Genomic DNA, 40,973 nt, shown 5'->3' with positions numbered 1-40,973 from the left:
CTCCCCTTCCCCCCTGGCCGCCGGAGGCTACATCAAACTTTCGATGTACAGCGCGGCGGCGAAGAGGTCGTCGCAGACGTGGTCGGCGCGTTGGCCGCATTTGGCTTCCTGTTTCGCGCCCTTGCCGGTGCGCACGAGGATGGAGGTCGCGCCGGTGTTGTTGCCCAGCCCGATGTCGGCGGACTTGTCGCCGATCATGAAGGCCTGGGCCGGGTCGAAATCAAGCTGCGCGGCGGCCTGTTCCATGAGTCCGGGCTTGGGCTTGCGGCAGCGGCACTTGTCCTTGGGCTCGTGCGGACAGTAGAAGACGCCGTCGACGGCCACGCCTTCGGCCGCCAGGAGTTCGATCATGCGCTCGTTGCAGGCATGGACCGCGTCCACACCGTAGTAGCCGCGCGCCACGCCGCTCTGGTTGGTCAGCACGGCCAGGCCGAAGCCCATGCCCTGCATGCGCTTGAGACCCTCGGCGGCCTGGGGCAGGAGCTCCACCCCGTCCGGGTCGTGCAGGTAGTGCCTGTCATGGATGATGGTCCCGTCCCGGTCGAGGAGCACATAGCGCTTGAACATGGTCACTCCGCCTCGCCGACCAGTTTCCGGAGCATGTCCAGGGCGGCCCGGAAGCTGTCGATGGACGCCTCGCCCGTGCCCACCAGGTCGTAGCCGGTGCCGTGATCGGGCGAGGTGCGCGGATACGGCAACCCCAGGGTGACGTTCACGGCGCGGCTGAAATGGAGCAGCTTGAGCGGGGCCAGCCCCTGGTCGTGGTACATGGCCAGCACGGCCGGGTACTGCCCCTTGGCCGCGAAGTGAAAGATGGTGTCGCCCGGTATGGGACCGGCCACGTCGATGCCCTCCGCCCTGGCCTGTTCCAGGGCCGGGACGACGGTGGTGATCTCCTCGTCCCCGATGCGCCCGGACTCCCCGGCATGGGGGTTGAGGCCGCAGACGCCGATGGGGCCGTCCAGGCCGAGGCGCTCGAGGAAGTCGGCGGTCAACCGCAGGCAGTGCAGGATTCGCTCCCCGGTGACCAGGGCGGGCACGTCCCGCAGGCGCGGGTGGGTGGTCACCAGACTGACGCGCAGCTTGGGCGAGGGGTCGTCCGGGTCGTGGCCGCACAGGTGCATGCACACGTTGTCGCGGCCCACGCCGAGCTTTTCGGCGAGAAATTCCGTATGGCCGGGGAAGTCGAACCCGGCGGCGTTGAGCATGGCCTTGTTCAGGGGGCAGGTCAGCAGCCCCTGGGCCAGGCCGGACTGGAGGACATCAATGGCGGCGTCCATACTGACGCCCGCCGACAGGCCGCCTTCGCGGCACGGCGCGCCCGGGGGAAAGCGAACGCCGTCCAATTCGGACGGCTGGTGGATGTAGACGCCGGGCCCCTTGTCGCTGATTTGGTCCGGGGAATCGATGGGGGTGAAGAAACGGGCCGCGCCCAGCCGGGCCAGCTCGCGGTCCAGGGCCGGGACCGGGCCGATGAGCAGGAACCGGTCCGTGGACTCGCCGGAGTCCAGGAAATGCCTGGTGACCAGCTCGGGGCCGAGGCCGCAGGGATCTCCGAGGGTTATGCACAGGGTTCGCATGATCGTTTTACCTTGAAAGCGGTAGGTTCGGGAAAGGCCGGTTTCGGGAGGCTACGCCCGGGTCCGGGCCAAGTCAATCCGCGTCCGGACAGGAGGTTTCGCGGGCCTTGAGCGAGGCCAGATAGTCCGCCAAAATCCGGGCGTGGTCAAAGGCCAGCTCGGGCCACTCACCCAGGGGATAGACCCTGGCCTCGGCCGCGTCGTCGCCCGCCGCGAGCCGCGACGGGTCCTCGGGCACGCCGGTGTAGACCACGCTCATGGTGTGGCCGCGCGGATCGCGGGCCGGGTCCGAATAGACCCCGAGCAGGCCGGTCAACCGCACGGCCAGACCGGTCTCCTCCAGCATCTCGCGCTCGGCCGCGTGCTCGCAGGTCTCGCCGTAGTCCACGAATCCGCCGGGCAGGGCCCAGCCCAGAGGCGGATTGCTTCTCTTCACCAGGACCACGCCCTGGCCGCCGCCTTCCAGCGGCATGGCGATGACCACGTCCACCGTGGGGGTGGGATTCCGATACACATGAATTTCGCCCCCGCAATGGGGACAGGTTTGCACTTTGCCCATGGCACGCTCCGTTGGCTTATGGATACGGCAGGACTGTCCCCAAACACGGCCGCGAAGTCAAACCCCGGGAAAGGGATTCCACTTTTTTAACCCTGCCGCACGCCTCTTCCGGCCCACGGATACCCGCCGTCCCCGGCGCGGCATCAGAGGAAAAGATTGACTACGATTTCATCAACATACTGTTTTTAAAGACAATATATATTCATGCGAAACCATACGAGAAAGGCTTCATCGGACCATCCGGTGAAGCCTTGGCTTTCTCGTGTGCAAATAAAAGGAAGAACTTGTTTAGGATACAGCAATGGCCGTGCCAACGTCGTTTAAATTGGATATATTTCATATATATCATATAAAATCAGTAAATTACAGTAAAGAGAAAAGAAAAATAAAAAATCCTGCGCCCGGAAAAGGGTACAAGATTTTTTACCTCGGACCGGCAACGGTCCATTTCCCGTGAAGGCGGGTTCAAGTTTTTTGACCCGCCCGAACGGATCAGGCGTTGCGCACGGCCACGGAAAACCCCTTGTCGCAGAGTTTCTTGATGGATATCTCGCCCTCGCGGATGATCTCCAGCTGGCTGGAGCCGAGCATGCGGACCACGGTGGACGGTTTGTGGCCGCGCGGCCACGGCGGGTCGAAGTAGGCGCCGTCGACCATTTCCAGGAGCGCGGGATCGATGTCCTCGGGCATGGCCGCCGGAGGCTTGCCCGACAGATTGGCGCTGGTGGCCACGATGGGCTTGCGGAACCGGCGCGACAGCTCCGAGGCAAAGGGATGGCCGGACCAGCGCACCGAGGTGTAGCCCTCCTCGTCGGACAGCCAGGCGGGCAGTCCGGGCAGAGCCTTGACCAGGATGGACAGCGGGCCGGGCCAGAACGCACCGGCCAGGTCCAGCAGGGAGCGGGACTTTTCGGCGGTGACCAGGTCGAGCATGTCCAGCCCGCCGATGATCAGCGGCAGGGGCCGTTCCTCGGAGCGTCCCTTGACGTGGGCCACGCGGTCGCAGGCCTTCTCGCTGGTGGCGTCGCAGCCCAGCGCGTAGAGGGTTTCGGTGGGGTATATGACGATGCCGTTGGAACGCAGGGCCTTGAGCAACTCTTGCATGACTCTCTCCTTACCTCGAATACCATTGGGTTTTGAGCGATTCCAGTTCCTCCCGGGAGAAGGAGGGTTGGTCGTACATGCCGGCGGCGTTCCGCTGGGTGAACGCCTGATACAATATGATGGCCGCGGCCACCGAGACGTTGAAGCTCTGGACCATGCCCTGCATGGGGATGTAGACCTCGTCCGGGACCAGCCTGGCCAGATCCGGCGAAGTGCCCCGGTGCTCGTTGCTCAGGATGACCGCCGTGGGCCGGGTGAAGTCGATGTCCATGACCGGCCGGGCCGTGTCCGAAAACCCGGTGCGCAGGATGCGCATGCCCTGCCCCTTCAGTTCGGCGACCATCTCGGCCGCGTCCACGTGCTCGGTGCGCTCGATCCATTTCTTGGCCGAGGCCGAACTCTTCTGGGCCAGGTCGGGCCACTGCGAGTCAGTGTAGTACAAGTGCACCCCGGCCACGCCGAAGGCGTCGCAACTCCTGAGGACCGCCGAAACATTGTGGGGGTCCCAGATGTTGTCCATGATCAGGGTCAGGTCCCGCTGCCGCCTGGACAGCACCGCGTCGATGCGTTTTTTCCTTTCTTCCGTTATCTGTCTGGGCATGCGGCGTTGGTATCCATTCTGCAATGGTTTGGCAACCCCGGACCCCCTCCCTGGGTGTCGCAACCGGCCAGATTATAATGTGATGCGAGTTATAAATTCCTATCATCATATTGACATTTTTTCATTTTACGTAGGAAAAGAAGATGTGAATTCTCTTTCCAAGACAAGAAAGCGGAGAACGAAATGCGTGCACTTATTGTCGAAGACGAATTCCTAAGCCGCAAGGTCCTGCGGTCGTTCCTGATGACCCTCTTCGAGGTGGACATCGTGGTCAACGGCCGGGAGGCGGTCGAGGCGTTCAAGCTGGGCCATGACGAAAACAGGCCGTACGACCTGATCCTCATGGACATCATGATGCCCGAGGTGGACGGGATAGAGGCGTTGCAGAAGATTCGGGCCCTCGAGACAAAGCACAACTACCGGCCGAGGGTCAAGGTGATCATGACCACGGCCCTGGACGACCCCCGGACGGTCATCCGAACCTTCCACGACGGCGAGGCTTCGGCCTACATCGTCAAGCCGGTCGCCAAAGACAAGTTGTACGCCGAGCTGGAAAAGCTCGGGCTCCTGCACAAGTAAAGCCGAGGACCCGTCATGAGCGAAGACCCGATGGTCGAGGAGTTCTTCTCCGAAGTCAACGACAAGTATTACCCCCAGGTAATGGAGGGACTCGAACTGCTCGAGGGCGACGATCTGAGCCAGGGCATCGAGATCCTGGCCCGCCCCCTGCACACCATCAAGGGCGTAACCGGGTTCATGGCGGGCTTTGAAGAGGCTTCCCACTTCACTCACAAGATAGAGGATTTCCTGAAGAAGGTGCAGTCCGGCGAGGTCGAGTCGACGCCGGGCAACGTGACCCTGCTCTCGCGCGGGGTGAACATGATCTTCCAGGTTCTGGAACAACTCAGGGAGGGCGACACGGACACCGGTGAGCGCGAGGAGGTCCTGTCCCTGATCAAGGAGGCGTCCTCCAGCGAACAGGCCGAGGGCGAGTCGCTCGGCGCGGGTGTGGACGTGGAGACCCGGGACGGGGTGACCGTGATCACGGTCAAGGACCCGCGCGTCCACCTGGAGGGCCACTTCAAACCGATCATCTCCGCCATCCTGTCCATCGAGCCCGGCGACCCGGTGCTCCTGGACCTCGGCGGGGTGCTGACCTTCGGCTCCGGGGCTTGGGCCGCCGTGGCCAGCATGGGCACGACCTTCAAGATCGCGGCCTGCAACCTCTCCCCGGACGCCAAGCAGACGCTTATCGGGTGGGGCCTCGACAAAACCATTTCCATATATCCCGACAGGGAAACCTACTTCACCGCGCAATAAGGGGAAGCCATGCAGGACAGCATCATCCAGTGCATCGAGGACATCGAACAGCAGATCCTCGAAGTTGACGCCACCGGCCAGGGGGTCGAGGCGGTGGTGGACGCACTCGGCCTGTCTTGCATGCAGCTCTCCTCCGCCGGGGTCATCGCCCTGCTGGACATGCTCAAGGACGGCATCACGCCGGTCAACAGCGAGATCATCACCTCCCTGCTCGGCATCTGCGAGGCCCAGAAGAAGTTCTTTTTCGCCCTGGGCGGCCTGCTCGAGGGCAGCGCCGACGCCCTGGCCAAGATCAAGACCTCGCCGTCCGCCCCGGTGATCGAGGAGTCCGAGGAGGACGCGGCCAAGGCCTTCGAGGAACCGCCCACGGCCGAGGCCGACGTGCCCGAGGAAGAGGAAGCGGGCACCGAATCCAAACCCGACTCCAAGGCGGACGCCAAGGCCGAGTCCAAGTCCGACTCCAAGGCGGACGCCAAGTCCGCAACCTCGGCCATCTCCTCCATCCGCGTGGCCACCGACCGGCTCGACCGGGTCATCGAACTGGTCGGCAAGCTCATGGTCACCTACGCGGTCATCGCCCAGGGCGGGGCCACCAGCATGACCCAGATGGCCTCCAGCCTGCGCGAGCTGGACAACGTCATCACCCGGCTCCAGCAGGAGGTCAACGCCATCCGCCTGGTGCCGCTCAAGCAGATTTTCATGCCCATGCACCGGCTGGTCAAGAGCCTGTCCCAGAAGATCGGCAAGAAGCTCGACTTCGAGGTCAAGGGCGACGACCTGGCCCTGGACAAGACCATCGTGGAATCCCTGAACGAACCCCTGGTCCACCTGCTCCGCAACGCCGTGGACCACGGCCTGGAAGACCCCGAGGGACGCAAGGCCGCGGGCAAGCCGGAAAGCGGCACCGTGACCCTGTCCGCCTGGCGCAAGGGCGACAGCGCCTTCATCCAGGTCAGCGACGACGGGCGCGGCCTGGACCCGGACCGCATCCTGGCCAAGGCGCTGGAAAAGGGGCTGGCCGACCCGGACAAGGAGTACGAGACCGAGGAGATTCTCCAGTTCGTGCTCCAGAGCGGCTTCTCCACGGCCGAAAAGATCACCGACGTGTCCGGGCGCGGCGTGGGCATGGACGCCGTGGTCAACGCCATCAAGGTCGCCCTGGACGGCGAGGTGTCCATCAAGAGCACGCTCGGCAAGGGCGCGTCCTTCACCATCGTCATCCCCCTGGACCGCTCGGCCAACGAGGGCATCGTGGACGCCCTGGTCTGCAAGGTGGGCGGCGACACCTTCATCATGCCCAGCCGCGACGTGGTCGAGATATACATGCCCCGGCACAACGACGTGGTCGAACTGCCCGACGGCCGCGAGACCGTGGACGTGCGCGGCGAGATCCACTCCCTGCTCCGGCTGGCCGACCTCCTGGAACTGACCCCGGAGATCGACAACATCGAGATGGCCCAGGCCATCGTGGTCCGGGTGGGCGACTACAAGGGGGCCATCCTGGTGGACGAAGTGCTCCGCCAGCAGCAGGTGGTCATCACCGGCTTCACCGTGCCGGTGCAGGAAATCTTCGACATCCCCATCCTGGGCTACGGCATGATGGGCGAATCCGACGCCCTGGTCATCAACGCCGAGGAAATGATCCAGCAATTCCAGGAACGCATCGCCAAGGCCGCCGACTCCTCCTTGACATAACCGCCGCCCGGAGCATAATCCTCAATCTTCAGGTGTCCTCGGACTCAATAGGGAATCCCGTGCGAATCGGGAGCGGACCCGCCGCCGTGACGTCCTGCCGAACCGCTGCCATTCATGCCACTGGGGTTTCCCCTGGGAAGGCGGCAGCGGGAGGGACCAGCCGGAAGACCTGCCTGAAGCGCGCAAAGGACTTGCCACGGTGGTACGTGGGCTTGCCGCCGAGGTATCGAAGGGAATAATACGGACCCCTTCCTCTGAATTCGATGAGGAAGGGGTTTTTCATTTCCCTCACCCGCCCCTTTTGGAGAACATTGATGACCTTGTTCAGAAACTCCATCTTCCTCCTGCTCGCCCTGCTGCTGGCCGTCCCGGCGCAGGCCGGGCACCACGACGAGGGCCCGGCCAAACCGGCCATCGTCCTGGCCGCCTTCGGCACCTCCTATCCCGAAGCGGTCAAATCCATCCTGAACATCAAGACCAAGGTGGAAGCGGCCAACCCCGGCGTGCCCGTGCGCCTGGCCTTCACCTCCAACATCATCCGCCACATCTGGCAGAAGCGTCAGGACGACGCGGCCTGGAAAACGGCGCACGCCGACATCCCCGAGGAAGTCCTGTACGTCAAGCACCCGCTGGCCACCATCGCGGACCTCCAGAACGACGGCTACCGCGACGTCACCGTGCAGTCCCTGCACGTTTTCGCGGGCGAGGAGTTCAACGACCTGCTCGCCCTGATCGGCGGGCTCAAGGCCATCCGCACCCTCAAGGCCAAGAACATGCCCTTCGCCCGGCTCGCCGTCGGCCGCCCGGCCCTGGGCATGCCCGGCACGGAATATCCGTACACCGAGGACATGGCCCGGGCCGCCAAGATCCTCAAGGACGACGTGGACCAGGCCAAAAAGCTTGGCGCTGCCCTGGTCTACATGGGCCACGGCAACGACTTCTTCTCCACGGGCATCTATGCGGAATTCCAGAAGGTGCTCCAGGCTGAATACGGCTACCCCATCTTCATCGGCTGCGTGGAGGGCTATCCGGCCTTCGACGACATGGAGGCGCAGCTCAAGGGCGCGGGCAAGAAAAAGGTCCTGCTCAAGCCGTTCATGATCGTGGCCGGGGACCACGCCTCCAACGACATGGCCGGCAACGAGGACGACTCCTGGAAGACCATGCTGACCAAGCGGGGCTACACGGTGACCACCGACCTGCGCGGCCTGGGCATGCTCGACGGCTGGGCCGACATCTACGTGGACCATCTCAAGGACGCCATGGCCGCAACGCCGGGCGCGCAATAGGATCATGACGACCGCCGCCTCCCGTACCCCCCTGCGCAACGGCCTGACCGTGGCCCTGCTCGCCGCCGTGCTTGCCGGGCTGGGCCTGGCCGCCTGCGGCCTGGGAGTCATCCCCATCCCGCCGGACGAGATCCTGCGCGGGCTGCTGGACGGGCTGAGGGGGGCGGCGGATTCCCTGAGCGCCACCACGGCGGGCATCCTTTTCGACGTCCGCCTGCCGCGCATCCTGACCTGTACGGCCGTGGGCTTCGGCCTGGCCGTGGCGGGCGCTGTCTTCCAGGGGCTGCTGCTCAACCCCCTGGCCGACCCGTTCACCCTGGGCGTGTCCTCGGGCGCGGCCTTCGGCGCGGCCCTGGCCCTGCTCCTGGGGCTCTCCTTTTTCGGACCGGCCACCCTCCTGGTCCTGGCCTTTGCGGGCGCGGCCCTGACCTTAGCCGCCGTCATCTCGCTGGCCGGGCGGGACGGCGAGCTGTCCCCGGCCTCGCTCATCCTGGCCGGGGTCATCGTCTCGGCCATCCTCTCGGCGGGCATCAGCTTCATCAAGTACCTGGCCGATGAGCGGGTTTCGGTCATCGTCTTCTGGCTCATGGGCAGCTTCGTGGGCCGGACCCTGGGCGACGCCGCCCTGGCCGGCTTCGCCGCGCTGACGGCCTTCGCGGTCTGCCTCTACTACGGCCGCGACCTGAACATCATGAGCCTGGGAACCCGCTCGGCCCGCAGCCTGGGCGTGGACACCGGCCGGGTGCGCCTGATCCTGCTGGTGACCGCCTCCCTGGTCAGCGCGGTCTGCGTGTCCGTGAGCGGGATCATCGGCTTCGTCGGGCTGATTGTTCCGCACCTGATGCGCATGGTCGTGGGCCCGGACAACCGCTGGCTGCTGCCCGCCTCGGGCCTGGGCGGGGCCATCCTGCTCCTGCTGGCCGACACCGTGACCCGCGCGCTGCTGCCCCACGAGGTGCCCATCGGCGTGCTCACCGCGCTCATCGGCGGCCCGGTCTTCTGCTGGATATTCAGCCGCTCCCGGAGGCTGGCCCGTGGATAGCGCCACCTTCACCCTGCAGGACCTCGGCTTCTCCTACGGCGACACGCCGGTCCTGCACGGCCTGGACCTGGGCTTTGCCCCGGGCATGGTCCACGGGGTCGTCGGGCCCAACGGCAGCGGCAAGTCCACCCTGCTCGGCCTGCTGGCCGGGCTGATCGCGCCCACCTCGGGCGCGGTGCGCCTCAACGGCGAGGACGTGTCCGGCTGTCCTCCGGCCCGGCTGGCCGCACGCTGCGCCCTGGTCTCCCAGGACCAGCCCCTGCGCTTCCCGTTCACCGTGGCCGAGACCGTGCTCATGGGGCGGCACCCGCACATTCCCCGGTTCAGCCGCCCTTCGCTGCGCGACATGGAACGCGTGGAACAGGCCCTGGCCGGCATGGACCTCTCAAGCCTGCGCCACCGTCCCGTGGCCGACCTGTCCGGGGGCGAGCGCCAGCGCACCGCCGTGGCGCGCGGTCTGGCCCAGGACACCCCGGCCCTGCTCCTGGACGAACCCACCTCGGCCATGGACATCCGCCACGCCATGGCGACCATGGAGGAGCTCGCCCGGCTGGCCGGAACGGGCCGCACCGTGGTGGCCGTGCTCCACGACCTGAACCTGGCCGCGCGGTACTGCGACAACCTGGTCATGCTGGACAAAGGGGCCGTTCACGCCTATGGCAACGTGTCCCGCACGCTCACTCCCGAAAACATCCACGCGGTCTTCGGCGTGCGCGCAGCCGTTCTGGAAACCGAATACGGACCGCACATCGCCTATATCCAAGGAAACCGATCTTGAAACGCCTCTTCTTCACCTTCGCCTTCATCCTGCTCCTCTGTTCCACCGCCCAGGCCCGGACCATCACCGACGATTCGGGACGGACCGTCGCCTTCGAAAAGCCGTTCACCCGGATCATCTCCCTGTACGGGGCGCACACCGAAAACCTCTTCGCCCTCGGACTGGACGAGCAGATCATCGGCGTGTCCACAGGCGAGGACTATCCGGCCGCGGCCCTGGCCAAGCCCGCCTTCAACGCCCGGGACGGGGTGGAGAAGTTCCTGGCCGCCAAGCCCGACCTCATCCTGGTCCGGCCCATGCACATGCGCACCTACGCCGGGCTGTGGAACGCGCTCGCCCGCCACGGCGTCACCGTGGTCTCGCTCCAGCCCGACTCCGTCGAGGCCATGTTCGACTACTGGCGCGCCCTGGGCGCCCTGACCGGCCGCCAGACCAAGGCCGAATACATGATCGAGGACTTTCGCGACGGCGTGCGCCGCGCCGAGGACCGGCTGTCCACCATCCCCGTGGAAGAGCGGCCCGGCGTGTTCTTCGAATCCATCCACCGCAAGTCCGCCACCTTCTCGCCCGGCTCCATGCCCTTGTTCGTCCTGGAAAAGGCGGGCGGCATCAACGTGGCCGCCGACGCCCGCCCCCGCCACGGAACCAACATCGCGGACTACGGCCTGGAACGGCTGCTGGACAAAGGGAATAAAATCGACGTCTACCTGGCCCAGCACGGGACCATGAACGACGTCTCGGTCGGCGACATCGTGAACAGCCCGGCCGCCTCGCGTATCAGGGCCGTCCTGACCCGCAACGTCTTCCTGGTGGACGAGCACCTGGTCTCGCGCCCCACCCTGCGCCTGCTCGAAGGCATCGATACCGTGTACCAGCTCCTGCATCCCTAGCCCCAAGTTGACGGGCCAACGCAAAACAGACACAGTCGGCTACCGACAAAAACAGAACGGATAGACAACGTGACCAAGAAAGGCACCCTCTACGGCATCGGGGTCGGCCCCGGCGACCCGGAATTGCTCACCCTCAAGGCCGTGCGCGTCCTCGGACAGGTGGACGTGATCTTTGCCGCCGCCTCCACCAAAAACGACTATTCCACGGCCTACTCAATCGCCAAACCGCATCTCAAGGACGACGTGCGCATCGTCCGCCTGGGCTTCCCCATGACCAAGGACCAGGACGCCCTGGACGAGGCCTGGGCCGAGAACGCCCGGCTCGTGGCCGAGGTCCTGGACAACGGCCAGGACGCCGCCTTCCTGACCCTGGGCGATCCCCTGACCTACTCCACCTACGGCTACCTGCAGCGCACCCTGCTGGCCATGAACCCGGACCTGCGCCTGCGCGCCGTGCCGGGCATCACCTCCTTTCACGCCGCGGCCGCGCGCATCGGCCTGGTCCTGTGCGAGTCCAAGGAGTCCCTGCTGATCACCTCGGGCGTGGCCGATCCGGCCCGCCTGGAGGAGCAGCTGAACACCGCCGACAACGCGGTCATCCTCAAGGCGTACAAGAACTTCGACGACATCCGCGCCCTGCTGACCAAGCTCCGCCTGGCCGACACCACGGTGCTCGTCTCCCGCCTGGGCATGGACGAGGAGTCCATCCTCATGGACATCAAGGACGCGCCCAAGCAGCCGCACTACTTCTCCCTGGCCCTGGTCAAGAGGAACAAGGCGTGAGCACCGCCATCGTCCTGGCCGCCTTCGGCTCCCGGCACAAGAACGCCATGGCCTCGCTCAGCCACATCACCGAGCGGGTCAGGGCGGCCTACCCGGACATCCCGGTGCGCGTGGCCTATACCTCCAAGACCATCCGGGGCCACATGAAGAAGGCGGGCGAAGAGGCCGACTCCGTGCCCGCCGCCCTGGACAAGCTCCTGAGCGAAGGCGTCACCCACGTGGCCGTCCAGTCCCTGCACCTCATCCCGGGCACCGAGTTCCACGAACTCCTCGGCCTGGCCAACGAGCTCATGCTCCGCGAGCACGGCTTCACCCGTGTGGAAGTCGGCTTCCCCCTGGTGGCCGGCGAGGCGGGCGTGGAAGCGGTGGCCGACGCGGTCCTGGCCATCGCCGAACAGGGCAAGGGCGAGAACGACGCCGTGCTCTTCATGGGCCACGGCACCAAGCACGACGGCAACGTTTACTACGAGGCCCTGCACCGCGCCTTCCAACAGCGCGACCCGTCCGTTCACATGGGGGCCATGGAGGCCGAACCCGGCATCGACGCGATCATCGAACGGTTCACCCGCGACGGCGTCAGAAAAGCCCATCTCCTGCCCTTCCTCTTCGGCGCGGGCTGGCACGCCGCCCGCGACATGGTCGGCGACTCCGAGACCAGCTGGAAGACCCGCCTGGAAAAGGCGGGCATCGAGTGCGAGGCCGAACTCAAGGGCGCGGGCGAATACGACCGCCTGGTGGACATCTGGCTCAGCCACCTCCACGACGCGCTCAAGCGCATGAACCGCTGCTAGCGGCCGGGGGAAGGGGAAAGGTCCGGGAACCCCTTTGGATCAGGAGAACCGCATGAGGCGCTCCGGAAGAGACGGGATCGAGGTCAGGAGAGGGCTAGCCGAGTTTCAACCAGTCGGTCCGGAGCGCATGGAGCGCTGCCAGGGGCGCCTCCGCCTCCATCTCCCTTAGTCTTGAACGAGCCACTATTGCCGGGCCGCCCGCCGCATGTGTTCGGCCATCGCGTCCACGATGCGCGGCCAGACCGGTGTGGGCAGGTCGTGGCCCATGCCTTCGATTACCAGCAGTTCCGCGTCCGGTATGAGCCGGGCCGTCTCCCTGCCGCCCTCCAGGGACATGAAGGGGTCCCTGTCGCCGTGGATCACGAGCGCGGGGGCCTTGATCGAAGCGATGGAGGATTTCCGATAGCCGTGGGCCCCGACGGCCAGTCCCTGTCGGGCCATGCCCTGCGGATGATAGGACCGGTCGAAACTCGCGCCCAGAAGATTCCGCAACCGTTCCTCCTCAAAGGGAAAACCGGGGCTCCACAGCTTCCGCCACATGTCCGTCTGGTGCGCGACGAACGCCTCGCGCTCGGCCGGAATGGGCTTGTACACCTCTGCCAGGACGTCGTCCGCAATCTTGGGCAGTTCGGGGTTCCCCGTGCTCGACATGATGGACGTCAGGCTCAGGACGCGCGCCGGGTGCCGGTACGCCACGACCTGGGCGATCATGCCCCCGACCGAGGCGCCGCAGACGTGCGCCTTGTCGATACGAAGGGCGTCGAGCAGGCCCACGGCGTCATCCGCCATGTCCTCGAGGGTATAGGCGGGCGCCACCGACCGACCGGCCATGGCCGCCGCGATGTCGGGTACGCCAGCCTCGTCGAACTTGGTGGACAGGCCTACGTCCCGGTTGTCGAAACGGATCACGTAACACCCACGCTCCGCCAGCATCTCGCAGAATCCGGACTCCCAATAGATCATCTGGCTTCCGCCGCCCATGATCAGCAACAACGCCGGCCCCTTGTCATCGCCGAACGTATCGTACTCAATGTCAATGCCATTGGCCTTTATCCGAGACATGATGCCTTCCTTTCGTTTGATTCCTCGCTGACCAAAATCATTACCAATTCCCGCCCCCGCTGCCAATCCCGATGCCCGCCGTTTACAGCGCACGCGCCTTGGGCTAGTCTGCGCCCCACGGAGATCACGTGAGCATACTTATACACACCCATGACGGCGGACGCTTCGCCCTGGAACCCAGGCCGGGCGACACCCTGGCCCGGACCATATTTCTCTCCCGGCTATGGCACGGCGTGCCGTTGTGCTCCGGACTGGGCAAGTGCGGCCTGTGCCGCGTGCGCTATCTCAAGGATGCGCCCGAGGCGAATCGCGACGAGTTGAAGAAGCTCGGCCAGGACCGGCTCGACCAAGGCTGGCGGCTTGCCTGCCTGCACCCGTCCGAGCCGTGCGAGATCGAGCTGCCCGAACCGGTACGCAGCCAGCGTGCCGTACGCGCCCTGAAACAGGCCTGCGGCGACTTCGCCCTGGCCGTGGACCTGGGCACCACGTCGGTTCACTGGACCGCTTTGGTTGACGGAGAACCCGTGGCCACGGGCCGCGAACTCAACCCGCAGATGGGCATGGGGTCCGAAGTCATGTCCCGGCTGGCCGCCGCGTCCACGGCGGAGGGACGGTTCGTGCTCCGCGCCCTGATCACCGACCGCATCACCGAGCTGGCCCAGCTGGCCGCCCGCAACCTGGGCGGGAACTGCGTGGCGCTGGCCGTTTCCGGCAACCCGGCCATGACCTACATCCTGCTCGGCAAGAAGCCGGACGACCTGGCCGCCGCGCCCTACGAACTGACCTATTTCGGCGGCGACGAGAAACGCTTGGGCGCGGGGTTGCCCCCCGCGTACATCCCGCCCCTGCTCGCGCCCTTCGTGGGCGCGGACCTGTCCGCCGGGCTGACCGCCGTGGAGTATGGCGGCGAGCCGCAGTATCCGTTCCTCCTGGCCGACCTCGGGACCAACGGCGAGTTCATCCTGGCCTTGTCGCCCACTGAGCGGCTGTGCGCCAGCGTGCCCATGGGCCCCGCCCTGGAAGGCGTGGGGTTGTCCTTCGGCCGCACCGCCGGGCCCGGGGCGATCACCGGCTTCCAGCTGACGCCCAAGGGGCTGGAAACCCGCTATTTCGATGACTCGGACGCCGCCCAGGCGACGAGAACGGGCATGACCGGCACGGGCTATCTGTCCCTGGCCGCCGTGCTGCGCGTCCACGGCGTGCTGGACGAGACCGGGCGCTTTGCCCAGGGGACCACTCCCCTGGCCGCGCGGCTGGCGGAACGGGTGACGGCCCTGGACGGCGAGCCCGCCTTTGCGGTCAACGGCGAGGTCAGGCTCCCGGCCTCGGACGTGGAGGAGATCCTCAAGGTCAAGGCGGCCTTCAACCTGGCCGTGTCCACCCTGCTGGGGGCCGCCGGAATCGGTCCGGGCGGGCTGAAGCGAATTTATCTGGCCGGTGCCTTGGGCGAACACGTCTCGCCCGCCGACCTGGAGACCCTGGGCTTTCTGCCGCCCGGCTGCGCGGCCCGGACGGTCAAGGAGGGCAACACGTCGCTCAAGGGCACGGAGCTGCTCCTGGCCGACCCGGCGGCGCGGACCTTCGCCGAATCCCTGCCCGAGGGGCTGACCCGCGTGGACCTGACCGGCGACGCCGATTTTGGCGACCAATTCATCCAAAGGATGCGTTTTTCCTATGTCGATTGACGGCCTGTTTCCCAACCTGACCGAGGACAACGTCGAACAGCTCGTACGCTTCGAGGGGTTGCTCAAGCGCGCCTGGCCGCTCAGGGGCAAGCACCGCGACCAGCTGAAGTACGACATCCGGGACATGTCGCGCAGCCTGACCAACGAACGGTCCACCCGACGCAAGGAGTACATGACCGACGACAAGTTCCTGTCGCCGTATCTCTACTATTTCCTGCCCTGGAACCTGTTCCGCCTGTCCCGGCTGTTCACCGGCCTGGAACTGGACATCCCCGAGGACGGCAACGTGGCCGATCTCGGCACCGGCCCGCTGACCACGGTCCTGGCCCTGTGGATGTCCCGGCCGCATCTGCGCGAACGGCGTCTGAACTTCACCTGCCTGGACATCGCGCCCAAGACCATGGCCACCGGGCTCAAGCTCTTCCAGGCCCTGGCGGGCGAAGGCTCGCCCTGGCGGATCAAGACGGTCAAGGCCGGGTTCACGGACCACATCCGCGACAAGGCGGACCTGCTCATGGCCGCCAACGCCTTCAACGAGCTGGACTGGTCCGGCCGGTCCACCCGGCCCCAGGCCGAAAAGCTGGCCGCGCACATGATCGGCTCCGCCAAGGAGACCGGACGCATCCTGCTCGTGGAGACCGGCGTGCGCCTGGCCGGGCGGATCATAGCCGAGATGCGCGCCCAGTTTCTGGAAAAGAGCTACAAGCCCATAGCGCCGTGCCCGCACACGGGCGAATGCCCCATGCCCGCCATGGGCCAGGGGCCGTGGTGCCACTTCAACTTCTCTACCAAGGGCGCGCCCGAGTGGCTGGAGCGGATTTCCGGGGAGGCGTCCCTGGCAAAGGACAACGTCAGCCTCAACTTCCTCTATCTTTCGCCCGGCGGCGCTTCCGAGTGGGGCGCGGTGCGGGCCGTTTCCGAGCCCTTCAAGCTGCACGGCGGCAGGGGTCAGTACGCCTGCTCGGACAAGGGGCTGACCCTGATCGAGTACGCGCCCGGCGCGCACCCCCTGTTCCCGGGCCAACTGATCGCGCCCGCCTGGCCGCAAAACCCCAAGACGGACCTCAAGTCCAAGGCGCTCATCCTCCCCTACAAACCATAAGAGCGAGCAATGAAGATCATCGATCTCGGGCTGATCGGCTACAAGGACGCCGAAGCCCTGCAACTGAAAGCCCTGGACGCCGTGTCCGGCGGCGAACAGGAAAACACCGTGTTCCTGCTGGAGCACCCCAACGTCATCACCCTGGGCCGCCTGGGCGGTTCCGAGAACCTGCACCTGGACCCCGAGGAGCTGCAGATCCGGGGCATCGACATGGTCCAGACCACGCGCGGCGGGAACATCACCTGCCACTTCCCCGGCCAGCTGGTGGCCTACCCCATCTGGCGGGTGGAGAAGCGGCCAGGCGGCATGCGCCAGTTCTTCCACGACATGGAGCAGGCGGTCATCGACACCTGCGCGCACTTCGGGGTCGAGACCATCCGGCGTCCCAAGCATCCGGGCGTCTGGGTGAACGAGACCCGCAAAATATGTTCCATGGGCATCGGCGTGCGCCGCTGGGTCACCTACCACGGCCTGGCTTTGAACGTGGCCCGTGACACGAGCCTTTTCGACGCCATCACCCTGTGCGGCATCCAGGGCGCGGTACCCACTTCCATCTCCGCCGAAGCCGGGCGGGACATCGACATGGAGGACGTTAAGCATGTCTTCAAGCGAGCCTTTGCAAAAGCCTTTGCGAATTCCGCCGTGGCTGCGGATCAAGCTGCCGAGTAACGAGAACTTCTCCAACACCTCGGAGCTCATCGGCGACCTGCACCTGAACACGGTCTGCCAAAGCGCCAAGTGCCCCAACAAATGGGAGTGCTTTTCCAAGAACGTGGCCACCTTCCTGATCATGGGGGCGATCTGCACGCGCAACTGCGCGTTCTGCAACATCACCTCCGGCGACCTGGAACCGCTGGACCCGAGCGAGCCCGGCCGCGTGGCCGAGGCCGCGCGCCGACTCAAACTCAAGCACGTGGTCATCACCTCGGTCACCCGCGACGACCTCGCGGACGGCGGGTCCGGCCACTTCGCGGCCTGCATCCGGGCCGTGCGCGAGGCCATGCCCGAGTGCACGGTGGAGGTCCTCATCCCGGACTTTCAGGGTGACGAATCAGCACTCAAGGCAGTACTCGACGCGCGCCCAAGCGTGCTCAACCACAACCTGGAAACCGTGCCGGTCCTGTACGATGCCATCCGGCCCCAGGCGGACTACCGCCAGTCCCTGGCCGTGCTGGAGAACGCCAAGCGCATGTGTCCGGACATCCCGACCAAGTCCGGGATCATGGTCGGCCTGGGCGAGACCGACGACCAGATCATGACCGTATTGGACGACCTAGCGGCCATAGCCTGCGACATCGTGACCATCGGCCAGTACATGCAGCCCAGCCGTCAGCACCCCATGGTCAAACGGTATGTGGAGCCCGAGGTCTTCGAGATGTACGCCGAAGAAGGCAAAAAGCGCGGTATCCGCCACATGTTCAGCGCCCCGCTGGTGCGGTCCAGCTACAACGCCGCCGACTTCGTTTAACCAGACTGACAAACACTACAAAAGAAGGCCGACAGGTAATATCACCGTGTCGGCCTTCTTTTTTCCTATAGAAACACCGCGCGCCGAAGGCGCATATATGGGGTGCAGGGGTGCGAGCCCCTGCCCGCCGGAGGCGAAATCATCTAATTATCGCCGCGCAGCGGCCATCCAGCCCTGATTTTAAAACCTAAAAGATCCAATCCCGAATACGCAGGTCAATACTCGGAATCCCCCGGAACCGGTCGATCTTGGGCGTGAAGGCGAAGCGCATGACCCGGTTGTGCACGGCGCGGGTCAGGGAGTCGGCCATGCGCCAGGCCTTGCCGGGCAGCTTCGCGCCGGACTCCTGGTCCTCGAGGACGAGCTTGACGTGTTCGCCCTCGCGGCCGAACAGGGCGTGCTCGGCCACGCGCACGGGCCTGGTGGCAAAGACCGGCTCGGGGTTGCCCATGCCGAAGGGCTGGAGCAGTTCCAGTTCCTTGAGCAGGGTGTTGTTGATGTTTGAGAAGGCCAGCTCGTGGTCGAGCTTGAGGGTGGGCGTGAGCGGCTTGGCCCCAAGAGTGGCCACCACGTGGTCGTTGAATCGTTCGCGCAGGGCTTCGAGGTTCTCGGGCTTGAGCGAGACCCCGGCGGCCTGGGCGTGGCCGCCGAACCCTTCGAGCACGTCGGCCACCTCGGCCAACCCGTCGTGCAGGTTGAACTCCGGGATGCTCCGGCCCGATCCCTTGATCAGGCCGCCCGCGGCCTCGGGCGCGCAGAGCAGCAGGGTCGGCCGGTAGTACTTCTCGACCACCCGCGAGGCCACGATGCCGATGATGCCCGGATGCCAGTGTTCGGCGTACAGGACCAGCCCGGCCATGTGGCGCATGGTCTCGGCCTGGGCCATGGCCTGGTCCGCGATCTCCTGCTCCTGGCGGCGGCGCTCCATGTTGATGGCGTTGAGCTCCTCGGCGATGGGCATGGCCGAGTCGAAATCCTTGGCCAGCAGCAGATTCAGTGCCTTTTCCGGATCGCCCATGCGCCCGGCGGCGTTGATCCGGGGGGCCAGGTGAAAGCCGATCTGCCCGGCCCCGAGCTCGGCCTGGCGGTCGTAATCGCTGACGACCTTCAGCGCCGCCATGCCGGGCCGTTTGGCGTCCTTGATGACCAGCAGACCGTTCTTGACCAGGATGCGGTTCTGGCCGGTCAGCCGGACGATGTCCGCGATGGTCCCGAGCGCCACCAGATCGAGCAGCGGGCGCACGTCCACCTTGTCGCCGGGCAAAAGGCTGTTCAGGGCCACCACGAGCATGAAGGCCACGCCCACCCCGGCTAGGTCGTCGCACGGGCCGCCGTCGGACAGGCGCGGGTCGCACACCGCGTGGGCCTCGGGCAGGGTCTCGCCGGGCAGGTGATGGTCCGTGACCACCACGGTCATGCCCAGCTCCCGGGCGCGGGCCACCGGCGCGATGTCGGAAATGCCGCAGTCCACGGTCAGGAGCATGGTCGCGCCCTGCTCGTGGAGCCGCTCCACGCCCTCGACGTTCATGCCGTAGCCCTCCTCCATGCGGTTGGGCAGGTGGTGCATGACGTCTTGGCCGCGCAGGGCGAAGAATTCCTTGATGACCGCCGTGGCCGTGATGCCGTCCACGTCGTAGTCGCCCCAGACGGCCAGGGCGCGGCCCTCGGCCAGCCCTTGGGCGATGGTCTCGGCGGCCTCGGTCAGGCCGGGGACCTCGGCCGGATTGGCCATGTGCCGCAGCAGCGGGCTGAGAAAGCGGTCCATCTCGGTCACGTCGGTCAGCCCCCGGTTCCAGAGGATTTCGACGATGAGCGGCGATACGTTCAGTTCTTCGGCCATGGCGGCGGCCGACGGCGGCGCGTCCCCCTCGTTGCGGGGTTTCCAGATGCAAGGCAAGGCGATTTTCCCGTGTGGTCAGGAGAGTATGTTCACGAATTGTTCGATGTCGTCCGAGTCGACCAGCTCCTCGGCGACTTCCAGAAGATCGTCCACGTCCACGTCCACGGCCCGGCAGAGTTCCTCCACCCGCTCGCCGTAGCGTCCGTCCGGGTCGTCCACGGCGTGGACCACGCTGTCGGCCAGGCTGATGACGTTGGACTCGTTCGAAAAATCAGGCGACAGGTCCGGCGAATGGTGCCAGTTGACCGGCTCCACCAGGGCTGCGGGCAAGTCCCAGGAGCGCAGCACCAGCGCGCCGATGACCGCGTGGTCCAGCCCCCAGTATTCCTCCTCGGCCTCGCTGTCGAGCATCTCGTCGCTCTCGGCCATCTCGCGGATGGCCGCCCAGTCGTCCGGGCGCTTCAGGGCGGTGACCAGTTTGCCGAAATCGTGGAGCAGCCCGGAGGTGAACAGGTTCTCCGGCTTGCCCACATCGATCATGTGGGACAGTTCCCTGGCCACCATGGCGACCATGAACTGGTGCGCCCAGTAGCGCCCCAGGTCGAAATCCTCGGGCATGGAATAGCGCCGGGTCAGCCCGGTCACGCCCAGCGCCAGGACGATGTTGCGGATTTCGGCCATGCCGAGCACGGCGGCGGCGCGGGCCACGCTCTGGACCTCGGCCTGCAGGCCGTAGTAGGCGGAATTGGCCAGCTTCAGAATGCGGGCGGTCAGCCCCTGGTCCCTGCCCAGGGTTTCGCCCACGTCCTCCATGGAGGCCAGCGACCCGTTGCCGGTCTGGACAAACAGCTGCTTCAGGACCTCGGGCGAAAAAGGCAGGTCCTCGCGCATGAGCGGCAGTTCCTGAAGAAAGCCCTGGATCTTATCCTGATTCATGAACACTCCTGCCCCAAGCCGCCGGGCGGCCCACCGGACCCTTAATCCAGCTTGATGGGCGCCGCCGGAGCCGGTTTTTCCCCGTCGGCCGCATCCGCATCATCCTTGGGCCGCCGGTCGGGCTTGACCGCCGACACGTCAGGTCCCTCGTCCTTGCCCACATATCCCTTGTCCTTGAGGAAAGCCCAGAACTTCAGGCTCGCCTCGAGGTTCGGGTTCACTTCCAGACTCTTGAGCAGATATTTCCGACACCCCTCCACGTTGCCCTTCTCGAAGTAGCAGCGGGCGATGTTGTGGTAGAGGTGCTCGTCGTTCTGGACCAGCTGCTCGGCACGAAGATAATACTGCAGGGCCTGGTCGTACATCCTGTTCTTGCGCATGTTGATGCCGAAGTCGTTGAACAGGTGCTTGTGTTCGGCGTCGAAGGCGGCCTCGAGCCCGACCAGCCGTTCGAAGATGTCGTTGGCCTTGGCCTGGTCGCCCCGGTCGAGGTAAGTCAGTCCCAGGCCGAAGTTGGCCCGGACGTTCTCCTCGTCGATGGCCATGGCCTGTTTGTACTCGAACTCGGCGGAATAGGCCGCGCCCCGCTCGCGGTGCTGCTCGCCGCGCACGATGGCGCTGTCCATCTCCTTGATGGCCGGATAGACAGTGGACACGTAGAATTCGGGTTCGGGGTTGAACTTGGTCAGGAAATCGTCGCGCGGGATGCTGCGCTTGGGGCCGGAGGGCACGTAGTTGCGGTTCAGGGGCTGGACGGAAATTTCGCCGGTGTCGAGCTCCTCGGCGTCCCAGTACGTCTTCTGGATCGTCTTGCGCTGCGTGGTCCCTGTCCCGACCTTGGCGACGGTCTGCGTGGAGAAGACGCCCTTGATCTTCTCGGCCCCGTCCCGCACTATTTCGTGCCGGTTATCGGCACCCTGCCCCTGCTCGGCCATCCAACACTCCTATAGGGCCCGGCTCATCTCCTCGATGATCGCCCGGGCCGCTTCATCCGGCCGTTTCGCCCTGGTCACGGGCCTGCCCACCACCAGGAAATCCGATCCGCCGCGTACCGCCTCCGCAGGAGTGACGACCCGCCGCTGGTCCCCGGTCTCGGCAAAGGCCGGACGGATGCCGGGGGTGAGACAGACGAACCCGCTCCCGCAGGCCCCTTTTATCCGCTCCACTTCCAGGCCCGAGCAGACCACTCCATTTAAGCCATATTGCTTGGCTTTCACCGCCAGGTCAAGGGCCATCTCCGAGGGGCCCGGCGCGTTCTTCACGGGCAAGTCGCCCTCGGCCATGCTGGTCAGCATGGTTATTGCCAGAACCAGGGGAGGAGTCTGGCCGGGAGCCGTGCCCTCGGCGCATCCCTCCATGGCCGCCCGGGCCATGCGTTCCCCGCCCAGGGCGTGGATGTCGACGATGTCCGCACCCAGCCGAGCGGCCGAGCGCACCGCGCCCTGCACGGTATTCGGGATGTCGAAGAATTTCAGGTCCAGAAAGACCCTGAAGCCCATCTCCTTGAGTCCAGTGACCACCTTGGGTCCCTCGGCCGTGAACAGCTCCAGGCCGACCTTCATCCACGGGGCCGCGCCCCGCAGGGTCCGGGCCATGGCCAGGGCCGGGTCCGCCTCCTTGAAATCCAACGCGACGACGAGCTCAGCCATTGTTTTCCCAGGTCCTCATGATGTTGTCGAGAATGCCGGGCCGCAGCGACGGCTTGCACTTTCCGGCCAGGTACACGGCCTCGAGTTCCTTGTACGCCGCGTCCAGGTCGTCGTTGACCACCCAGTAGTCGAACCATTCGGCCTGGGCCAGTTCGCCCGAGGCGTTGGTCAGCCGCTTGGCGATGGACTCCTCCGAGTCGGTGCCGCGCCCCTTGAGACGGCGCACCAGCTCCTCGCGGGACGGGGGCAGCAGAAAGACGAAGGTGCCCTTGTAGAAGGTCTTTTTCAGCTGCTTGGCACCCTGCACGTCAATGTCGAAGAGCACGTCCTGACCCTGATGGAGCATCGCCTCCACCGGCTTGGTGGCCGTGCCGTAGAAGTTGCCGTGGACCTCGGCCCACTCGCAGAACGCGCCCTTGCTGCGCATGGCGACAAAGGTCTCGCGGGACACGAAGTGGTATTCCCGTCCGTCCTGCTCGGCCCCGCGCGGGGCGCGGGTGGTGTAGGAGACCGAAAAACCGAAGTCCGGGTAGCGCTCGCGCAGCATGGCGATGAGCGTGCTCTTGCCCGTGCCGCTGGGCGCGCAGACGACCAGGACCTCGCCCAGCCTGAATTTGTGATCGTCCTGACCCACCTACTCCCCCTCGTCCGCGCTGAAGCGCTGCCCGATGGTCTCGGCCTGGATGGCGGAAAGGACAACATGGTTGGAGTCGGTGACGATGATCGCCCGGGTCTTGCGGCCCTGGGTGGCGTCGATGAGCCGGCCCTCGGCGCGGGCGTCCTCGCGCAGCCGCCGCATGGGCGCGCTGGACGGGTTGACGATGGAGATGACCCGGTCAAGCACCACGAAATTGCCGAAACCGACGTTGAGTAATCCCTGTTTCTGCATGCCTACCTACTCGATGTTTTGCACCTGTTCGCGGCAGCGTTCCAGCTCCGCCTTGAAATCCACGACCAACCGGCTGACCTCTGTATCCTGCGCCTTGTTGCCGCAGGTGTTGATCTCGCGGAAGGTCTCCTGCACCAGGAAGTCGAGCTTCTTGCCCACTTCGTCCTTGTCGGCCAGAACCTCGGCCAGCCGTTCCAGATGGGCGTCGAGCCGGGTCAGCTCCTCGGACACGTCGAGCTTGTCCGTGAGGTAGGCCACCTCCTGGAGCATGCGGTCTTCGGAAAATTCGGCGTTGGCCGATTCCAGCATGTCGGTGATGCGCTGCCTGAGCGATGCCTTCTTGGCCTCGAGGATGTCCGGCACGCGCTCGCGGACCTTGTCGGCCAGTTCGCGCAGGGTGGCGAGCCGGGCCGTGAGATCGGCCACCAGCGCCTCGCCTTCGCGGGACCGGGAAGCCACCCAGTCGGCCAGGGCCGTTTCCAGCCCCTTGTTCAGGCTCTCGGCCAGCCCGGGATCGGGCTCGGAGCCGCTGTCGCGCCACAGGGCGGGCATGGCCAGGACCCGATTGTAGTCCGGATTGAATATCTCGCCCCGGCTCTCGGCCAGCTTTTCCATGGCCTGGAACATGGCCTGGGCCATGGTCTCGTTGAAGGACACGCCGAGCACCCCGGCGTCCAGGACCTCGAGGTTCAGGGAGACGTCCACCCGGCCGCGCGAGGCGTAGGTGCGCACGATCCGCTCCCAGCCGTTCTCCAGGGAGCGCAGGGAGCCGGGCATGCGCCACTTGACGTCCAGGAACCGGCCGTTGACGCTCTTGATCTCCCAGACGTGCGTCCAGGCGTGTTCATTGGTCTCGCACCGGCCGAAGCCGGTCATGCTTACAGGCATATGTTCTTCCTTCTGGTTGGAAGCCGCGTGTTGTGGAAAATACTCACTTTTGCGGCTTGCTCAGCTTGTTTTTATACGACAGGCGCAGCTTTGTCAGCCGCGTTTTCATGGCCTCCCCCGCATAGTCCGGGAAGGTCCAGGGAAAATCCACCCAGCGCTTGCGCTGCCACATGAGCGTCAGGTCGGCCCAGATACCGTCCCTGAGATAGACGCGGTGCGAAAAATTCTTGCCCGTGGCCAGGATCAGGGACTGCTGTGTGAGGAAGCCGGGGTCCAGGTTGAACCGCCTGCGCCCGTCCACCGCATACCGGCGCTCCACCGCGTTGGTCCACAGCTTGATGTCCGCCAGCGCGTCCAGGGGGCGCAACGCATCGAAGGCGATCAGCCGCCGGGTGATGGGTGTCCCCAGCTCCTCGTCGTAGTAGTCGGTCTGGTCGAAGGCGAACTCCTCGGAAGCCTCGAACGGACCGAAGCGCGCCTTAAATTCCGCGCCCACCTCGGGCCAGAACGCGTCCCAGTCCGCGCTCAGCACCGAGACGACCAGCATCCCCGGATCGGGCGTCCTGGGCGTGCTCATTCCCCTTCCTCCACGGGTTTGACGACGACCACGCCCTTGTCCACGCGCACGGGGCGCGCCCGGACCAGGGAACGGGGCGCGCAGCCGGGCGCGTCCTCGAACCGGCAGGCCGCGTAGTACTGGCTGACCCCGCGTCCGCGCCCGTCCTGGACCAGGACGTCCAGGTGCGGCAGGTCGAGCAATCGCTTGAGAAAGGCCGTCTTCCTGCGGCCCACCAGCTTGCGCAGCCGGGCCGCCCGCTCCTTGCGCACCGGCACGTCCACCGCGTCGGGCAGGTCCACGGCCCGGGTGCCGGGCCGCTCGGAGTAGGGAAAAACGTGTCCGTAGGTCAGGGGCAGGGCCCGGCACAACTCCACGGTGCGCTTGAACTGCGCCTCGGTCTCGCCCGGGAACCCGGTGATCAGGTCCGCGCCCAGTCCCATGACCGGCCAGTGCGCCTTGAGCCGTTCCATGAACTCCACGGCGGACTGCGGCGAGTAGTGGCCGCGCCCCATGGCCTTGAGCACGTCCGGGTCGCCGCTCTGGAGGGAGAGATGGAGTTGCGGGCAGACCAGCCGGGACGCGCCGAGCACGGCAAGCGCCTTGTCGGTCAGCTGGCCCGGCTCCACGGACGAGATGCGCAGCCGCGCCCGCCCGGCCCAGTCCAGGGCGAAGGCCTTTTCCAGGCGGGCCACAAGGTCCCAGAAGTCCGGCTTGCCGGGCAGGTCGCGTCCGAAATGGCGCAGGTTGATGCCGCTCAGGATGAACTCGCGGAAGCCAGCAGCAAGCAGCCTGCCGACCTCGGCCTCCACCTCGGCCATGTCGCGGCTCACGGACCGGCCGCGCGTCAGGGGCACGATGCAGTAGGTGCAGAAATGGGAGCAGCCGTCCTGGACCTTGACCACGGCCCGGGCCCGGCCGTAGCCCGTGATGGAAAAGGGCGCGAACTTCGGCTTTTCGCCGCCGCCCCGCCCCGTATCCTCCGGACCGTCCAGGAGCCGCGCCTTGTCCGCCTGGGCGACCACCCGGACCACGCCGGGAAGCGTCGCCAACTCGTCGGGCATGACCTGGGCCGCGCATCCGGTGACGATGATCCCGGCCTCGGGGTTGTCGCGGTGGAAGCGGCGCACGGCCTGGCGCAGGTCGGCCACGGCGTTGGCGGTCACGGCGCAGGAATTGACCAGGATGAGATCGGCCTCGCGCGGGTCGTCCACCTCGACCGCGTCCCGCCCAGCCCAGGCCTCGGCGATGGACCGGGTCTCGTACTGGTTGATCTTGCAGCCCAGGGTGGCGGTGTGGAAGGTTGTCATGCTAGAATACGTCTGTCCGGTTTGTAAAAAAGTTCATCAACTCTAGCCGAGGTGGCCCCCATGAAGCAAACGAATGCCATTTCCCGCCGCTCAGGCACCGCGTCCCGGCTTCGGGCCGCGATTCTCGCTCCCCTGCTCGCCATGCTCCTGGCCCTGCCGCTCGCGGCCTGCGTGGGCTCGTCCCTCGGCGTGGGCGTCGGGGTGGGCACCGGTGGGGGCGGCGTGGGCGTCGGCGTGGGCGCGGGCTCGACCTCGGTGGGCTTCGGCGCGGGGGGGATCGGCGTGTCCCTGAACTCCTACGGGGACTTTTTGAACAACGGCCCGAACGAGGCCTATCTCAACAACAAGGCAGGAATCAAGCAGTTGAACGACGGAAATTTCGAGGCGGCCCGCAAAATCTTCACCGACACCCTCGAAAAATACCCGGATCTGCCGGACTCCACCTACTATCTCGGCCTGACGCTCATCTACATGGACCAGCGCGAGGCGGGCTTCGGCCTGCTCAAGACCTACCGTGAGCCCCTCTACTACCGGGCCACCAGCGCGGTGCAGCGCTCGGCCACGTACCTGGAGAAGAAGCCGGAGCTGACCGCCGAAAAAATCCACAAGGTCATGAACAAGGAGCGCCGCGACGGGTTCGACCGCGACCTCCAGGAACGGCTCGAACGCAACCGCGACTGGTAGAGCTACAGCGCCTCCTCGATGATCCCGCCGCCGAGCACGGTCCCGGCCTCGTCGAAGACCGCCGCCACCTGGCCGGGCGTGGGCCGCGTGTGCGGCTCCAGGAAATCGAAATACAGCTTGCCGCCGGACAGCCACGCCTTGGCGGGCTTGGCCTTCTGGCGGTAGCGGGTCTGGACCAGCACGGTGCCGGGCCAGTCCCTGACCGGGCACATGAGGTTGACCTGTCCGGCCACGCACCCGTTGGCGGCGAGAAATTCCCTGGGGCCCACGATGAGGGTATTGCTCTCTACCTCCTTGTCCAGGACGTAAAGCGGCTCGGACCACGGAATGCCCAAGCCCCGCCGCTGGCCCTGGGTGTGCCGCCACAGCCCCTGGTGCTCGCCGATGACCCGGCCGTCCGGCAGGGCCGCCGGGCCCGGGCCGGGCATGTCGCAACGCGCGGTCAGAAAGTGCTGGTAGTCGTCGTCCGGCACGAAGCAGATCTCCTGGCTCTCGCTGGGCAGCGGCGGAGTCAGCCCGTGTTCCGCAAGGATGGCGGGCACGTCGCGCTTGAAGGTCCGGGCCAGGGGAAACTCGGCCAGACGCAGCTTTTCCACCGGAACCATGGACAGGAAATAGCTCTGGTCCTTGGAGGCGTCCTGGCCGCGCACCAGCATCCGCCCCTGCTCCCGGTCGGCCAAGCTGACGTAATGCCCGGTGGCCAGCCGGTCCGCCCCGAGGTTGCGGGCCGCGTCGAAGAGCACCCCGAACTTCATGCGCGGGTTGCACATGGCGCACGGATTGGGCGTCAGCCCGGCCCGATATTCGGCCACGAACGGCTTGACCACCCGGTCGTCAAAGGCCTCGTGCAGGTCCAGGGCATGGAACGGCACGCCCAACGTCTCGCAGGCCGCGCCCAGCCCTTCCGCCACCCGCTCCCAGGCCGGGGACGGGGGCAGGAAATGGCCGTGCACGGCAAAAATCGCCTCGCCCCGCTCCTTGAGCAGCGCAAGCGCCAGCAAACTGTCCATGCCGCCCGAAACGGCCACGGCAACGGTCATCAACGTTCTCCCCTGTGCGTCATGTGCGGCATCCTACGAGACCGGGAGAAAAATGGGAAGGTATTATAATCCGGTGGTATCCCGGCGAGATGGCGTGGACGGTTTCTTACCCTGCCGCCGACAATGGTTAATGGACGCCCCATGGAGCACCAATACCACGGCATCGGCTTCCTGGCCTTCACCGCCCTGTTCTTCCTGGCCGGATTCCTCGGCCTGTACCGGGCCTGGCGCAAAGGCGGACCGGCCTCGAACATCCGGTTCGTGAACCACGGGGCCATGGGCCGGACGAGCCTCAACTACAACTGGATGAAGGACGACAACGCCGAGGAGCCGGACCGCAGGCGATGAGCCCGGACTTCCAATACTCAGCCAATAAAAAAAGCCGGTTGCCGATCCATATCGGCAACCGGCTTTCTCTTGGCGTCGACTAGAGTTCAGGCATGGACAGAGGCGGCAGGGCGCGCTCCAGCCGTTCGGCCACGGAGAGCATGTCGGCTTCGCTGAAGGCCGGGCCCATGAGCTGGAGGCCCACCGGCATGACCGAGTCCTTCCCCAGCCCCACGGGCAGGGACATGGCCGGGATGCCCGCCAGGTTGGCGGAGATGGTGAAGATGTCCATGAGATACATCTGTAGCGGATCGGCCTTGTCGCCCTTGATGAAGGCCGTGGTCGGGCAGACCGGCCCGGCGATGAAGTCGCACTGCCCGAAGGCCTTGTCGAAGTCCTGGCGCAGCAGGCGGCGGACCTTGGCGGCCTTGTTGTAGTAGGCGTCGTAGTAGCCGCTGGAGAGCACGTAGGTGCCCATGATGATGCGCCGCTGCACCTCGTCGCCGAACCCTTCGGTGCGGCTGGCGGTGTACATGTCGATCAGCTCCTCGGCCTTCTTGTTGCGGTGGCCGAAGCGCACGCCGTCGAACCGGGACAGGTTGGACGAGGCCTCGGCCATGGCGATGATGTAGTAGGTGGCGATGGCGTACTCGGTCAGGGACAGCTTGACCGGCACGGCCTCGGCTCCGAGCTTCTGCATCTCGGCCACGGCGCCCGCGCAGGCCTCCTTGACCTCCTCGTCCAGGCCCTCGCCCCAGTATTCCTCGGGCAAGCCGATCTTCACGCCTTTGAGGTCCTCGCGGCCGAGCCCGGCCAGGTAGTCCGGAACCTCGACGTCCACGGAGGTGGAGTCCTTGGGGTCGTGTCCGGCCATGACCTGGAGCAGCCGGGCCGCGTCCTCCACGGACCGGGTCATGGGCCCTATCTGGTCCAGCGACGAGCCGTAGGCGATCAGCCCGAAACGGGAGATGCGCCCGTAGGTGGGCTTGAGCCCGACGATGCCGCAGAACGAGGACGGGGTGCGGATGGACCCGCCGGTGTCGGTGCCGAGCGCGCCGAAGCACTGCCCGGCCGCCACAGTGGCCCCGGAGCCACCCGAAGACCCGCCGGGCACGCGTTCCACGTCCCACGGGTTGGCGGTCATGAAAAACGCGGAGTTCTCGGTGGACGAACCCATGGCGAACTCGTCCATGTTGGCCTTGCCCACGAATACGGCCCCGGCCTCCTTCAACCTGGCCACGGCCGTGGCGTCGTAAAAGGGCACGAAATTCTCGAGGATCTTCGAGCCGCAGGTGGTCTTCACGCCCTTGGTGGTCAACAGGTCCTTGAGCACCATGGGCACGCCCCACAGCGGCTTGGACGGGTCCGGACCGGCGGCGTCCATGGCCTCGGCCTGCTTCATGGCCTCTTGGCCCATGACCGTGATGAGCGCCCTGACCTGGGGCTCGGTGGCCTCGATGCGGTCCAGGCAGTGCTTGACCACCTCGACAACCTTGACGTCGCCGGATTGCAGCAGGGCCGCGATCTCGGAAAGGGTCTTCGTGTGCAGTTCAGACATCAATCAATCCTGAATTATATCAAAATATTAAACAATGCGCGGAACAATGAAGAACTGGCCGTCCTGCTCCGGGGCGTTGGCCAGGATTTCCTCGCGCCTGTAGTCCTTGCGCACCTCGTCCCGGCGCAGCACAGTGGTGTGCTTGACAGGGCTGTACAGGGGCTCCACCGCGTCCGTGTCGAGCTCGCCGAGCTTGTCCATGTAGGCGAGGATGTCGCCGAGCTGCCCGGCGAACAATTCGAGCTTGTCCTCGGGCAGGTCGAGCCGGGAGAGGCTGGCGACCTTGGCCACTTCTTCGGGACTGATCTTCATGGTTTTCTCCTTTATGCGCCGCACCGGCTGGGGGCGGCTACTGGCCGGAGGCCGAGGGTTTGCCCTCTTCCTCCAGCCGCTTCTCGTAATTTTCCATGCGCCGCTCGCGCCGGGCCTTGGCCCTGGCGATGCGTTCGGCGAACTTTTCCGGGTCCATGATCCGCTTGCCGTTGGAGGCCGGGGTGAACAGGTACAGGTCCTGGCTGGCCGCGCCGTCCTCGTTCCAGGTCATGGGGGCCATGCTGAAGTCCATGCGCTCGGCCCTGTGTATGCGCTTGTTGACCATGGCGCTGTCCCAGGACGCGGGCAGGGTGCCGAGCTTTCCGGCGAAACGCAGGAAGTCGTAGCCCAGCGCCACCCAGAAGTCTGCCTGGCCCAAGCCCTCCTCGGTCAGGGCCGCCTGGAGCGCCCTGCCGCCGTCCGAACCGTCCCACCACGCGCCGGGGCAGACCGCCAGGCGGTAGTAGTGCTCGTCCACGTCCTTGGCGTCGTCCAGGGCGCGGCTCCACAGGCCGGGGCCGAGGAAGACCAGTTGGTCGCCCTCGTAAAAGAAGAAGTTGGGCAGCAAGGTCTGGGCCTGACGCCAGCCGTCCGGGATGAATACGGCCCCGAAGTCCGGCATGGGCAGGGGCACGTCCTTGTTGTTGCTGAAATCGGACGGCACGTTCAACAGCTTGCCCACCCGGCGGGTCCACTGCTTGAGCTCGTGCGGCGGATAGGACTGCATGCCCTTGATCCGGCCGCCCAGCGGCGCGGCCTCGTTGTAGAAGGTCTGGGCCATGGACCGGCCGAACTTCTCCTCGGGGTAGAAGACGGCCAGATCGGTGATGCCGAGCTTGTCCACGGTCAGGTGGACCAGGCTGCGCACCTCGTCGTTGCGGCTCGAGAAGAAACGCCAGGCGTCCTTGCCCTCGGTCAAATCGCCCAGGGACGACAGGAAGGCGAACACGGCGCGCTTCTCAAGCACCCCGGCGGCCGGGGAATCGGCCTCGTAGAAACGCTTGAAGGCGTTGATGCGCAACGGCCCGCCGACCACGGTGAAATGGCTGGGCAGCTGTGCCAGCCGGGATTCCCATCCCGGGGCCTCGGTGTTGATGACCGCCAGCTCCACGTCCACGCCCTCCTGGGCCAGCCGCCACTGGGCCAGCCCGGCGCCGCGCAGGATCTTCACGCCCACCTTGGCGTACGGCCCGGTCACGGGCAGGGCCAGGGCCAGGCCGATGCGCGGCACGCCGTAGCGCGCCTCGAGCTCGGCCAGCTTGTCCCGCAGCGGGACGGGATCGGCCAGCTCGCCAGACGACGCCAGATCGCGCAGGGTGCGCCAGTTGGCGGACCAGGCCGTGTCGTCCGAGGCCGTGCGCACGCCGCGCTCGAAGGCCACCAGGGCGTAGGGGAAGCGCCACTGGTTGGACGGGTTGACCGCCTTGGCAAGGTCGCCCACATCGGTGTCGTCCATGTCGGTCAACTGCTGCCGAAACTCCTGCTCAAACAGGGACTTGGCGGGCGTGTCCGGGGCCTGGGCGTAGAATTTGTCCAGCACGTCCAGGGCGCGCTCGTAGTCCTCGTGGCCGCCGTAGTAACCGGCGTACCACAGGGCCACCTCCAGCTTGGTCGGCCACGGCACGTTGGCCGCGTCCAGGACCCACTTGAGGTGGTTGTCCAGCCGCTCGGTCTTGCCCAGTCCGGCCATGGCGTCCAGGTAGAGCCGCTCCCAGTCCGCCCGCTCCAGGGCCTGCGTGTCCAGGTTGGCCCACTGCTCCAGGGCGATGCGCGCCTGGTGGTAATGGCCGTTCCGCGAGGCGGCTTCGGCCAGACGGACGTAGATCGTGGGCAGTTCGCTCTTGACCAGGTCCGGCCGCTCCAGGGCGGCCGCGTAGTAGAGCTCGGCCGCCTCCCAGTGCCTGGCCTTCCAGGCGGCGTCGGCCTCGACCAGGAGATTGGGCGTGGACAGCAGGTCCGCGCTCTTGATGGGCATGGTCCGGGGCGCACAGCCCCAGACAAGGAGGCCGACCAGAACCAGTGCGGCCAGTGTCTTGACGGTATATGCGGAGTTTTTCATGGGAATGGCTTGGTGCATTGTGGGTTCGGCCGCGGCAGATGCCCGCAACCAGATAAAAAACCCGGCCCGCATACTGCGGACCGGGTAATGCTATACTTCTCTTGGCCTGTGAAGGCAAGCCATTCGAATCGCGGCCATGCGCGGACCGCCATTATCCCAACCCATTATAATCTACCGGACGTCATCATTTTATACTTGATTTTTGAGAATGATTATCATTATCAGGTAATCAAAGGCGAGGAAAACTTTAACCATACTCCAATTGGCAATTTAAAACAAGAGCAATTACTATTAGCAAAAGGAATACAATCATGATCAAGAACGTATCCATAGGACGCAAGCTCGGGATCGGCTTCGGCCTGGTTTTACTGCTCACGGTCATCGTCGCCGGCGCCGGCTACAGGGCCATCCGCAACAGCGAGGACGGTTTCGTACAATACAGGGGACTGGCCAGGGATTCCAACCTTGCCGGCCGGGTACAGGCTCACCTGCTCATGTTGAGGATGCACGTCATGACCTATCTCAACACCGGCACCGACGCCTCCAAGCAACAATACCATGAGGAATGGAACAAGACCAGGGAACTGGTCGCCATGGCCCTGTCCGAAATCAGGAAGCCCGAACGGGCCGCCCTGGTGACCGCCATCGACGAGAGCCTCAACGCCTACGACAAGGGCGTCACGGACCTGATCGCCGCCATGGACAAGCGCAACGGCCTGGTCAACAACGTCCTCAACGTTCAGGGCGCCCGCATGGCCGAGACCCTGACCGGAATCCTGGAGAGCGCCGAACGCGACGGCGACACCGTGGCCGCCTACAACGCGGCCATGACCCTGAAGCACCTGCTTCTGGCGCGCATCCACGTCTTCAAGTTCCTGGACACCAACGACGACGCCAACCAGGCCGCCGTTCTCGAACAAAACGGCCACATGGGCGAGTTTCTGGCCGTGCTCGACCGCGAACTGCAGAACCCGGAACGTCGCCGGGGGCTCAAGGACGTCCTCGACTCCCGCGAGGCCTACATCTCCGCATTCAAGACCGTGGCCGCCGTCATCCACGACCGCAACCAGACCATCCTCAACGATACCCTCTACCGCCTCGGACCCGAGATCGCCGACGAAATAGACAAGGTCAAGCTGTCGGTCATAACCGACCAGGACGAACTCGGCCCCCGGCTCCAGGCCTCCAACCAGCGCTCCATCGTCGTGACCGTGGCCATCTCCGCCGTGGCCGTCCTGATCGGCCTCTTCCTGGCCTGGCTCATCGCCCGCGGCATCACCGTCCCGCTCGGCAAGGCCCTGACCCTGAGCAAGCGCGTGGAAGGCGGCGACCTGTCCGCCGACATCGACGTGGACCAGAAGGACGAGATCGGCATCCTCTGTAGTTCCCTGCGCGCCATGGCGGCCAAGCTGCGCGACGTCTTCGGCGAGGTCCAGGACAGCTCCACCCATGTGGCAGCGGGCAGCGAGGAACTGTCCGCCGCGGCCCAGAGCCTGTCCGACAACGCCACCTCCCAGGCGGCCAGCATCGAAGAGGTCTCCTCCTCCATGGAAGAGATCGCCTCCAACATCCTCCAGAACACCGAAAACGCGAACCGCACCGAGGAGATCGCCCGCGATGCGGCCCGCGATGCCCGCGAGAGCGGCGACGCCGTCCAGGAAGCCATGAGCGCCATGACCAATATCGCGGAGAAGATCTCCATCATCGAGGAGATCGCCCGCCAGACCAACCTCCTGGCCCTGAACGCCGCCATCGAGGCCGCCCGCGCCGGAGAACACGGCAAGGGCTTCGCCGTGGTCGCCGCCGAGGTGCGCAAGCTGGCCGAACGCAGCGGACAGGCCGCCGCCGAGATCAGCGACCTCTCGTCCTCCAGCGTCCGGGTGGCCGAAAAGGCCGGTTCCATGCTGACCAGGCTTGTCCCGGACATCAGCCGCACCGCCGAGCTGGTCCAGGAAATCGCCGCCGCCAGCAGCGAGCAGAACGCGGGAGTCGAACAGATCAACTCCGCCATCATGCAACTCGACACCATCGTCCAGCAGAACGCCTCGGCCGCCGAGGAACTGGCCTCCACCAGCGAGGAGCTCGCCGGTCAGGGGCAGCAGATGCAGGAAGTCCTGAGCTACTTCGAGGTGGGCGCGGCCCCCGCCGCCCCGGCGGTCAGGGCCCACCGCCCCGCTCCCAAGGCACTGCCCAGGCCCGCGCGGACCGCGACGGCCGCCCCGATCGCCCCGGCCACCGGCCTGGACATCGACCTGGACACCGACGACACCGGCTTCGAACGGTTCTAGGAGGCACGCCATGAGCGACAAGAGAAACGACGCGAGGAATCAATATCTGACCTTTACCCTTGGCCCCAACGCCTTCGGTCTGGACATCGCCGGTGTCCGCGAGGTCCTTGAGCTGACGGAGATCACCGCCGTACCGAGAATGCCGCGACACATGCGCGGGGTCATCAACCTGCGCGGCAACGCGGTTCCGGTCACGGATCTGCGGCTCAAGCTGGGAATGGATACGGCCCGACCCACCGTGGACACGTGCATCATCATCACCGAAGTGCGCACGCTGGAGGGTAATCCGACCATGGGGCTGCTGGTCGATTCGGTACGGGAGGTCTTTGAAATGGCCCCCGAGGAGGTACTGCCCGCCCCGGCGATGGGCAGCGTCATCCGATCCGACTACATCCTGGGGATGGGGTCGCAGGACGGCGGCTTCATCATCCTCATGGACATCGACAGGGTCCTGACCGACACGGTTCCGGGCGGCCTCGCCCCCGGCCTGGACCGGGCGGCCTAGGCCCACGGCCCCAAAAGGAAAAGGCCGCCGGGGATATCCCCGGCGGCCTTCATTCTTGTATGGAAACTGCCTACTTGACTTCGGTGTAGTCGGCGTCGACCACGTCGTCGTCATCCTTGGCCGAGGAACCGGCTTCGGGACCGGCCGCGCCCGCCGCTCCGCCGGGATTGGCGCTCTCGGCGTTCTGCTGGGCGTAGAGCTGTTCGGCCAGCTTGTGCGAGGCCTGGGCCAGTTCGTCCGCCTTGGCCTTGATCTGGTCGGCATCGTCGGCCTCCAGGGCCTTCTTGACTTCCTCGATCTTGGCCTCGATGTCCGCCTTCAGCGTCGGGTCGACCTTGTCGCCCAGGTCGCGCAGGGACTTCTCCGAGGTGTAGACCAGGGTATCGGCCTGGTTGCGCGCCTCGATCAGGGCCTGCTTCTTCTTGTCCTCGTCGGCGTGGGCCTCGGCGTCCTTGACCATCTGGTTGATCTCGTCGTCGGACAGGCCGGAGCTGGCCGTGATCTGGATGGACTGTTCGCGGCCGGTACCCAGGTCCTTGGCGTTGACGTGCACGATGCCGTTGGCGTCGATGTCGAACGAGACCTCGATCTGCGGCACGCCGCGCGGCGCCGGCGGAATGCCGGTCAGCTCGAAGTTGCCGAGCAGCTTGTTGTCCGCGCACATGGGACGCTCGCCCTGGAAGACCCGGATGGACACGGACGGCTGGTTGTCGGCCGCGGTGGTGAAGACCTGGGACTTCTTGGTCGGGATGGTCGTGTTGCGCTCGATCAGGTGCGTCATCACGCCGCCCATGGTTTCGATGCCGAGCGACAGCGGGGTCACGTCAAGGAGCAGGACGTCCTTGACGTCACCGGCCAGGATGCCGCCCTGGATGGCCGCGCCCATGGACACGACCTCGTCCGGGTTCACGGAGCGGTTGGGCTCCTTGCCGAAGAAGGACTTCACCTTCTCCTGGACCAGGGGCATGCGGGTCATGCCGCCGACAAGGATGACCTCGTCGATGTCCGAGGCGGACAGGCCGGCGTCCTTGAGCGCCTTGCGGCAGGGCTCCACGGTGCGGTCGACCAGGTCCTCGACGAGCTTTTCGAGCTTGCCTCGGCTGATCTTGACCATCATGTGCTTGGGACCGTTCTGGTCGGCGGTGATGAACGGCAGGTTGACCTCGGTCTCCATGGAGGAGGACAGGTCGTGCTTGGCCTTTTCGGCGGCCTCTTTCAGGCGCTGCAGGGCCATGCGGTCCTTGGACAGGTCGATGCCGTTCTCCTTCTTGAACTCGTTCACCAGGTACTCGATGATCCGGTGGTCGAAGTCCTCGCCGCCCAGGAAGGTATCGCCGTTGGTGGCGCGCACTTCGACGACGTTGTCGCCCACTTCCAGGATGGAGATATCGAACGTGCCGCCGCCGAGGTCGAAGACCGCGATCTTCTCGTTGGCCTTCTTGTCGAAACCGTAGGCCAGGGAGGCGGCGGTGGGCTCGTTGATGATGCGCTTGACCTCGAGACCGGCGATCTTGCCCGCGTCCTTGGTGGCCTGGCGCTGGGAATCATTGAAGTATGCAGGGACGGTGATGACGGCCTCGGTGACGGGCTCGCCCAGGTAGGTCTCGGCGTCCTTCTTCAGCTTCTGCAGGATCATGGCGGAGACTTCGGGCGGAGAGTACTTCTTGCCGTCGATCTCGACCCAGGCGTCATTGCCGTTGCCGGCAACGATCTGGTACGGACAGTGCTCCTGCCACTTCTTGACCTCGGGGGCGTCGGCCGAGCGGCCCATGAGGCGCTTGATGGCGAAGACGGTCTTCTCCGGGTTGGTGACGGACTGGCGTTTGGCGATGTCGCCCACCAACCGCTCCTTGTCGGTGAAGGCCACCACGGACGGGGTGGTCCGGCCGCCTTCGGGGTTGGTGACGCATTTCGGGTCCTTGCCCTCCATGACGTAGACGCAGGAGTTGGTGGTTCCAAGGTCGATCCCTATGATCTTACCCATATTTATGTCCTCCTAAGATATGAAAGTCGTATTCGACGTAAATTTTCGTTACTTTCTTCAATAATCACGCGTTGGCCCTTGTAAAGGCCGCGGCGTCAAAAAAACCTACAGCTTGTTGACCATGACCTTGGCCGGACGCAGCAGCCGCCCCTTGAGGCGGTAGCCGTTCTGGACCACCTGGGCGACCTGGTTGCTTTTGAGCGACGGCTCCTCCACGGTGCCCACGGCCTCGTGGATCTCGGGATCGAACTCGGTGCCGACAGCGGCCTGGACCGCTTCCAGCCCGTGGTTCTTGACCGCGTCCAGGAATATCTTGCGGGTCATGTCCACGCCGACGACGAAGTTCTTGCACTCGGCGGACAGGTTGCCGGTGTGGGCCAGGGCCAGGTCCAGGTTGTCGAGGATGGGCAGCAGGTCGGCCAGGATGGACTCGCCCGCGTACTTCTTCAATTCCTCGGTTTCCCGGAGCAGACGCTTCTTGACGTTCTCGGAGTCGGCCAGGGCGCGCAGCCGGATGGACTCGGCCTCCTTGAACACGTCACACTCGGGGCAGACCGATTCCTTGCACAGGGCGGCCAGCTCCTCCTTGCTCAGGGACACCTCGACCGCTTCCTCCACGGATTCGGCCTCGCCTTCGCCCCGGGCTTCCGCGACCTGTTCATCCAGTATCCGCCCCTCGTCGTCGTACAGACCGTTGATGGGCACTTCATTGTTGTTTTTCGCCATGAAATCAATTCCTTGGGAAGCGTATTTTGTAATGAAAAGGCCCGCCGGAAGCGAGACCTGTGGGGAAAATAAGCATGAGGATAAGGTTGTCAATAACCAGGATGACAAGAAAAATCCGGAGGACGGGCCGCCTTATGCGGCCGGGAGAGTCGGAGCGACTAAAAACGGTAGGAGCCGCCCCTGGCCGCGGTCACTTCGCGCAGGAGCTTCTCGCCGTCCTTGAAACCGGGGGAGATTTCCAGGAGATAGGTCAGGATTTCCACGGCTTCCTGGGGCCTGTCGCCACGGGCGAAGGTCGAGCCCACCGAGTAGGCCAGGTTGGGATTGCCGCGGTACAGGTCCGGGTTGATGGCCAGGGCGTTGCGCATGTGCTCGGCCGCCTCGCGGAATTGCTGTCCCTCGCCGTAGGCCAAGCTGATATTGTACTGGATGTTCTCGTCTTCCGGGGCGTGCCTGGCGGCCTCGCCGTAGGCCTCGATGGCCTCGTTCCACAGCCCCTGCTTACGCAGGGAGATGCCCAGGCGGTTGTAGACGGACATGGTCAGGGCGTTTTTGGAATTCTTCACCAGCTCCAGGCTGCGGCGATAGTATTTGGCGGCCATCTTCGGGTCGAAGCGCGCGGCCATCTCGGCGATGTCCAGGGACATCTCGCCCACCGCGCTCAGGGCCTCCTCGCGGGCCGCGTCGATAGCCTGGTCGAAATATTTCTCGGCGCTGGCCGGGTCGCCCTGCTCGAAATGCATCTCGGCGATGCGGATCTTGCGGGTGCAGTTGAGCGGCGATATGTCGTCGAGCTTGCACAGGTATTGGAGCGCCTCGTCCCGATTGTCGTCCTCGCAATACATGGTCGCGATCTTCTGCAGCGGCTCAAGGTAATCCCGGGAGAGGCACTCGGCCTGCTGGTAGGCGCTCAACGCCTCCTCCCGCTTGGCCAACCCTTTCTGGGCGTCCCCCAGCACGACCAGGGCGGCCGCGTGGCGGGGCCAGCGGGACAGGACCTGCTCGGCCATGTCCAACGCCTCCTCGAAGCGGTTGGCCCGGATGTGCTCGCGCCCCGCGAAGACCAGGGCGTCCGCCTCGCAGCGGGGCTTGAGCATGAAGGCGATCTTCTTGATCACGGAATTGATGCTCGCCGGTTTCTTGAGGAAGGAGTCCGCACCGTCCTCATAGAACTGGAAGAGTCGCTCGCGGCTGATGTCCCGCGAGACCACGACCACCTTCATATCCGGGTACATGGGCTTGACGTGGCGCAGGTAGGGGACGGTCAGTTCCGAGTCCAGCACGTACTCCATGAAGAGGAAGGGCTTGGCCCCGTTGGCCACGAGGCCCTTGAGCAGGGTCGAGGCGCTGGCCAGGTCTTGGGCCGAAAACATGGCTCCGTGGGGGACGCCCACGGCCTGGCACGCGGCGCTGCGGAAGGTCTGGATAAAGGTCTTGTCGCGGGTGACGAGCAGAAAGACGCCCTTGTTGGCGGCGAAATCGACGATGACGTCGCGATACTTGTTCGCCACTTCCTCGTCGGTCTTGATGACATAAAGATTCCGGGTCTCGGAGCGGTGCTTGGCCTCCAGCTCCCGCAACTCGGCCTGCTCGGTCTTGACCAGATAAAGACTCTTGTGTTTCGGACTTTTCTTCATGGCTATACCCGCCGTTCTATACAACAGTCCGCACCGCGAAGCCAACAGAAAAATAGTGACAAATCACGCGGTCGAGCGATTTTTCGGGGATCGCGAACCGGGCTCTCAGAGTCGGAATCCGCCGTTCTCGTAGATCAGCTTCGGGCTGCCGTCGGCAAGCCGGGCGGTGACCCGCTTGGGCTGGGTGTTGACCAGGTCCCAGTGCATGTCCGACGAGTTGAAGCCGAGTTCGTATTCCAGCTCCGGGGTGAGCATCTCGGACGGGCCGGTGAAGCTCTCCAGCACCGAGCCGCCCAGGGCAAGATGGCAGTTGCCGTGCTCGCCGCCGAAATTCTCGTCCAGGAGGGTGTGGGCCATGAACCGGTCCACGCGGGAGAACCGCCTGTCGGTCAGGGAGAACTCCCCCACCCGGCGCGCGCCCGCGTCCGAATAGAGCTGCTGCTGGACGAACACCTGGCCGATCTCGGCCTCGGCGCGGGAGGCGATGCCGCCGGAGAAGTCCAGGGCCATGCCGGAAACCAAGTGCCCGTAGCGCAGGGTCGGCTGGTCCGCGTAGTAGGTCCCGTCCACCTTGCGCGCGTCCGGGGCCACGTAGATCTCGTAGCCCGGGACGTTGGCCCCGTTCACGCCCACGAACCGGCGGTTGTCGCCTATGCCCACGGTCAGGTCGATGTCCTCGGACTCCACCTTCAGGGAGCGGATGGACATGCCGTCGAGCCAGTCGCAGACCTCGCCGACCTCCCGCTTCAGCCGCCGCCACTCGGCCACCGGGTCGGGCATGTTCAGCCAGCAGGCGCGCTTCAGGGCGTGGGCGTATTCGTCCAACGTCATGCCCGCCCCCTTTGCCAGGGCCTCGGTGGGATACAGGCAGGTGGTCCAGCCCATGACCCCGGACAGCCTGCGCCGCTGGAGGATGCGCCGGTTGGGCGCGTCGGCGCGCCTCGCCTCGGCGATGGTGCGCGGGTCCACCGTCTGAAGGTAGGTCAGCTCCTCCGGGGCGATGATGTTGATCACCCCGGCGGCCTGGGAGTAGAGCTCGGCCAGGCCGGGCTGCTGGAACAGGAGCTGGCCGAAGCTGGAATTGAGGTAGCGCTCCATCTCCATGTACGGCGTGGGCTGGGCCATGGCCACGGGCATGAGGTGCATGTCCATGAGCCGCGAATAGAGGGCCTCGGCCAGGGCCAGGCCGGGGATGTCGTAGCGGAGGAGGACCATCTCGCTGTTGCGCAGGGGGCGTTCCCTGGATTCGTTCAGCGCCCAGGTCAGGACCTCGGCGTAGTTCTCCATGTCGGTCTGGTCGTACAGCGGCACTGGGGCTCCTCTGGTTCGCGCCCGTCAGCGGACGGTGGCCAAGGGTAGCCAATCAGGCGCGGTCCGGGCAACCGTTTTCCCGGGCCGCACGCCGCTTTACTTCACGGCCGCGCGGTCGTACACCATCCCCATGCCCGTACTGCCCATTCCCGACTACCGGCCGCCCTTCCCGTTCGCCTCGGGCCACATGGCCACCCTGTACCCGCCGCTCTTTAGGCTCACGCCCCTGACCGCGCCCGAGCCCGAGCGCGTGGAGCTGGCCGACTCGGACTTCCTGGACCTGGACTGGCACCGCTCGCGCACCGGGGAGACCGACCGGCTGGTCATCGTCAGCCACGGTCTGGAAGGAAATTCGCGCAAGAAATACGTGCTCGGCATGGCGGCCATGGCCACCAAAAACGGCTGGGACGCGGCCTGCTGGTCCCAGCGCGGCTGCGGCGAGGAGCCCAACCGGCTGCCCCGCTGCTACCACTCGGGCGAAACCGGCGACCTGCACGAGATCATCCTGCACTGCCTGTCCACCGGGCGCTACGGCCGGGTGGTCCTGATCGGCTTCTCCATGGGCGGCAACCAGATCCTCAAGTACCTGGGCGAGGCCCCGGACCGGGTGCCCGAACAGGTAGTCGGGGCCGTGGCCTTCTCCACCCCCTGCGACCTGGGCGCGGCCGAACGGGTCATCTCCTCGCACCATATCTATTTCGAATATTTCATGCGCGGCCTGCGCC

At 65.6% G+C, this 40,973-nt stretch carries 41 protein-coding genes and 1 riboswitch (1 of these 42 cut by a window edge); of the genes, 18 read left to right on the top strand and 23 right to left on the bottom strand.

Annotation, left to right across the window (positions count from 1 at the left end; translation table 11 throughout):
* Positions 1–27: 27 nt before the first annotated feature.
* The 5 genes from gmhB to BerOc1_RS15590 form a co-directional block, all read right to left on the bottom strand.
* Complete coding sequence (gene gmhB, locus BerOc1_RS15610; protein ID WP_071546576.1) at positions 28–567, bottom strand: D-glycero-beta-D-manno-heptose 1,7-bisphosphate 7-phosphatase; 540 nt, start codon at positions 565–567, stop codon at positions 28–30.
* Between the two features lie 2 nt (positions 568–569).
* Complete coding sequence (gene pdxA / locus BerOc1_RS15605) at positions 570–1,580, bottom strand: 4-hydroxythreonine-4-phosphate dehydrogenase PdxA (RefSeq protein WP_071546575.1); 1,011 nt, start codon at positions 1,578–1,580, stop codon at positions 570–572.
* Between the two features lie 73 nt (positions 1,581–1,653).
* Complete coding sequence (locus tag BerOc1_RS15600; RefSeq protein ID WP_071546574.1) at positions 1,654–2,139, bottom strand: NUDIX domain-containing protein; 486 nt, start codon at positions 2,137–2,139, stop codon at positions 1,654–1,656.
* A 492-nt stretch (positions 2,140–2,631) separates the two neighbouring features.
* Positions 2,632–3,243, bottom strand: coding sequence for an L-threonylcarbamoyladenylate synthase (locus BerOc1_RS15595; protein ID WP_071546573.1), 612 nt, complete (start codon positions 3,241–3,243; stop codon positions 2,632–2,634).
* Between the two features lie 10 nt (positions 3,244–3,253).
* Entirely contained in the window at positions 3,254–3,844 is a 591-nt protein-coding gene (locus BerOc1_RS15590) for a TrmH family RNA methyltransferase (protein WP_071546572.1), read from the bottom strand.
* Between the two features lie 183 nt (positions 3,845–4,027).
* Here BerOc1_RS15590 and BerOc1_RS15585 point away from each other — a divergent pair, with 183 nt between their 5' ends.
* From BerOc1_RS15585 to BerOc1_RS15545, 9 genes are all read left to right on the top strand, one after another.
* On the top strand, positions 4,028–4,423 hold the full coding sequence (locus tag BerOc1_RS15585; RefSeq protein WP_071546571.1) for a response regulator: 396 nt from the start codon (positions 4,028–4,030) through the stop codon (positions 4,421–4,423).
* Between the two features lie 15 nt (positions 4,424–4,438).
* On the top strand, positions 4,439–5,164 hold the full coding sequence (locus BerOc1_RS15580; protein WP_071546570.1) for an Hpt domain-containing protein: 726 nt from the start codon (positions 4,439–4,441) through the stop codon (positions 5,162–5,164).
* A gap of 9 nt (positions 5,165–5,173) precedes the next feature.
* Positions 5,174–6,859, top strand: a complete 1,686-nt coding sequence (locus BerOc1_RS15575; protein WP_071546569.1) for a chemotaxis protein CheA — start codon at positions 5,174–5,176, stop codon at positions 6,857–6,859.
* A 13-nt stretch (positions 6,860–6,872) separates the two neighbouring features.
* Positions 6,873–7,050: riboswitch (cobalamin riboswitch) on the top strand.
* 123 nt (positions 7,051–7,173) lie between these two features.
* Positions 7,174–8,148 carry a sirohydrochlorin cobaltochelatase gene (locus tag BerOc1_RS15570; RefSeq protein WP_071546568.1) on the top strand — a complete coding sequence of 325 codons (975 nt, stop codon included), beginning with the start codon at positions 7,174–7,176 and terminating at the stop codon, positions 8,146–8,148.
* 4 nt (positions 8,149–8,152) lie between these two features.
* Positions 8,153–9,190 (top strand): FecCD family ABC transporter permease, encoded by a 1,038-nt coding sequence (locus tag BerOc1_RS15565; RefSeq protein ID WP_071546567.1) that lies wholly within the window; start codon positions 8,153–8,155, stop codon positions 9,188–9,190.
* Positions 9,183–9,968, top strand: coding sequence for an ABC transporter ATP-binding protein (locus BerOc1_RS15560; protein WP_071546566.1), 786 nt, complete (start codon positions 9,183–9,185; stop codon positions 9,966–9,968). The genes BerOc1_RS15565 and BerOc1_RS15560 overlap by 8 nt, the downstream gene beginning before the upstream one ends.
* Positions 9,965–10,858 carry an ABC transporter substrate-binding protein gene (locus tag BerOc1_RS15555; protein ID WP_071546565.1) on the top strand — a complete coding sequence of 298 codons (894 nt, stop codon included), beginning with the start codon at positions 9,965–9,967 and terminating at the stop codon, positions 10,856–10,858. The genes BerOc1_RS15560 and BerOc1_RS15555 overlap by 4 nt, the downstream gene beginning before the upstream one ends.
* A 69-nt stretch (positions 10,859–10,927) precedes the next feature.
* Positions 10,928–11,641, top strand: a complete 714-nt coding sequence (cobI, locus tag BerOc1_RS15550) for a precorrin-2 C(20)-methyltransferase (RefSeq protein ID WP_071546564.1) — start codon at positions 10,928–10,930, stop codon at positions 11,639–11,641.
* Positions 11,638–12,432, top strand: coding sequence for a sirohydrochlorin cobaltochelatase (locus BerOc1_RS15545; protein ID WP_071546563.1), 795 nt, complete (start codon positions 11,638–11,640; stop codon positions 12,430–12,432). Before cobI ends, BerOc1_RS15545 begins: the two co-directional genes overlap by 4 nt.
* A 183-nt stretch (positions 12,433–12,615) precedes the next feature.
* Here BerOc1_RS15545 and BerOc1_RS15540 read toward each other — a convergent pair whose 3' ends face one another.
* Complete coding sequence (locus tag BerOc1_RS15540; RefSeq protein WP_071546562.1) at positions 12,616–13,494, bottom strand: alpha/beta fold hydrolase; 879 nt, start codon at positions 13,492–13,494, stop codon at positions 12,616–12,618.
* Between the two features lie 128 nt (positions 13,495–13,622).
* On the opposite strand from BerOc1_RS15540, the gene BerOc1_RS15535 reads away from it, so the two are divergent.
* Genes BerOc1_RS15535 through lipA form a run of 4 tightly spaced genes read left to right on the top strand, consistent with a single transcriptional unit; the run spans position 13,623 to position 17,749 of the window.
* Positions 13,623–15,179, top strand: a complete 1,557-nt coding sequence (locus BerOc1_RS15535) for an ASKHA domain-containing protein (protein WP_071546561.1) — start codon at positions 13,623–13,625, stop codon at positions 15,177–15,179.
* Positions 15,169–16,281 carry a small ribosomal subunit Rsm22 family protein gene (locus tag BerOc1_RS15530; RefSeq protein WP_071546560.1) on the top strand — a complete coding sequence of 371 codons (1,113 nt, stop codon included), beginning with the start codon at positions 15,169–15,171 and terminating at the stop codon, positions 16,279–16,281. The genes BerOc1_RS15535 and BerOc1_RS15530 overlap by 11 nt, the downstream gene beginning before the upstream one ends.
* Before the next feature lie 9 nt (positions 16,282–16,290).
* The gene (gene lipB / locus BerOc1_RS15525) at positions 16,291–16,950 is read left to right on the top strand and encodes a lipoyl(octanoyl) transferase LipB (RefSeq protein WP_071546559.1); all 660 of its coding nucleotides are present in this window, start codon (positions 16,291–16,293) and stop codon (positions 16,948–16,950) included.
* The gene (gene lipA / locus BerOc1_RS15520; protein WP_071546558.1) at positions 16,880–17,749 is read left to right on the top strand and encodes a lipoyl synthase; all 870 of its coding nucleotides are present in this window, start codon (positions 16,880–16,882) and stop codon (positions 17,747–17,749) included. The genes lipB and lipA overlap by 71 nt, the downstream gene beginning before the upstream one ends.
* Before the next feature lie 187 nt (positions 17,750–17,936).
* Here lipA and recJ read toward each other — a convergent pair whose 3' ends face one another.
* Genes recJ through BerOc1_RS15475 form a run of 9 tightly spaced genes read right to left on the bottom strand, consistent with a single transcriptional unit; the run spans position 17,937 to position 25,817 of the window.
* Positions 17,937–19,646, bottom strand: a complete 1,710-nt coding sequence (gene recJ / locus BerOc1_RS15515; RefSeq protein ID WP_071546557.1) for a single-stranded-DNA-specific exonuclease RecJ — start codon at positions 19,644–19,646, stop codon at positions 17,937–17,939.
* 18 nt (positions 19,647–19,664) lie between these two features.
* Entirely contained in the window at positions 19,665–20,525 is an 861-nt protein-coding gene (locus tag BerOc1_RS15510) for an HDOD domain-containing protein (protein ID WP_071546556.1), read from the bottom strand.
* Between the two features lie 41 nt (positions 20,526–20,566).
* Positions 20,567–21,460, bottom strand: a complete 894-nt coding sequence (locus BerOc1_RS15505; protein WP_071546555.1) for a tetratricopeptide repeat protein — start codon at positions 21,458–21,460, stop codon at positions 20,567–20,569.
* A gap of 9 nt (positions 21,461–21,469) precedes the next feature.
* Positions 21,470–22,174 carry an orotidine-5'-phosphate decarboxylase gene (pyrF, locus tag BerOc1_RS15500; protein ID WP_071546554.1) on the bottom strand — a complete coding sequence of 235 codons (705 nt, stop codon included), beginning with the start codon at positions 22,172–22,174 and terminating at the stop codon, positions 21,470–21,472.
* On the bottom strand, positions 22,167–22,808 hold the full coding sequence (gene gmk, locus BerOc1_RS15495; protein ID WP_071546553.1) for a guanylate kinase: 642 nt from the start codon (positions 22,806–22,808) through the stop codon (positions 22,167–22,169). The genes pyrF and gmk overlap by 8 nt, the downstream gene beginning before the upstream one ends.
* Complete coding sequence (locus tag BerOc1_RS15490; RefSeq protein WP_071546552.1) at positions 22,809–23,063, bottom strand: DUF370 domain-containing protein; 255 nt, start codon at positions 23,061–23,063, stop codon at positions 22,809–22,811.
* Between the two features lie 6 nt (positions 23,064–23,069).
* Positions 23,070–23,951 carry a YicC/YloC family endoribonuclease gene (locus BerOc1_RS15485; protein ID WP_071546551.1) on the bottom strand — a complete coding sequence of 294 codons (882 nt, stop codon included), beginning with the start codon at positions 23,949–23,951 and terminating at the stop codon, positions 23,070–23,072.
* 43 nt (positions 23,952–23,994) lie between these two features.
* Positions 23,995–24,528 (bottom strand): DUF4416 family protein, encoded by a 534-nt coding sequence (locus BerOc1_RS15480; protein ID WP_071546550.1) that lies wholly within the window; start codon positions 24,526–24,528, stop codon positions 23,995–23,997.
* Positions 24,525–25,817, bottom strand: coding sequence for a MiaB/RimO family radical SAM methylthiotransferase (locus BerOc1_RS15475; protein ID WP_071546549.1), 1,293 nt, complete (start codon positions 25,815–25,817; stop codon positions 24,525–24,527). The genes BerOc1_RS15480 and BerOc1_RS15475 overlap by 4 nt, the downstream gene beginning before the upstream one ends.
* Before the next feature lie 60 nt (positions 25,818–25,877).
* Here BerOc1_RS15475 and BerOc1_RS15470 point away from each other — a divergent pair, with 60 nt between their 5' ends.
* Positions 25,878–26,501: a tetratricopeptide repeat protein gene (locus BerOc1_RS15470; protein ID WP_071546548.1), complete on the top strand. Its 624-nt coding sequence runs from the start codon at positions 25,878–25,880 to the stop codon at positions 26,499–26,501.
* Between the two features lie 2 nt (positions 26,502–26,503).
* Here the strand turns inward: BerOc1_RS15470 and mnmA are convergent, their stop codons facing one another.
* The gene (gene mnmA / locus BerOc1_RS15465; RefSeq protein ID WP_071546547.1) at positions 26,504–27,541 is read right to left on the bottom strand and encodes a tRNA 2-thiouridine(34) synthase MnmA; all 1,038 of its coding nucleotides are present in this window, start codon (positions 27,539–27,541) and stop codon (positions 26,504–26,506) included.
* Between the two features lie 141 nt (positions 27,542–27,682).
* Here mnmA and BerOc1_RS15460 point away from each other — a divergent pair, with 141 nt between their 5' ends.
* Entirely contained in the window at positions 27,683–27,889 is a 207-nt protein-coding gene (locus BerOc1_RS15460) for a hypothetical protein (protein ID WP_071546546.1), read from the top strand.
* Between the two features lie 79 nt (positions 27,890–27,968).
* On the opposite strand, the gene gatA is transcribed toward BerOc1_RS15460, so the two are convergent.
* Genes gatA through BerOc1_RS15445 form a run of 3 tightly spaced genes read right to left on the bottom strand, consistent with a single transcriptional unit; the run spans position 27,969 to position 31,797 of the window.
* Positions 27,969–29,426 (bottom strand): Asp-tRNA(Asn)/Glu-tRNA(Gln) amidotransferase subunit GatA, encoded by a 1,458-nt coding sequence (gene gatA / locus BerOc1_RS15455; RefSeq protein WP_071546545.1) that lies wholly within the window; start codon positions 29,424–29,426, stop codon positions 27,969–27,971.
* Between the two features lie 27 nt (positions 29,427–29,453).
* On the bottom strand, positions 29,454–29,738 hold the full coding sequence (gatC, locus tag BerOc1_RS15450) for an Asp-tRNA(Asn)/Glu-tRNA(Gln) amidotransferase subunit GatC (protein WP_071546544.1): 285 nt from the start codon (positions 29,736–29,738) through the stop codon (positions 29,454–29,456).
* 37 nt (positions 29,739–29,775) lie between these two features.
* Entirely contained in the window at positions 29,776–31,797 is a 2,022-nt protein-coding gene (locus BerOc1_RS15445; RefSeq protein WP_071547152.1) for a type 1 periplasmic-binding domain-containing protein, read from the bottom strand.
* A 311-nt stretch (positions 31,798–32,108) separates the two neighbouring features.
* Between BerOc1_RS15445 and BerOc1_RS15440 the strand changes: the two genes are divergently transcribed.
* Positions 32,109–34,085 carry a HAMP domain-containing methyl-accepting chemotaxis protein gene (locus tag BerOc1_RS15440; RefSeq protein WP_071546543.1) on the top strand — a complete coding sequence of 659 codons (1,977 nt, stop codon included), beginning with the start codon at positions 32,109–32,111 and terminating at the stop codon, positions 34,083–34,085.
* Between the two features lie 10 nt (positions 34,086–34,095).
* Positions 34,096–34,590 (top strand): chemotaxis protein CheW, encoded by a 495-nt coding sequence (locus BerOc1_RS15435; RefSeq protein ID WP_071546542.1) that lies wholly within the window; start codon positions 34,096–34,098, stop codon positions 34,588–34,590.
* A 70-nt stretch (positions 34,591–34,660) separates the two neighbouring features.
* Here the strand turns inward: BerOc1_RS15435 and dnaK are convergent, their stop codons facing one another.
* The 4 genes from dnaK to BerOc1_RS15415 all read right to left on the bottom strand — a co-directional run bounded on the left by dnaK (position 34,661) and on the right by BerOc1_RS15415 (position 40,248).
* Positions 34,661–36,574, bottom strand: coding sequence for a molecular chaperone DnaK (gene dnaK, locus BerOc1_RS15430; RefSeq protein ID WP_071546541.1), 1,914 nt, complete (start codon positions 36,572–36,574; stop codon positions 34,661–34,663).
* Positions 36,575–36,679: 105 nt separating this feature from the next.
* The gene (locus tag BerOc1_RS15425; RefSeq protein ID WP_071546540.1) at positions 36,680–37,300 is read right to left on the bottom strand and encodes a nucleotide exchange factor GrpE; all 621 of its coding nucleotides are present in this window, start codon (positions 37,298–37,300) and stop codon (positions 36,680–36,682) included.
* 158 nt (positions 37,301–37,458) lie between these two features.
* Positions 37,459–38,937, bottom strand: coding sequence for a tetratricopeptide repeat protein (locus BerOc1_RS15420; protein WP_071546539.1), 1,479 nt, complete (start codon positions 38,935–38,937; stop codon positions 37,459–37,461).
* 105 nt (positions 38,938–39,042) lie between these two features.
* Positions 39,043–40,248, bottom strand: coding sequence for an aminopeptidase (locus BerOc1_RS15415; RefSeq protein ID WP_084641629.1), 1,206 nt, complete (start codon positions 40,246–40,248; stop codon positions 39,043–39,045).
* A gap of 130 nt (positions 40,249–40,378) precedes the next feature.
* Between BerOc1_RS15415 and BerOc1_RS15410 the strand changes: the two genes are divergently transcribed.
* A protein-coding gene (locus BerOc1_RS15410) for a YheT family hydrolase (protein WP_071546538.1) crosses the window boundary here: on the top strand, positions 40,379–40,973 show its 5' portion. Its footprint extends 380 nt past the window's final position; only the first 595 of its 975 coding nucleotides appear in the window; its start codon is at positions 40,379–40,381; its stop codon lies off the right edge, out of view.

It is taken from the genome of Pseudodesulfovibrio hydrargyri (assembly GCF_001874525.1).
GTDB lineage: Bacteria > Desulfobacterota > Desulfovibrionia > Desulfovibrionales > Desulfovibrionaceae > Pseudodesulfovibrio > Pseudodesulfovibrio hydrargyri.
This window is presented reverse-complemented; position numbering and strand designations above follow the sequence as displayed.

Excerpts from the sequence above, each read along its gene's own strand:
- BerOc1_RS15470 (WP_071546548.1), top strand. The coding sequence starts at position 25,878 with ATGAAGCAAACGAATGCCATTTCCCGCCGCTCAGGCACCGCGTCCCGG.
- gmhB (WP_071546576.1), bottom strand. The coding sequence starts at position 567 with ATGTTCAAGCGCTATGTGCTCCTCGACCGGGACGGGACCATCATCCAT.
- BerOc1_RS15530 (WP_071546560.1), top strand. The coding sequence starts at position 15,169 with ATGTCGATTGACGGCCTGTTTCCCAACCTGACCGAGGACAACGTCGAA.
- pdxA (WP_071546575.1), bottom strand. The coding sequence starts at position 1,580 with ATGCGAACCCTGTGCATAACCCTCGGAGATCCCTGCGGCCTCGGCCCC.
- BerOc1_RS15580 (WP_071546570.1), top strand. The coding sequence starts at position 4,439 with ATGAGCGAAGACCCGATGGTCGAGGAGTTCTTCTCCGAAGTCAACGAC.
- BerOc1_RS15585 (WP_071546571.1), top strand. The coding sequence starts at position 4,028 with ATGCGTGCACTTATTGTCGAAGACGAATTCCTAAGCCGCAAGGTCCTG.
- BerOc1_RS15595 (WP_071546573.1), bottom strand. The coding sequence starts at position 3,243 with ATGCAAGAGTTGCTCAAGGCCCTGCGTTCCAACGGCATCGTCATATAC.
- BerOc1_RS15480 (WP_071546550.1), bottom strand. The coding sequence starts at position 24,528 with ATGAGCACGCCCAGGACGCCCGATCCGGGGATGCTGGTCGTCTCGGTG.
- BerOc1_RS15505 (WP_071546555.1), bottom strand. The coding sequence starts at position 21,460 with ATGGCCGAGCAGGGGCAGGGTGCCGATAACCGGCACGAAATAGTGCGG.
- BerOc1_RS15570 (WP_071546568.1), top strand. The coding sequence starts at position 7,174 with ATGACCTTGTTCAGAAACTCCATCTTCCTCCTGCTCGCCCTGCTGCTG.
- BerOc1_RS15475 (WP_071546549.1), bottom strand. The coding sequence starts at position 25,817 with ATGACAACCTTCCACACCGCCACCCTGGGCTGCAAGATCAACCAGTAC.
- BerOc1_RS15490 (WP_071546552.1), bottom strand. The coding sequence starts at position 23,063 with ATGCAGAAACAGGGATTACTCAACGTCGGTTTCGGCAATTTCGTGGTG.
- BerOc1_RS15540 (WP_071546562.1), bottom strand. The coding sequence starts at position 13,494 with ATGTCTCGGATAAAGGCCAATGGCATTGACATTGAGTACGATACGTTC.
- BerOc1_RS15575 (WP_071546569.1), top strand. The coding sequence starts at position 5,174 with ATGCAGGACAGCATCATCCAGTGCATCGAGGACATCGAACAGCAGATC.
- BerOc1_RS15445 (WP_071547152.1), bottom strand. The coding sequence starts at position 31,797 with ATGAAAAACTCCGCATATACCGTCAAGACACTGGCCGCACTGGTTCTG.
- gatC (WP_071546544.1), bottom strand. The coding sequence starts at position 29,738 with ATGAAGATCAGTCCCGAAGAAGTGGCCAAGGTCGCCAGCCTCTCCCGG.
- mnmA (WP_071546547.1), bottom strand. The coding sequence starts at position 27,541 with ATGACCGTTGCCGTGGCCGTTTCGGGCGGCATGGACAGTTTGCTGGCG.
- pyrF (WP_071546554.1), bottom strand. The coding sequence starts at position 22,174 with ATGGCTGAGCTCGTCGTCGCGTTGGATTTCAAGGAGGCGGACCCGGCC.
- BerOc1_RS15460 (WP_071546546.1), top strand. The coding sequence starts at position 27,683 with ATGGAGCACCAATACCACGGCATCGGCTTCCTGGCCTTCACCGCCCTG.
- BerOc1_RS15590 (WP_071546572.1), bottom strand. The coding sequence starts at position 3,844 with ATGCCCAGACAGATAACGGAAGAAAGGAAAAAACGCATCGACGCGGTG.
- BerOc1_RS15565 (WP_071546567.1), top strand. The coding sequence starts at position 8,153 with ATGACGACCGCCGCCTCCCGTACCCCCCTGCGCAACGGCCTGACCGTG.
- BerOc1_RS15600 (WP_071546574.1), bottom strand. The coding sequence starts at position 2,139 with ATGGGCAAAGTGCAAACCTGTCCCCATTGCGGGGGCGAAATTCATGTG.
- dnaK (WP_071546541.1), bottom strand. The coding sequence starts at position 36,574 with ATGGGTAAGATCATAGGGATCGACCTTGGAACCACCAACTCCTGCGTC.
- BerOc1_RS15510 (WP_071546556.1), bottom strand. The coding sequence starts at position 20,525 with ATGAATCAGGATAAGATCCAGGGCTTTCTTCAGGAACTGCCGCTCATG.
- BerOc1_RS15435 (WP_071546542.1), top strand. The coding sequence starts at position 34,096 with ATGAGCGACAAGAGAAACGACGCGAGGAATCAATATCTGACCTTTACC.
- lipB (WP_071546559.1), top strand. The coding sequence starts at position 16,291 with ATGAAGATCATCGATCTCGGGCTGATCGGCTACAAGGACGCCGAAGCC.
- lipA (WP_071546558.1), top strand. The coding sequence starts at position 16,880 with ATGTCTTCAAGCGAGCCTTTGCAAAAGCCTTTGCGAATTCCGCCGTGG.
- BerOc1_RS15425 (WP_071546540.1), bottom strand. The coding sequence starts at position 37,300 with ATGGCGAAAAACAACAATGAAGTGCCCATCAACGGTCTGTACGACGAC.
- gatA (WP_071546545.1), bottom strand. The coding sequence starts at position 29,426 with ATGTCTGAACTGCACACGAAGACCCTTTCCGAGATCGCGGCCCTGCTG.
- BerOc1_RS15440 (WP_071546543.1), top strand. The coding sequence starts at position 32,109 with ATGATCAAGAACGTATCCATAGGACGCAAGCTCGGGATCGGCTTCGGC.
- BerOc1_RS15420 (WP_071546539.1), bottom strand. The coding sequence starts at position 38,937 with ATGAAGAAAAGTCCGAAACACAAGAGTCTTTATCTGGTCAAGACCGAG.
- BerOc1_RS15485 (WP_071546551.1), bottom strand. The coding sequence starts at position 23,951 with ATGCCTGTAAGCATGACCGGCTTCGGCCGGTGCGAGACCAATGAACAC.